Below are 55383 nucleotides of genomic sequence, written 5' to 3' on the forward strand. Positions count from 1 at the left end.
GGTGCGCACGCAAGCAGTTGCCCCAGCCGATGGTTGCCTACGTCGAGGCCGCGCTGTGGCAGGCACAGGCGCCGTGGATGCTGGAACTCGGCTGGTCCTGCACGACAGGCCGCATTCAGCGCTGCGGTGGATTCTGATATTTTCCCTCGTGCCGGGTTTGATTCTCTTGCCGCGGAGCGCCATGGGGGAATGATGAAAATGTGGAAGAAGACCGTGTCGGCGGCAGGCTTTGCCTGCTGTCTATCTTTTGCTGCAACTGCCGCGGATTTGCCCGAAGTCGATCTGGAGCGGGCTGCGCAGATCAGCGCCGGACGCTGTTCGCTGTGCCATGGGGCGGACGGGGAGAGTGCATCGGCCCTGTATCCGCGGCTGGCGGGCCAGCATCACCAGTACATCGCCAGGCAACTGGCGGACTTCCAGTCCGGCCGGCGCAAGAGCGACACCATGGCCAGCATGGCGGAGGGCCTGACGCCCGAGGAAATGCTGGCGCTGGGCGTGTTCTTCGAAAGCAAGCCGACCAAGCCACGCCAGGCACGCGATGCCGAACTCGCCGGCGTGGGGCGCTTCGTGTTTCATCGGGGCAACGAGGAATCGGGCGTGCCCGCCTGCGCTTCCTGTCATGGCGAGCGGGGGCTCGGCACCGACCAGTTGCCCAGGCTCGCCGGACAGGTGCCCAAGTACATCGAGAGCCAGTTGAAATCCTTCGGCCAGCGCGAGCGTACCAACGACAACGCAGTCATGCATTCGATCGCGTCGAAGCTGACCGAACTGGAGATCAAGGCCGTATCGCTCTACGTCAGCACGCTGGACTGATCCCCGGGTTGCTCGGCCTTGTTCTCGCTTCGAATGCAGGCCGGCATGAGCGGGCAGGGATGAAAAAACGGGAGCGGGCCGATGGCCGCGCTCCCGTTCTCGAAGCGGAGATGATGTCTCAGGCCAGCATGTCGGCCCAGATGTTCCTCGCCCAGGCCAGTGCCGCCTTGCCTTCGATCTCGTTGGCGGCTGCCGATACGCCGCCTGCGCCCTGTACCGGCATCGGCTGCTTCTTCTCGGCGTCGTACTGGTGCACCGAGGCGACGTGGATGACGTTGCGGTCGTCGACGAAGCTGTAGCAGGTGTTCATCACCACCGGCGCCGGGTTGGGGGCGATGCCGTCGAACAGGTTCAGGATCGCCGCCGCCGCCACCTTGGCGTGCTGGTTGGCCATGTGGCCGGACTTCGGCATCGTCGGCGCCGGGAACAGCGCGTCGCCCAGCACATGCACGCCCGGCACGCCCTTGGCTTCCATCGTCAGCCAGTCGATGTCGACCCAGCGCTCGTTGATCAGCGGCAGGCCGGCCTTCAGCGCGATGTCGCCGGCCCGCATCGGCGGGATCACGTTCAGCACATCGGCCTTGACGCTGTCGAATTCGAGTTCGGCGGTGAGGCTGGCCGCATCGACGCTCTGCAGCGAGCTGTTGGGCACGTACTCGATCAGGCCCTTGTAGCTTTCGAAAGCCTTGGTGAACAGCCCCTTCTTCGACTGGATTTCTTCGTTGGAATCGAGCACCAGCACTTTGGATTTCGGCTTGGCGGCGCGCAGGTAATTGGCGACGACGCAGGCGCGCTCGTAGGGGCCGGGCGGGCAGCGGTAGGGCACCTTGGGAATGTGCAGCGCGAACACGCCGCCATCGGCCATGTCCTGCAACTGCTTGCGCAGCAGCACGGTCTGGGGGCCGGCCTTCCAGGCGTGCGGGATGCGCTCTTGATTGCCGTCCAGTCCGCCGACTGCACCGGGGATGAAATCGATGCCGGGCGACAGCACCAGGCGGTCGTAGCCCAGCGAACCGTTCCGCGCCGTGGCGACCGTGCGCTTGTCGGTGTCGATGGCGGTGACTTCGTCGGTGACGATACGAACGCCCCATTTCGACTTCAGGTTGTCGTAGCCGACCGTGATGTCTTCCATCTGCTTGACGCCGCCGATCACGAGGTTCGAGATCGGGCATGAGATGAAAACGGGGTTGCGCTCGATCAGCGTCACGTCGACCGTGCCATTGCTCCACATGCGCAGGTACTTGGCCGCGGTCGCGCCGCCGTAGCCGCCGCCGACGATGACGACGTGGCCCCGGCTCTTGCCGCCCGCCGTGGCACAGGCGGACAGTCCGGCGAGCGTGGTGCTGCCTGCTGCGGCGATGCCGGCGGTCTTGAGAAAATCGCGTCTGGTGAACATCGTCCTGTCTCTCCCTTATTTCTGCGCCGCGAACCAGGCGGTGATGAGCGTGAGCTGTTCATCGGTGTAGCCCTTGACGATCTGGTGCATGATCGTCGCCGGCTTGTCGCCCGACTTGAAGTCCATCAGCTTCTGCATCAGCTTGTCCTGGGCTTCACCGGCGAGAGAGTCCATGCCGCCGACGCTGTGTCCGTTGGTGCCGTGACAGTTCGCGCAGGTGGCGGCGAGGTTGCGGGCCAGATTGGGGTCCTGGGCCTGCGCCGCAGCGCTGAGCCCGACGAGGCCGAGCATGGCCAGGGCGTGCTTGAGATTCACAAGGATGTCCCTCCGATTCTTGTACCGATATGGAGTGCGCCAGGCCCCGAAAGGGCCGCCCGGCGCGCATTCTGTGTGCAGGCGAGGGCCGGCGACGCAGAGTATAGCCACATCGATGCTGCGGCATGCGCAAGCTTTCCGCATTGCTTTGCAGGAATCGCGGCCAATGCTGCGCTGCATAAATATTAGTTCTTGACTATATTTTGATGTGCTTTTAGATTGAGTCTAAATAGGCAAATGCATTCATAAGCATTACTGATAGCGTATCCGGAGGGGGGATTGCACGCATGGCAGACATCGATGCCCGGTTTGGCCGGGTGAGGCCGGCACCGGAGAATTTCCTCACCGCCGAGCAGATCGTGGCGGTGAAGGACGGGCGGCGGGATTTCCTGCGCAAGGCCTTTCTGGCCGCTTCGGCGGCGATGGCGGTACCCGCAGCGGTGCGCGCTGCGGGCGAGGGTGATCCTGCGATCCTGAACCTGCCGCCGTGGAGCACTTCGCTCGGCCTGCCGGTGGCGGCGAACCCCTACGGCATGCCGTCGAGGTACGAGCGCGGCCTGCGGCGGCGCGAGAGCCCGGGCCTGACACGGGTCGGCGGCTCGTCGGTGGCGTTCACGCCCTTGCAGGGGCTGTTCGGCATCATCACGCCTTCCGGCCTGCATTTCGAGCGTCATCACCAGGGTTGGCACGACGTCGATCCGTCGAAGCACCGCCTGATGATCAACGGCCTGGTCAGGACCAATGCGGTGTTCACGATGGACGATCTGATGCGCCTGCCGTCGGTGTCGCGCATCCACTTCATCGAGTGCGGCGCCAATACCGGCATGGAGTGGGGCAACGTCGCGGTGCCCACCGTCCAGTACTCGCACGGCATGCTCTCCTGTTCGGAGTTCACCGGTGTGCCGCTGAAGGAAATCCTCGACATGTGCGGTGCCGACTACAAGCAAGGCCGCTACGTGCTGGCCGAAGGCGCCGATGGCTCGTCGATGACCCGTACCATCCCGATGGAACTGATCGAGTCCGGCGAAGTCTTCGTCGCCTATGGCATGAACGGCGAGATGCTGCGTCCCGAGAACGGCTATCCGCTGCGCCTCGTGGTGCCGGGCGTGCAGGGCGTGAGCTGGGTGAAGTGGCTGCGCCGCATCGAGGTCGGCGACAAGCCCTGGGCGACCAAGGACGAGGCGGTGCATTACATCGACCTGATGCCGGATGGCCTGCACCGCCAGTACACCTCGGTGCAGGAATGCAAATCGGTCATCACCACGCCGTCGGGCGGCCAACTGCTGCTCGACAAGGGCTTCTACAACATCTCCGGCATGGCCTGGTCGGGGCGCGGCAGGATCACCCGCGTCGATGTCTCCACCGATGGCGGCATCAACTGGCGCGAGGCGCGGCTGGAGACGCCGGTGCTGTCGAAGGCGGTCACGCGCTTCAACATCGGCTGGGTGTGGGACGGCAAGCCCGCCATCCTGCAGTCGCGCGCGGTGGATGAAACCGGCCATGTCCAGCCGAGCTACGGCCAGTTGCGCAAGGTGCGCGGCACCCGGTCCATCTACCACAACAATGCCATCCAGTCCTGGAAGGTGGTCGAGTCCGGGGAGGTCAGCAATGTCCAGGTTCTGTAAGACGCTGATCGCTCTCGGGATCCTTGCCGCCGCGGCTTCGGCGGCAGCTTTCGATCGCTATCCGGGCATCGGCCGCGCGGCGACCGAGGCCGAAGTGCGCGCCTGGGACATCGACGTGCGGCCGGATTTCACCGGCCTGCCGAAAGGTTCCGGCGACGTCGATCGCGGCATGGAATTGTGGGAAGCTCATTGCGCGAGCTGCCACGGCATCTTCGGCGAGTCCAACGAGGTGTTCACACCTATCGCCGGCGGCACCACGCTGCAAGACATCGAGACCGGCCGCGTCGCGGCGCTGATCGATGGCTCCTTCCCGCAGCGCACAACCTTGATGAAGGTACCGACGGTGTCGACGCTGTTCGACTACATCCAGCGCGCGATGCCCTGGACTGCGCCGAAGTCGCTCGCGCCCGACGACGTCTATGCGGTTCTTGCCTACCTGCTGAACCTGGGCGAAATCGTGCCGGTCGACTACGTGCTGAGCGACGAGAACATCCACGAAGTGCAGGCGCGCATGCCCAACCGCAACGGCATGACGACCGAGCACGGCATGTGGCCGGGCGCGCCCTCGTCCGGTGGCGGCCTCGGCAACGGTGGCAAGCCCGACGTCGTCAATGTGGTCTGCATGAAGGACTGCAAGGAGAAGGTGGAGATCGCCTCGGCGCTGCCCGACTATGCGCAGGATGCCCACGGCAACCTGGCGGAGCAGAACCGCCCGGTGGGCCAGACGCGCGGCAAACCCACCGGCGCGCCGGAGCCTGCGGAAGGCAGCGATGCCGTCGCCGCAGCCTCCGCCGTGCTGGCGCTTGCCAACGAAAAGGGCTGCATGGCCTGCCATGGCGTCGAGAAAGGGATCGTCGGTCCCGGTTACAATGAAATTGCCCAAAAATACCGGGGGCAGGCCGATGCCGCGGCGAAGCTGGCCGCCAAGGTGAAGGCCGGCGGCCAGGGCGTCTGGGGGGCGGTGCCGATGCCGCCCCAAGGGCATGTCGCCGACGGCGACATCGAACGGCTGGTCGAATGGATTTTGCAGGGCGCGAAAGCGCAGTAACAGCTCTATAAGGAGAGACGGGATGAATCATCAACGCAGGGATGCCCTGAAGGCAGGCGGTGGCCTGGGGGTGCTCGGGCTGCTGGCCACGGTGGGCCTGATCAGGCCGGAAACGGCTCACGCGGCCTGGAACGAGCAGGCCTTCGGCGCCAAGAGCCTGGATGCGGCGTTCGAAGTGCTCGGTGCCGGCAAGCCGGCCGTGAGCGACGACGTGGTCCTCAACACGCCGGACATCGCCGAGAACGGTGCCGTGGTACCGGTCGGCGTGGTCAGCAAGCTTCCGGGAACCGAATACGTCGCGATCATGATCGAGAAGAATCCGTACATGCTCGCCGCCAGCTTCACGATTCCCGAAGGTACCCAGGCCGAGGTGCAGACGCGCGTCAAGATGGGGCAGACCTCGGACGTCTATGCCCTGGTCAAGGCCGACGGCAAGTTCTACATGGCCAAGAAAGAAGTCAAGGTCACGCTCGGCGGCTGCGGCGGCTGATCGACGAAGAGATTCAGGAGAAATATCGAAATGGCAAGCCCGATGCGTATTCGCGCCGCCGCCAAGGATGGCGTCACCGAAGTCCGTGTGCTGATGTCGCACGTCATGGAAACCGGCCAGCGCAAGGATTCGTCCGGCGAAGTGATTCCGGCCCACTTCATCACCGAACTGACCGCCAGGCACAACGACAAGCTCGTGCTGAGCGCCGAATTCGGCCCGTCCGTTTCCACCAATCCCTATCTCGCCTTCAAGTTCAAGGGGGGCGAGAAAGGCGACAAGGTCACCGTCAGCTGGGTGGACAACAAGGGCGACTCCCGCACCGACGAAGCCCAGATCGCCTGATGCCCGTCGTGTCCGCAGCCAGGCGGGGGCGGCAAGGACGAGCGCAGGCGAGTAACGGAGAGCATGGCGGCATGGAAGCCATGGAGGAGAAAAAATGAGAAAACGAATCAAGGCCGTCGCCGTGTGCGTCGGCATTGCCCTGACGGCGCCCGCGTCGGCGCAGGAAGAACTCAATTTCGACGCTTATCGCGAGATGCTGGCGGATGGAAATCCGGCCGAACTCTACGAAATGGAAGGCGAGGAACTGTGGCGCACCGCGCGCGGACCGAAGAACGCCACGCTCGAACAGTGCGACCTGGGCCTTGGAGCGGGCGTGGTCGCGGGTGCCGCAGCGCAGTTGCCGCGCTACTTCGAGGACGCGGGCAGGGTGCAGGACATCGAAACGCGCCTGATGTACTGCATGGAAACGCTGCAGGGCATTCCGTCCAAGGAGATCATCGACGGGAAGTTCCTGCAGGGCGAGCGCGCCAGGCTGGCGGCGCTGGTGGCCTATGTCGTCACCCACTCCAAGGGCGAGAAGATCGCCATCGATCTGTCGCACCCGAAAGTGAAGGAGATGTACGAGCTCGGCGAGCGGACTTTCTACTACCGGCTCGGGGTCATGGACTTCTCCTGTGCGTCCTGCCACAGCCAGGACGGCAAGCGCATCCGCGCCACCCAATTGCCCAACATCACCACCCGTGAAGGCGCGGCCGAAGGCTGGGGTTCGTGGCCGGCCTACCGGGTGTCCAGCTCGCAGTTCTGGACCATGCAGCACCGCCTGTGGGACTGCTTCCGCCAGCAGCGTGCGGCCGAGCCGATCTTCGGTTCGGACGTGATCATCGCGCTGTCCACCTTCATGGCGGGCAAGGGCAACGGCATCGAGGCCAAGTGGCCCGGCGTCAAGCGCTGAGGGAGCGAACGACATGAAAAAACTGTTCATTGCCGTGCCGCTGGCGCTGTGCACTTCCGTCGCCGTGGCCGACGAACTGCAGACCAAGGTCGAGGAGATGATGCTGAGCTCCTTCAAGGCGAACGGCATCGCCAGCCTCGACCGCCAGAAGCAGGACGAGATCCAGCAAGCGTGCTCCAGCCCGACGCCTCCGGGCGCGGAAACCATGCAGCGGCTGCAGGCCGCAGAGATGGCCAAGATCCGGTGGCCGGCCGACGGCAACTACACCGGCGGCGACTGGAAGGAAGGGCAGAAGATCGCCGCCAGCGGCCGCGGCCTGACCTGGACCGACAAGACGCCGAACAACAACGGCGGCGGCTGCTACAACTGCCACGCGATGGATCCGAACGAAGTGTCCGAAGGCACCATCGGCCCCAGCCTCGAAGGCTATGCCAAGCTTCGCGGCAACGGCGAGGAGATCGTCAAATACACCTGGGGCAAGCTGTGGAACGCCAAGGCCTACCACGCCTGCAGCGACATGCCGCGCAATGGCTACGGCGGCATCCTCACCGAAGCCCAGATTCGCCACGTGATGGCCTTCCTGTTCGACCCCGCTTCGCCGGTCAACCAGTAAGCCCCGTCCGCTGATGCCATCGCGCAGGGCCCGAGGCTCCGGCCCCGGGCCGTTTTTTTTGCCGCCGGGCCGCCCCAAGGGAAAACAGCCCCCTCGGGGGGAGCAGGGGTTTCGCGGAGCACTGCTCCGTGCCTGCGGAACGGGCCGGCTGTGCAAAGCTGGCCCTCTTGCGGCCCGCGCAGCGGCGGAGCGTGGGGGCATTTTTTCGTCAAAGGAATGATCCATGTCGATGAATCGTCGTGAATTCATGCAGATGCTGGCGGTGGCAGCGGCTGGCGGCATGAGCCTGCATTCGGGTTTCGCGCGCGCGCAGCAAGCGGCCGCCGCCCTGTACGACATGCCTGCGTTCGGCAATGTCAGCCTGCTGCACATGACCGACTGCCACGCGCAACTGCTGCCGATCCATTTCCGCGAGCCCAGCGTCAACCTCGGCATCGGCAACATGTCGGGCAAGGTGCCGCACCTCGTCGGCGAGCACCTGCTGAAGCACTTCGGCATCCGGCCCGGCAGCATCGAGGCGCATGCCTTCACCTGCCTGGATTTCGTCGAGGCGGCGAAGACCTACGGCAGGGTCGGCGGCTTCGCCCACCTGGCGACGCTGGTCAAACAGTTGAAGGCCAGCCGCTCCGGCGCGCTGCTGCTCGACGGCGGCGACACCTGGCAGGGCTCGGCCACCGCGCTGTGGACGAAGGCGCAGGACATGGTCGACGCCTGCAAGCTGCTCGGCGTGGATGTGATGACGCTGCACTGGGAATCGACCTATGGCGCCGAGCGCGTCAAGGAGATCGAGGAGAAGGATTTCGCCGGCCGCATCGACATCGTCGCCCAGAACGTGAAGACCACCGATTTCGAGGATCCGGTCTTCAAGCCCTACGTCATCCGCAACATCAACGGCGTGCCGGTGGCCATCGTCGGCCAGGCCTTCCCCTACACGCCGATCGCCAATCCGCGCTGGATGACGCCGGACTGGAGCTTTGGCATCCAGGAGCAGGGCATGCAGGAGGCGGTTGATGCCGCACGGGCGGAAGGCGCCCAGGTGGTCGTCGTGCTGTCGCACAACGGCATGGACGTCGACCTCAAGCTGGCCAGCCGCGTCACCGGCATCGACGCCATCTTCGGCGGCCACACCCACGATGGCATGCCGGCGCCGACCGTGGTGGACAACGCGGGCGGCAAGACCCTGGTCACCAATGCCGGCTCCAACGGCAAGTTCCTCGGCGTGATGGACTTCGACGTCAGGGACGGCAAGGTGGCGGATTTCCGCTACCGGCTGCTGCCGGTATTCGCCAACCTGCTGCCGGCCGACCCGGACATGGCCGCCTTCATCGACAAGGTCCGCGCGCCCTTCCTCGAAAAACTCGGCGAGCCGCTCGCCGTCACCGAAGGCCTGCTGTACCGCCGCGGCAACTTCAACGGTTCGTGGGACCAGCTCATCGTCGATGCGCTGATCGCCGAAAAAGATGCCGAACTGGCGTTCTCGCCCGGCTTTCGCTGGGGCACTTCGCTGCTGCCGGGCGACACCATCACGATGGAACACCTGCTCGATCAGACCGCGATCACCTATCCGTGGACCACGCTCACCGAGATGAGCGGCGAGATGATCAAGACCATCCTGGAGGACGTCGCCGACAACCTGTTCAACCCCGACCCCTACTACCAGCAGGGCGGCGACATGGTGCGGGTGGGCGGCCTGCAATATACCTGCGACCCCACTGCGCCGATGGGGCGGCGCATCGACGACATGATGCTGAAGGGCAGGCGCATCGAACCGGGCAAGACCTACAAGGTCGCCGGCTGGGCGCCGGTGGCGGAAGAGGCGAGGGATTCGGGCCCCGCCGTGTGGGACGTGGTGGCCAGCCATCTGCGTGCGCAGAAGCTGGTCACCCAGCAGGCGCTGAACCTGCCGGAGCTGAAGAACATGAGCGGCAATCCGGGCATGGGGTTCTGACCAGCCCATCGCGCGGCGGCGGTCGTCGCCGCGCATTAGGAAATTGCATATCGACTAAGCTGCCCAAAAGGCATGCGCTGGCAGCTCCGTGTCTGTCTCATGGGCAATCCATGAGCACCCAGGCGGCGAGTTCATGCGGTTCTGACGACTTCCGCAGATTTCCATCGCCCTGCCGGCTCGTCAGACCATGTTCATGAATGAAGACCTCTTGCACAAGGTAGGTTTCGCCGATGTTACCGGCTGTAAGAAATAAGTAAGTTTGATTTGATCATAATGAAGTCGCTGTATTGAGAGCCGACCGCTTCCGGTCGGCTTTCGTTGCCGCGGAGAAACGGAAATTTCCGAAGAGGAGACATCATGGAAAACAACGGCAAGACGTACTGGGGAACGGTACTGGGCCTGCTGACCAAGATCCTGATCATCTGGTTCCTGGTCTCGTTCGGCGCAGGCATCCTGTTTGCGTCAGCGCTGAACAGCATCTCGCTGGGCGGCTATCCACTGGGGTTCTGGTTCGCTCACCAGGGGTCGATCTACATCTTCATCGCGTTGATCTTCTACTACGCGAAGAAGATGGGCGACATCGACCGCCAGTTCGACGTCCACGAAGAATAAGGGGAGAGATAGATGGATCTTCAGACAATCACCTATCTGGTGGTCGGCGCGTCCTTTGCGCTGTACATCGGCATCGCCATCTGGGCGCGTGCCGGCAGCACCAGTGAGTTCTACGTTGCCGGCGGCGGTGTCCATCCGGTCACCAACGGCATGGCAACCGCTGCCGACTGGATGTCGGCAGCGTCCTTCATCTCGATGGCCGGCCTGATTGCCAACATGGGGTACGGCGGCGGCCTGTTCCTGATGGGTTGGACCGGCGGTTACGTTCTGCTGGCGATGCTGTTGGCGCCCTACCTGCGCAAGTTCGGCAAGTTCACCGTGCCGCAGTTCATCGGCGACCGCTTCTACTCGAAGACGGCTTCCACGGTGGCAGTGGCCTGCCTGCTCGTTGCTTCGCTGACCTACATCATCGGCCAGATGACGGGCGTGGGCGTGGCCTTCTCCCGCTTCCTGGGCGTCTCGAGCGAGGCGGGCATCTACATCGGCATGGCGATCGTGTTCATGTACGCGGTGTTCGGCGGCATGAAGGGCATCACCTACACTCAGGTCGCGCAGTACTGCGTGCTGATCGCGGCCTACCTGGTGCCGGCCTTCTTCATTTCGCTGCAACTGACCGGCAATCCGATCCCGCAGCTCGGCCTCGGCTCCGACATCGTCGGCACCGAGACCTCGCTGCTTGCCAAGCTGGATCTGGTGGTCAAGGACCTGGGCTTCGACCAGTACACCACCTCGATGCCGGGCAGCATGCTGAACATGTTCATGTACACGCTGTCGCTGATGATCGGCACCGCGGGTCTGCCGCACGTCATCATGCGCTTCTTCACCGTGCCGACGGTGAAGGACGCACGCAGCTCGGCAGGCTGGGCGCTGGTCTTCATCGCCCTGCTGTACACCACCGCCCCGGCAGTCGGCGCGATGGCCAAGCTGAACCTGCACGGCACGGTCAACTCCGCGGTGGGCCTCGAGACCCAGGCCGACGGCCAGTTGGGCGTCAATCCGGACGTCGTGGCGGCAAATGCCGATCTGTACGCGACCGAAGCCAGCCTGCGGTACGAGGATCGTCCTGACTGGATGAAGCGCTGGGAGAAAACCGGCCTGCTGAAGTTCGAGGACAAGAACGGCGACGGCCGCATCCAGTACTACAACGACGCCACCAAGAATCCCGAAGCCCAGGCCAAGGCCGAAGCGGCGGGCTGGAAGGGCAACGAGCTGACGGTGAACCCCGACATCATGGTGATGGCGAACCCGGAAATCGCCTTGCTGCCGAACTGGGTGATCGCGCTGGTTGCTGCCGGTGGTCTGGCTGCCGCGCTGTCGACCGCCGCGGGCCTGCTGATGGCGATCTCGTCGGCGGTGTCGCATGACCTGGTGAAGGGCGTGTTCAACCCGAACATCAGCGAGAAGAACGAGCTGATGGCCGGCAAGATCTCGATGGCGGTTGCGATCGTCGTCGCCGGCTACCTCGGTCTGAATCCCCCGGGCTTCGCGGCCGGCACGGTGGCGCTGGCCTTCGGTATTGCGGCCTCCTCGCTGTTCCCGGCGATCATGATGGGCATCTTCTCCAAGAAGATGAACAAGGAAGGTGCGATCGCGGGCATGCTGGCCGGCCTGTTCGTCACGCTGTTCTACGTGTTTGCCCACAAGGGTCTGTTCTTCATCAAGGGTACCGAATACGTTGGTCTGATCGGTGGCCCGAACAGCTTCTTCGGCATCACGCCCGAGGCCTTTGGCGCGGTCGGTGCAGGGGTGAACTTCCTGGTTGCCTTCCTGGTCGACAAGGTCACCAAGGAGCCGCCGGAGCATATCCAGCACATGGTCGAAGCCGTGCGCGTCCCGCGCGGTTCGTCGGCCGTGGATGGCGCCCACTGATCCGGGCATGCAGTGAATGAGGCGCGGTGCCCGTCAGGGGCCGCGCAGAAAGGAAGCCCCGCTCGCTCAGGCGGCGGGGCTTTCATCCTGAAGTAATGTGCACCCGGCCATTCGGCCGCTGTGCCACGCCTCGATGGAGTCGTTCATGGTTTTCGATATCAGCGTGGCCCTCAACTGGATTCTGTTTCTGGCGCTGTTTCCGATCGCCTTCTTCTGGCTGAGACGAGCCTGGCGCATCCTGGCGAAACGCGACTTTTCCGAGGTCGCGCTGAAGCGTGGCGAAGCGCCGGCGAATCCGGCTCGCTATGCGCCTTACGCCGCAGCGATCAATCTGATCGGCGGTGGTGTCATCCTCTTCACGATCTTCGGCATCCTGACCGCGCGTCTCGACTTCGAGACTTGGAGCGCACTTGCGGGATCGACGATCTGGATGAAGTTCATCCTCGATTTCATCCTGGGCCGCCAGGCGCACCCCCTGGTGCTGAAAAAACGCGGCGGCCACGGGAAGCCGGCTGGCGGCACGGGCAACTGAACCGGAACCCTTCCGGGCGCCGTCAATGCGGACGGCTGATCCTCAGGGCGCCGCTCACTGCTGCTCGCCCATGCCGTAGCGCCGGTCGAGGCGGCCCATCACGATCACATACACCATGATGATCAGCAGATAGACCACCAGCGAGCCCTGAGCGAGGATGTAGAAGCCCAGCGGAAAGCCGAGGAAGTGGATGGCGTTGAGCTCGTCGGCGAAATAGCCGGCGACGAAGGTCACGCCGAACCACACCGCCAGCAGTCCGCAGGTCAGCAGCAGGTTGCGGCGCCAATAGGCGCGTTGCGCCGTGCTCAGTTCCGTCCTCATGTCCGCTCACGGCCTCGCCGCCGGCCCGGCCGGCGGCGAGGGGTCGCGCTTCGTCCCGTTTCAGTGCGCGCCGTTGCCGCCATTGCCGTTCCCGTTGCCGGCGTGGGCCTGCGCCAGCTGGCTCTGGATCTCGACCGGCGCCGCCTCGTAGCCGCCGGCGCTGAGCATGAACTCGCTTTCGCCGGCACAGATGGATTTCAGCCGGCTTTCGAAGCCGTCCAGGCTCGCCATCGGCACGCGGGCGGAGATCAGCGTCCATCCCGCCGTCGGGCTGTCGGTGCTGGTCAGGCGGCCGCGGCGCCCGGCCAGCTCGGCGCTGACGTCGCCGAAGCGGGCATCGGCCACTTTCACCTGCACGTCGAGCAGCGGCTCCAGCACTTGCGGCCTGGCTGCCAGCACCGCTTCGATCAGCGCATGGCGGGCCGCGGTGACGAAGGAGACTTCGTTCGAGTCCACCGCGTGATGCTTGCCGTCGGTGACCACCACGCGCAGATCCTGGAGCGGGAAGCCGGCATAAGCGCCTTCGGCCAGCGCCTGGCGCACGCCTTTCTCCACTGCCGGCATGAAGTGGGTCGGAATTGCGCCGCCCTTGACCTCGTCCGCCAGTTCGATGCCGGTGCCGCGCTCCAGCGGCTCGACGCGCAGCGCGACTTCGCCGAACTGGCCGGCGCCGCCGCTCTGCTTCTTGTGGCGGTAGCGCGCCTCGGCGACCACGCTGATGGTCTCGCGGTAGGGAATGCTGGGCGGCGCGGTATCGAGCTGCAGGTTCCAGCGCGCCGCCAGTTCGTCGAGCACGATCTTCAGGTGCTGTTCGCCCAGGCCGCGCACCACGGTGCGGCGGTTGCGGTGGTCGAAGCTCACTTCGAGGCAGGGGTCTTCCTCGGTGAGCCGGGCCAGCGCCTCGGACAGCTTCTGCTCGTCGGCCGGCTTGCGCGTCATCAGCGCGAGGCCGAACACCGGCTGCGGATAGGCGGTGGGGGCGAGATGGAAGAAGTCCTCGTCGTGCGAGTCGTGCAGCACCGCGTCGCGCGCCAACTCGTCGACGCGCGCCACTGCGCACAGGTCGCCGGGCACCGCGAGTGCGGTCTCCACCGCGGTCCTGCCCTGCATGCGCAGCAGGTGGGCGACCTTGAAGGGCTTGCGGCCGTCGCCGACGAAAAGCTGCGAACTGGGCGTGACGCTGCCCTGATGGACGCGGAACAACCCCAGCTTGCCGCGATAGGGGTCGTTGGCGATCTGGAACACGTGCGCGACCACATGGCGGTCGGCCTCGGGCAGCACCGCGACCGGCTCGGCATTGGCGCCTTCGCCTTTCAGGAAGGCCGGTGGATTGCCCTCGGTGGGGTCGGGCGCGAGCTTGCCGAGGATGTCGAGCAATTCGCGCACGCCGGCGCGGCTGCGGGCGGAGACGAAGCACACCGGCACCAGATGGCCTTCGCGCAAGGCCTGTTCGAAAGGCGCGTGCAACTGTTCGGGGTCGAGCGATTCGCCCTGTTCCAGGTACTTCGCCATCAACTCTTCGTCGAGCTCGACGATCTGGTCGACGATCGCGTCATGGGCCGCGCCGACGCTGGAGAAGGCGGTGGCGGCGTCGTTCTGCGGGGCGAAGAAGCAGTCGATGACGCGGCCGCCGTCGCTCGATGGCAGGTTGATCGGCAGGCATTCGCGGCCGAATTCGGCGACGATCGCTTCCATCAGCGCGCCGAAGTCGACGCCGCCGGCGTCGATCTTGTTCACCACGATCATGCGGCATTTGCCCTGCGCCGCTGCCATCATGCGACGGGCGACGCTTTCGACGCCGGCGGCGGCATCGATGACCACCGCGGCGGTGTCGACCGCCGGCAGCGCGACCAGCGCGCGGCCGGCGAGATCGGGCAGACCCGGAGTGTCGAGCAGGTTGATCCAGTGTCCGGCCCATTCCAGATGCACCAGCGCCGCATGCAGCGAGTGGCCCATGGCCTTTTCCTGCGGGTCGAAGTCCGACACGGTGTCGCCGCGCTCGACGCTGCCGGCCGTGCCGATCTCGCCCGCGGCGGCGAGGAGGGTCTCGATCAGCGTGGTCTTGCCGCAGCCGGCATGGCCGAACAGGGCGAGGTTGCGGATGTCGTGTACCGAGCTGGGTGTCATCGTGGGCCTCCAGGGTTGTGGAATGGCCTCAAGTGTCCGCCAGCCCGGCGCGGAAGACAATGCGAAAGGTCAACGCGTGACCTGGCAGCCGGCGGGCGGAACGGGGCGCCCGCCGGGCCTGTCTGGCGACGTGACCCGGCTTGCCATGCAGTTGTGCGCGCTCGACGAGGACGAGCGCGAATTCGCCCTCGATACCTTGAGGCGCTTCTGCGCCTTGTCGGCGCGCCGGCGGCCGTAGCAGGCTTGCTGCCGGCTCAGGCGCTGCGCAGCCCCAGCAGCCGCGTCAGCAGGATGGCGCCGAGTGGCAGCAGCAGGCCGACCAGGGTCACGGTGACGAGCAGGGCGCCCAGGTGGCCGTAGTCGGCGGGCGTGGCGACGATACCGGTGGCGGCGTCCTTCACCTCGCGGGTGATGGTGAAGATCTGGTTCAGGTACTTGGTGCCGAGTTGCGAGGCCGACAGCGCCAGGTTGGTGAAGGAGGCCATCACGGCGAAGAAGGTCGCCTTCAGGTGGGACGGCGCGGAATTGGCGATCCACGCCAGCATCGGCACCATCGAGACTTGGCCGAGCGGCGATTCGAGCGCGGTGTTGGCGAGCGCGATGAAGCGCGCGTCCACCACGCCGCCGGTATGGGCGGCAGTCCATTCGTGCAGGCCGTGGAACATGCCGATGGCGGGCAGCGACAGCAGGGTCGAGGCGAGCGTCAGGAAGATGACGATGTCGACGATGGTCTTTTCCGCCATGAAGCGGCGGAACAGGAACAGGCCGGCCAGCGTCAGGGTGCTGACGAGCAGGTCGAGGCGGGACAGGAAGCTCTGGTCGAAACCGAGTTCGTCGATCATCCACCAGGTCATGCCGGCACCGGGCAGCGGCAGCGCGCGGAAGGCGAAGATGACGATGATGGTGCCGAGCAGCGTGCGCGCGGCCTCGGGCGAGAGTTCGCGCAGCAGCCGGTGGATCATGAAACCGATGATGGCGAAGGAGGTGGCGAAGATGATTTCCTGCGCATAGGCGAAGCCGGACAGGCCGACGCCGATGCTCAGGGCGACGAAGGCCGCGCTGCCGCCCAGGATCCACCAGTTGGCCTGGGTTTTTTCTTCCGGCGCATGAAGCATGCGCTCGATGTCGGCGGAGCTGTGCCCGCGTGCGGCCAGCCGGCGTGCTTCGCGGCGCTTGAGAACGCCCGCCAGCACCACGCCGCTGACCGACAGCAGCGGGATGACGAGCGCCAGTTCGTAGATGCGCAGGTAGATGGCGGCCTTGTCGGTTTCGGACAGATTCTCCGAACCCTGGAACATCGCCACATTGACCAGCGACACCAGCACCGAGCCACCGATGATGGCGACGCGGCCCAGCATCTGCATGGTGGTGTGCATCAGGCGCACGGTGCCGGCATCGATCGGCCGGCCGTGCTCATCGACGCGCGGCACGGCTTCGACCGTCATCGCGTCGGCGACCGCATCCTGCAGCACGTAGCCGACCGGCGACAGCAGCGTGGACAGCACGAACCAGGCTTTGGCAGGCATCACCGCGCGCATCGCGTCCGGCTTGCCGACGAGGCCGATCATGATCAGCAGGCTGACGGCGATCAGCGCGGCGCCCAGATAGACCAGCCCGGCCTTGTAGCGCCACAGCAGGTCGACCAGGTGGCCGATCGGCATTTTCAGCGACCACGGAATGTAGGCCCAGAAGGCAAGCGCGGCGAGGAAGGCCGCCGACAGGCCGAGATGGTCCTTGACGAAGAAGGTGCCGACGATGGCGGTCAAGGTCGATACGCCTGCCGCGCAATACACCATCAGCGGCGGCAGGTAGGAGAGCCGCATTTCACGGCCGAGTTCGAGAATGTTGCGGTCTATCCAGCGCTGGAAGGCGGTCAGCAAGCGTGCGTCCTCGGCATCGATTCGTTACGGCGCCAGGCGTGGAGGGGAAGCTCAGCGACCGAGCAACCGCTCCAGCCAGGGCATGATCCAGGGCAGGGACAGCGCGGTGAGGAGACCGTTCAGTCCCATCGCCAGCGCGGCGAAGGCGCCCGCCTGCTCGCTGACCTGGAAGGCCCGTGCAGTGCCGATGCCGTGCGATGCCAGGCCGATGGCAAAGCCGCGGACGGCGTAGTCGTCGATGCGCAGCCAGCGGTAGAGATAGGGGGCACAGACGGCACCGAGCACGCCGGTCAGCATCACCAGCGCCGCGGCCAGCGCCGGCAGGCCGCCGAGCGGCTCCGCCACCGCCATCGCGATCGGCATGGTCACGCTCTTGGGCGCGAGCGACATCAGCGAAGGCTGGCTGGCACCGAGCAGGGCGCCGATGCCATAGGCCGACAGTGCGGCCGTCAGCGAACCGACCGCCAGCGCGATCATCAGCGGCCCGGCCATCGCCTTCAGGCGCGGCCACTGGGCGTAGAGCGGGATGGCGAGCGCCACCGTTGCCGGGCCGAGCAGGAAATGCACGAACTGGGCACCGTCGAAATAGGCGCCATAGTCCATGCCGCTCAGGGCCAGCACCGTGGCCACCATCATGATCGCGAGCATCACCGGGTTGGCGAGGGGGTGGTAGCCGGCACGCTTGTACAGCCAGAAGGCGGCCTGGTAGGCGACCAGCGTCAGCGTCAGGCCCAGCAGCGGCGAGGCCGACAGGTAGACCCAGAGTTCGGTCAGGCGGGGGGTCATGGTTGTGCGCTCCCGCCGGCCTTGCGCCGCTTGATCAGCGCGTCGAGCACCAGCGCGGTGACGACGATGGCAAGGAAGGTGCTGCCGACCAGCGCGGCGGCCAGCGGCAGCCATTCGGCCGCGATCAGGTCGCCATAGAGCACGATGCCGGTGCCGCCGGGGATGAACAGCAAGGACAGGTGCTGCAACAGCTTGCCGGCGGACTGGCGCAGGTTTTCGCCCGGCCCGCCGCGCAGCAGCAGGGCGAGGAAGAGCAGTGCCATGCCGATCACCGGGCCGGGCACCGGCAGGCCGAGCCCGCGTGCGATGACTTCGCCGGCGAGCTGGAACACGAGTAGCAGGGTAAGGGCTGCGATCATGGGATTCGTGAATGTGGCGGAGGGTGGGGGTGGAAAAGGGGATGGCTCCGGCCGGGCCTATGCCGGCAGCAGCGCATGGCCCGCAGTGCGCAGCGCGATGCCGCAGACAGCGCCCAGCGCGGCGGGTTTCCATACCCGGGCCACGCGTGGCCCGGCCGAGATCAGGACGGCGACGCCGGCCACGTCCAGCGGGTGGATCAGGAAGCCGGCACTGGCATTGAGGGTGGCCACGCTGGCCGCGCCGGATTTCAGCATCTCGTCCATCACGCCCATCATCGCCGTGCCGCCGGCGATGCACTTGGTCAGGGTCAGCAGGATCAGCGCGGGATCGATGCCGAGGAAATTCAGCACTGGCGTCAGCGCGCCGGTCAGCGCGTCGATCGTGCCGCTGGCGCGCAGCGCCATCACGGCCACCAGTGCCAGCACCAGCATCGGGATCGAGCCGACGGAAATCTTGAAGGCTTCGGCGCCGGCACGGTTGATGACGTCGAGCACGCCCTTGGCATCGTCGGCGACGCGGTGGTGCAGGGTTTCGTCGAGCTTCGCTTCGCTTGCCGACAGGCGGCGGCCGAAGCCATGGTAGGTCACTGCCGCGGCGACGATGCCGCCCGCCAGCGACAGCAGCAGCGCCGGCCCGAAGGACAGGCCCATCGCGGCCATCGGGAAGGTGACGTTGGCCTGCGCCATCGCCATCACCAGCGCCAGCGTGGCAGCGAGGTGGCGGTCCGAGGCGCCGCGACTTTCCATCATCGTCAGCGTCGCGATCGGCGCGGCGAAGCTGACGAAGTTGATCTGCACGGCGGCGAACACCCCCAGCCCGGTCAGGCCGGCCGGCCGCAGCAGCGGGGCGAGCCGGGCGACGAGCCAGTCGAGCATGCCGCGTGCTTCGAGCAGGCGCATCAGCGACAGCATCACGACCATGATGGGCAGCAGCACGAACAGCGCCAGCTCCACCGCGGAGCGGCCAGCCTCGAGGATGATCTGGGTGAGGAGGTCCATGGTCTTGGGGTGGCGGGCTGGCGAAGAGCCTCGAGCTGAAGGGATGCGTGGCGGCGCGGGGGTCGATGATAAAGGCTGGCAGGGCGGCGGTCGAATGCTGGCAAGCGGCGAGGGCCGCGCACTCAGCCTTCAGCCCGCCCGTCCTGGCCACGGCGGAACACCCGCACGCCGAAACTGACGCCCGCCACCAGCAGCGCGATGCCGGCTGCCTCCGCCAGCGTGGGCCAGCGCTGGTACCAGATGAAGGCATAGAGCAGGGCTGCGAGCGTTTCGAACACGATCATCTGGCCCACCAGGGCGGCGGGCAGCAGGTGGCTGGCCTTGTTCCACAGCAAGGTGCCGAGCCAGGAGGCGGCGAGACCGAGCAGCAGGCACATGCCGGCGAAGAGTGCCGGCCGCGGGCCCAGCGGCCAGTCGAAGCTGCTGCCGGGCACCAGCTCGTTCCATGCCGCGTAGCCGATGCCGGCCAGCAGCGCGATCGGCAAGGTCGCGAGCCCCTGGGCGGTGGCCCAGGGGCGCGACAGGCCCGGACCGCGTGCGCGCAGCCAGCGACTGTTGCGGATCGGATACCAGGTCCAGCAGGCAAGGGCCAGGACGGCAAAGGCGAGTCCCGGCAGGGTATCCGTGTGCAGGCTGGCGTCGGCTCCGCCACCGCTGTCGCCATGCACGACCAGCAGCCCGGCCAGGATCAGTACCAGCGGCAGCAGCAGCCGCGACCAGCGTACGGCGTCCCCGCCGCCGCGGTCGGCGAGGTTGGCGCACACGGCGATCACCACCGGCAGCGTGCCGATGATCAGCGTGGGCAGCGGCGCGCCGGCAAGCTGGATGGCGGTGGCCAGGGTGGCGTAGTAGAGCAGGTTGCCGACCAGTGCCAGTCTGGCGGCCTCGATCCAGTCGGCGCGGCTCAGGCGGCCGAGGGCGTGACGGTCGAACCAGGCCAGGCCGAGCGCGAGGACGCCGAAGGCGAGGTAGCGGCCCACGGCGAGCATGAAACCCGGGTATTCGCCCAGCACCAGCGGGGCGAGGAACACCAGCCCCCATAGCAGGCCGGCGCCGAGCGCGGCGAGCAGGCCGGCAAGCATGCTTTCAGAGCGCCTTGCCGAAGTAATAGACCGTCAGTACGCTGCCGACGCCGATGATGAAGCGCCGCAGCCAGATCGCCGGGACCTTGCGGGCAACGGCCGCGCCCCAGTAGCCGCCGACGGTGCCGGTCAGGATCATGATGATGGTGTGCGGCCACGACACCGCGCCGGCGATGACGAAGGTGAGCACCGCCACGCTGTAGATGATGGCCGACAGCCAGTTCTTCAGCGCGTTGATCTCGAGCACGTCCTTGAAGCCCTGGATGGCGAGCGCGGCGATCATCAGGATGCCCATGCCGGCGCCGAAGAAGCCGCCGTAGATCGACACCACCAGCTGGAAAGCGAAGCCGCCCGGGCCGATGTGGTGTTCATCCGTTCCGGCGGGCGTGGGTTTCCAGCGCTTGACCAGTGCAGAGATCTGGTTGCTGAAGGCGAACAGCACCGTGGCGGCCAGAAGCAGCCACGGAATCAGCCGGGAGAAGGATTCGTTAGACGTCGCCAGCAGCAGCAGGCCGCCGGCGATGCCGCCGATGAAGGCGACGACCGACAGCATCGGCAGGCTCTTCGAGAAGCGCTTGAGTTCGCGGCGGAAGGCCCAGGCGCCGGCAAGGCTGCCTGGCCACAGCGCGACCGCGTTGCTGGCATTGGCGATGACCGGCGGTACGCCGACCGCGAGCAGCGCCGGGAACGAGAAGAAGGTGCCGCCGCCGGCGACCGAGTTCACCGCACCGGCAGCAAATGCGGCAATGCCGATGAGGGCGATTTCGAAGAGGTCGAGGCCGGCCATGGCGGGATGAGCGGAAAGACGGGAGGTTCAGGTGCGGGCGCCGGCATGCGGCAGCGTTGGCGCGGCTGCCGGGGGCATGCCCCCGGCGTCGCGTTCTGATTGGAGCGTGTCTCCTCCTGCCCCGAATGGGGGCGAAGTGTAGTGCAGGCGACCAAAAAAATGAACATGGGCGAAAAAGTTTTTTTCATCGATTTTGCGAACTCGGAATCAAAAATCGGGCTTTGCTTGAAACTGCCGTGGCAATGGGCTATAGTCCGCGCCCTCAGCCGGCATAGCTCAGTTGGTAGAGCAGCGCATTCGTAATGCGAAGGTCGGGGGTTCGACTCCTCTTGCCGGCACCAGAATCAAGCAAAAAGGCCATTCCTTCGGGGCTGGCCTTTTTGCTTTTCCGGTTCCGGCCGCGGGGGCCTGTTGCTGCGGCGCGCGGCCTGCGTGCAGAAAAGGAAGGGCATGGTGATGGTCGTCGTCGGGGCTCACATGGGTGGAGCCGGGCATGCAGGCTGATTCCTCTGGGGTACGCAGCGCCTTGCCCGGCCCGATCCGCGCGCTGGGGCACCGCAACTTCCGCTATTACTTCCTGGGGCAGGTGGTATCGATCCTCGGCACCTGGATACAGCAGGTGGCGATGTCGTGGCTGGTCTATCGGCTGACCGGGTCGGTGGCGCTGCTCGGCATCACCACGTTTGCCGCGCTGGTGCCGATGCTGGTGGTGGCCCCCCTGGCGGGGGCCTGGATCGACCGCCACGACAAGCGCCGGCTGCTGATCCTGGTGCAGGGCTTGCTGGCGCTGCAGGCCCTGTCGCTGGCAGTGCTGACCCGGTTCGAACTGGTCGGACCGGACCTGCTGGTCGCGATGTCGGTGCTGCTGGGGGGGTTGAATGCCTTCGATACGCCGCTGCGGCAGTCGCAGATCAACAGCTTCGTCGGCAACCGGGCCGATCTGCCGAATGCCCTGGCGCTGAATGCGATGGCCTTCAATTCGGGGCGTTTTCTCGGGCCGCCGCTGGCCGGACTGCTGCTCGGGCTGACTTCGGAGGCATTCTGCTTTGCGCTCAATGCCCTGTCGTTTGCCGCGCTGGCCTTCGGCGTGTGGCGGATTCGCGTGGCGCCATCGCCGCGCGCGAGCGGCAGCACGGCCTCGGTGTTCCGCGAAGGCCTGGCATATGTTTGGAGTACGTATGCGATCCGGACGCTGATCCTCACGCTGGCGATGACGAACCTGACGGCATCGAGCTATGCGGTATTGTTGCCGGTGTTCGCGAAGGATGTCTTCGCTGGCGATGCGCGCATGCTCGGCATGCTGTGGGGGGCGGCCGGCGCGGGCGCCTTCCTCGGCACGGTGTTCCTTGCCACGCGCAAGCACCTGCCCGGCCTGGTGGAGGTGATCCTCAGCGGCGCGGCGATCGGTGCGCTGGGCCTGCTGGTGTTCTCGTACAACCGTTTCCTGCCCGTCTCGCTGCTGGCCATGGGCATGCTGGGCCTGGGCATCTCGATCGGCAACGTCGCCACCAACATGCTGTTGCAGACCCTGGCGCCCGACCATCTGCGGGGGCGGGTCGTGTCCTTCTTCAGTTCGACGCGCTTCGGTTTCGACGCCATCGGCGGTCTGCTTGCCGGCTTGCTGGCGGCACAGGTCGGCGCACAGCGGGCGATGCTGATCGAGGGGTTGGTACTGGCGATGTTCGTCGTCTGGGTGCTCGGCAGCCGAAGCCGCCTGCGCGATGAGGTCGTGAGCCGGGTCTGAGCGCAGATGGCGCCTTGGGGCCGTCCGGCGGGGAGGGGCGGGCCAGGGCGGAGGGTCGGTTGTTATTGACGTTAACGTCAACGTGAACTATGTTTGCAGGCTGAGGTTCAGATATATCAGTCTACAGACGGGGAGGTTGGCGATGCAGATCGAAAACGGTGTATTCGTTGTGACCGGCGGCGGCTCGGGCCTGGGTGCCGCGACGGCGCGCATGCTGGTGGGTGCGGGGGGCAGGGTCGTGCTGGCCGATGTCAATCGCGAGGCGGGAGAGGCGCTGGCCACCGAACTGGGTGCTGCCGCGGCCTTCGTCGCCACCGACGTCACCGACGAGGCGAGCGGCAAGGCGGCGATCGATCGTGCGGTGTCGGGCTTCGGCGGCCTGAACGGCCTCATCAACTGCGCCGGCGTGGCGCCGGCCGAAAAAGTCGTCGGCCGCGAGGCGCCGCATCGGCTGGATTCGTTCGCCCGTACCGTGTCGATCAACCTGATCGGCACCTTCAACATGATCCGGCTGGCGGCCGACGTCATGAGCAAGGCCGAGGCGGACGCCGGTGGCGAGCGGGGCGTGATCGTCAACACGGCGTCGGTTGCCGCGTTCGACGGGCAGATCGGGCAGGCAGGCTATGCCTCGTCCAAGGCCGGCGTGGTCGGGTTGACGCTGCCGGTGGCGCGCGAGCTGTCGCGCTTCGGTATCCGGGTCATGGCGATCGCGCCGGGCATCATGGAAACGCCGATGCTGATGGGGATGCCCCAGGAAGTGCAGGATTCGCTGGGCAAGATGGTTCCTTTCCCGTCGCGTCTCGGCAAGCCGGCCGAGTTCGCCGGGCTGGTGCGCCACATCATCGAGAACGCCTACCTGAACGGCGAGGTGATCCGCCTCGACGGTGCCATTCGCATGGCGGCAAAGTGAGCATCGGGTGAGCTCCCCCGCCTGCGCTGCGGCGCACCGCCGCAGCGCGCGGCCGTGCAATGGCCGGGCAGGGGGAAATGTGCTAAAAACGGGTCATCCCGACGGGCCGCCCCGTTTCGACCGCCTCTGAAGGATGTGTCCTTCAGAGGCGGCTTCACATTGCTGTTGCCGATGACCGCTGCCGACCCTTCTGCCGTTTCTCCCCCTGTCGACTCGTCGTCCGTCGCCGCAGCCCAGGCCCAGGAGGCCGACTGCTATCACTGCGGCCTGCCCATCCCGCCCGAAACGCAGCACTATGTTCGCATCGATGGCCGCGACAGGCGGATGTGCTGTGTCGGCTGCGAGGCCGTTGCCCGCTCCATCGTCGACAATGGCCTGGTGGACTACTATCGCCACCGCGATGCAATGCCCGAGACGCGGCGCGAGGCGATGCCGGTCGAGTTGCAGGAACTCGGGCTGTTCGACCATCCGGATTTCCAGAAGAGTTTCGTCCGCCCGGTGGGCGAGCACGAGCGCGAAGCGTCGCTGATCCTGGAAGGCATCACCTGTGCCGCCTGCGTGTGGCTGAACGAGAAGCACGTCGCCCGCCAGGAAGGCGTGTCCGCGGTCGAGATCAACTATGCGACGCGGCGTGTGCGGGTGCGCTGGGACGAGCGCAGGATCAAGCTTTCCGACATTCTCGGCGCCATCCAGGCGATCGGCTACCGCGCCTATCCCTATGATGCCGAGCGTTCCGAGCAGATCGCCGACCGCGAGCGCCGCTCGATGCTGTGGCGGGTGTTCGTCGCCGGTTTCGGCATGATGCAGGTCATGATGTACGCCTTCCCCGTCTATGTGGCGGGCGAGGGCGACATGAGCTGGAACATGGAGCTGCTGATGCGCTGGGCCAGCCTGCTGCTGACCCTGCCGGTGGTGCTGTATTCGGCGGCGCCCTTCTTCCAGCGTGCGGTGCGCGACATCCGCCTGCGCCGGCTGGGCATGGACGTGCCGGTCGCGGTGGGCGTGGGCAGCGCCTTCCTTGCCAGCCTGTGGGCGACACTGACCGATGGGCCGGAAGTGTATTTCGACTCGGTGACGATGTTCGTGTTCTTCCTGCTGGGCGGGCGCTACCTGGAGATGGTGGCGCGCCAGAAGGCGGTGCGCGGCGTCGAGGAACTGGGCAAGGTGCTGCCGTCCTTCGCCGAGCGGCTGGCGGGCTGGCCCGAACAGCTCGTCGCCGAGCGCGTGCCGGCGTCGCAACTGGCGGCGGGCGACGTGCTGCGGGTCCGCCCGGGTGAAGTGATCCCGGCCGATGGCGTCGTCGTCGAGGGCGTGGGCGACGTCAACGAGGCCTTGCTGACCGGAGAGAGCCTGCCCGTCGCCAAGCGGGCCGGCGATCTGCTGACCGGCGGCAGCATCAACGTGTCGTCGCCGCTGCTGTTCCGCGTCGAGCATGTCGGCGACGAGACGCGGCTGGCGGCCATCCGCCGGCTGATGGAGCGTGCGGCGACGGAGAAGCCGCGCGTCGCGACGCAGTCCGACAAGGTGGCGGAGTGGTTCATCGTGACGCTGCTGGCGCTGGCCAGCCTGACCGGGATCGCGTGGTATTTCATCGACAGCGAACGGGCCTTGTGGGTGTTCGTGTCGGTGCTGGTGGTTGCCTGCCCGTGCGCCCTGTCGCTGGCCACGCCGACCGCGCTCACCGTGGGCACCGACGCCATGGCGCGCATGGGCGTGCTGGTCACGCGCGGCCACGCCATCGAAACGCTGGCCAATGCCACGCACTTCGTGTTCGACAAGACCGGCACGCTGACCCACGGGCGTATGCGGCTGGACGAGGTCCTGCCGCTCGGCGGGCGGAATGCAGCCGAACTGACCGCGCTGGCCGCGGCGATCGAACAGGGCTCCGAACATCCGGTGGCCGCCGGCCTGCGCGAGGCGGCGCAGGACATGGCGCTGCCGGCGGTGCACGCGCTGCGTGCCGAGACGGGGCAGGGCATGCAGGGGGTCATGAATGGCGAGGCATTCTGGATCGGCCGCCCCCAGTACGTCGCCGAGGCTGCCGGGCTGACGCCGCCCACCGTGCTCGAAACCTTCGCCGAGCGCGGCGGAACGGTGGTGGCGCTGGCTTCCGCCGCGGGCTGGCAGGGATTGTTCAGGCTGGCCGATACGCTGCGTGCCGGGGCCGGCCCCCTGGTGCGGCAGCTTGCCGAGGACGACATCGAGCTCGGCGTGCTGTCCGGCGACGCACCGCGTGCGGTTGCCGCGGTCGCGGATGAACTGGGCATTGCCGAAGCGCATGGCGGCATGAGTCCGCAAGGCAAGCAGGCCTGGATCGCCGGCCTGCAGAAGACGCCGACGGCGGTGGTGGCGATGGTCGGCGACGGCGTCAACGATGCGCCGGTGCTGGCCCAGGCCCACGTCTCGGTGGCGATGGGCGGCGGCACGGAACTGGCCCGCAACCAGGCCGACATCGTGCTGCTCAACGAAAACCTCGGCAGCCTCGGGCAGGCGGTGCTGCTTGCGCGCAAGACGCTGCGGATCATCCGCCAGAATCTGTGGTGGTCCTTCGCCTACAACTTCACTTCGGTGCCGCTGGCGATGCTGGGCCTGGTCACGCCCTGGATGGCCGGTGTCGGCATGGCCGGCAGCTCGCTGCTGGTGGTGTTGAACGCGATGCGCCTGCAGCGCGTGCCGCGCACCGGCAAATAAGGGAATGGACGAACCCCGACATGGAAGCAAGCCTGTATCTCCTCATCCCGCTCTCCGTGGTGCTGGTGTTCGTCATCGGAGGATTGTTCTGGTGGTCCCTGCGCAACGGCCAGTACGATGACCTGGAGGGCCCGGCCTATCGCCTGCTGCTCGACGATCGCGATGAACTTCCCCAGGGCGACGAGGCTCCGGAGCGCAAGGATGGGGAAGCGGCGAAGGAGCTGGAGCCCTGAAGGAAATGCCTGCGGGTTGACCTATGTCAACTTGGCTTTTGCCCGTTGCGGCACACTTCGTCTCAAGGGTTTCAAGCGACTGCGCGGCAGCGGTCCGAAACAGGATTTTTTGTCTCTCTGTTGGGGTTGGGGGTGCGTTGATTCGCACCCTTTTTTTTCGCCTGCGAATCTTGCCTCCACCTGCAGAACGGTGTCTGCAGCCAGCGTGAATACGCCGCTCGGCTTCCTCCTGCTGACACACTGCAATACAATGTTGATCTGTATCAAATTGAGGTCTCGATCCCTGCGTATCCTTCGTCCCGGCATTTGGGGCGTGCGCATCCGGTCGGGTGGCGTGGCTCAAGAAAGGGTTTTCAACTAAGAGGTGACTCACATGCAATCGCAAGCGACTTATAACTATAAAGTCGTGCGTCAGTTCGCCATCATGACGGTGGTGTGGGGCATCGTGGGCATGCTGGTCGGCGTCATCGCCGCGGCACAGCTCGTGTGGCCTGAACTGAACGTTCACGAATTCCTGCATTTCGGCAGGCTCCGTCCGCTTCATACCAATGGCGTGATCTTCGCATTCGGCGGTTGCGCGCTGTTCGCCACGTCCTATTACGTGGTGCAGCGAACCTGTCATACCCGGCTGTTCGCGCCGGGCCTGGCCGCCTTCACCTTCTGGGGCTGGCAACTGGTCATCCTGCTGGCCGTGATCACCCTGCCGCTCGGCTACACCAGCTCGAAGGAATATGCCGAACTCGAGTGGCCGATCGACATCCTGATCGCGATCGTCTGGGTGTCCTACGCAATCGTGTTCTTCGGCACCATCGCCAAGCGCAAGGTCTCGCACATCTACGTCGCGAACTGGTTCTTCGGCGGCTTCATCCTCACCGTCGCGCTGTTGCACATCGTCAATAGCGCCGCGATTCCCATCTCGATGACCAGCATGAAGTCCTACTCCGCCTATGCCGGCGTGCAGGACGCGATGGTCCAGTGGTGGTACGGCCACAATGCGGTGGGCTTCTTCCTGACCGCGGGCTTCCTGGGCATGATGTACTACTTCGTGCCGAAGCAGGCCGACCGTCCGGTGTATTCCTACCGCCTGTCCGTGGTGCACTTCTGGGCGCTGATCTTCACCTACATGTGGGCCGGCCCGCACCATCTGCACTACACCGCGCTGCCCGACTGGACCCAGTCCGTCGGCATGGTGTTCTCGCTGATCCTGCTGGCACCGTCCTGGGGCGGCATGATCAACGGCGTCATGACTCTGTCGGGCGCCTGGCACAAGCTGCGTACCGATCCGATCCTGAAGTTCCTGATCACCGCGCTGTCGTTCTACGGCATGTCGACCTTCGAAGGCCCGATGATGTCGATCAAGACCGTGAATGCGCTGTCGCACTACACCGACTGGACCGTCGGCCACGTGCACTCGGGCGCGCTGGGCTGGGTGGCGATGATCTCGATCGGCTCGATCTACTTCCTGCTGCCGCGCATGTACGGCAAGACCGAGATGTACAGCGTCAAGCTGATCAACGCGCACTTCTGGATCGCCACCATCGGCATCGTGCTCTACATCGCTTCGATGTGGATCTCGGGCGTGATGCAGGGGCTGATGTGGCGTGCCACCAACGCCGACGGCACGCTGACTTATTCCTTCGTCGAGAGCGTCAAGGCCAGCTATCCGTTCTGGACCATCCGCTTCATCGGCGGTGTGCTGTTCCTCGCCGGTATGCTGATCATGTTCTACAACATGGTGAAGACCATCGCCGGCCAGAAGGCCTATGAAGCGCCGGTGCTCGCACCCGCGGCTGCTCACGCCTGATCGGAGAACGACAAACATGGCTCAATCGAAACACGAAAAAATCGAGCGCAACGTATTCCTGATGATCGTCCTGTCGCTGATGACCGTCAGCGTGGGCGGTCTGGTGGAAATCGTGCCGCTGTTCTTCCAGCACTCGACGACGACGGCAATCGACCAGAAGGGCAATGCGCTCGACGTCAAGCCCTACGACCCGGTGCGCCTGGTCGGCCGCGACATCTACATCCGCGAAGGCTGCTACAACTGCCACTCGCAGATGATTCGTCCGTTCCGCGCCGAAACCGAGCGCTATGGCCATTATTCGGTGGCGGGCGAGTTCATCTACGACCATCCGTTCCAGTGGGGCTCCAAGCGTACCGGTCCCGATCTGGCGCGTGTCGGCGGCCGCTATTCCGACGAATGGCAGCGGGCGCACCTGCTCAACCCGCGCGACGTGGTGCCCGAATCGAACATGCCTGCGTTCCCCTGGCTCGATCGTCCGGTCAAGGCCGACGACATCCAGCTGAAGATGCGTGCGCTCAACAAGGTGGGCCTGCACAAGTACAGCGAGGAAGAGATCGCCGCCGCGCCCGCCGCCCTCGAGGGCAAGACCGAACTGGACGCCATCATTGCGTACCTGCAGGGTCTGGGCACTGCGATTTCGGACTTTAAGTAAGGGTCGAGGCGCGCCGTGGATATCAATGACCTCAGAAGCCTGTTCACTGTTCTGGGCTTGCTATGCTTCCTGGGCATCGTCGTCTGGGCATACAGCAAGCACGCCAAGAAGGGATTCGACGAGGCGGCGCGCCTGCCCCTGAGCGATGATGACCTGCCGGCCTCCGATCGCCGGCAAGACCAAGAGGGAAAAGCAAATGGCTGACTTTATCAGCGGTTTCTGGAACATGTATGTGATGGTCCTGGTGGCCCTCTCCATCCTGTTCTGCGTGTTCGTGCTGGCGTCGAACATGACCAAGCGCGAAAAGGGGCCGGTCGAACTGCACGGCCACGTGTGGGACGAGACGATCGCCGAATACAACAATCCGCTGCCGCGCTGGTGGATGTATCTGTTCTGGCTCACGATCATCTTTGCCGTCACGTATCTGGCGATCTATCCGGGCTTCGGCGACGTGAACCAGCACCGCGGCCAGTGGGCGCAGTACGACGCCGAAATGGCCAAGGCCGAGGAGCGCTACGGCCCGATCTTCGCCAAGTACCGCGAGATGGACGTGATGGCCGTGGCTGCCGATCCGGAAGCGAACGCGATGGGCAAGCGCCTGTTCCTGACTTACTGTGCGCAGTGCCATGGTTCAGCTGCACAGGGCAACAAGGGCTTCCCCAACCTGACCGACGACGAATGGCAGTGGGGCGGTGATCCCGAGGCGATCAAGGCCACCATCACCGGTGGGCGCATGGGGATCATGACGCCCTTCGGCCCGATCCTGGGCGGGGAAGGTGTCAAGGACGTTGCCAACTACGTCCGTTCGCTGTCGGGCCTGGCGCACGACTCGCTGCGCGCCCAGCGCGGCAAGGAGGCCTTCGACACCAATTGCGTGGCCTGCCACGGCGCCGATGGCACCGGCAACCCGATGCTCGGCGCGCCCAACCTGGCCAACAAGGCCTGGCTGTACGGTTCGTCCGAAGCGACCATCGTCGAGACCATCACCCATGGCCGCACCAACCAGATGCCGGCCTTCGGCGAGTTCCTCGGCGAGGACAAGGTCCACCTGCTGACGGCCTACGTGCTGAGCCTGAGCAAGCAGTAACAGTCGGTACGGTAAAAGCAGTTCCATCCCCGGGAGGAGGGGGTCCTCCCGGGGTTACCCATAAAACAAGAACAAGAATTCATCGGTCAGAGGCACCATGAGCAGCCCATCCCCACAGCCGAACAAATCGGCCAAGCAGAATTCTTCCCAATCGAGCGACTCGCTCTACGAATCACGCCGCAAGCTTTACGTGCGCGCCGTCACCGGCCTGTTCGCCAACTGGCGCTGGGCCTTGGTGTGGATCACGCAGATCGTTTTCTACGGATTGCCGTGGCTGACCTGGAACGATCGTCAGGCAGTCCTGTTCCATCTCACCGAGCGCAAGTTCTACATCTTCAACTGGGTGTTCTGGCCGCAGGACGTGCTCTTCCTCGCCCTGCTGCTGATCATCTCCGCCTACGCGCTGTTCTTCTTCACTGCAATCGCTGGCCGCCTGTGGTGCGGCTACGCTTGTCCGCAGACGGTGTATACCGAGATCTTCATGTGGTTCGAGCAGAAGATCGAAGGCGACCACAGCAAGCAGCAGAAGCTCGACAAGATGCCGATGAACGGCGAGAAGGCGCTCAAGCGGACGGCCAAGTATTTCGTCTGGGGGCTGTTCTCGCTATGGACCGGGTTCACTTTCGTGGCCTATTTCTCGCCGCTGAAGGAATTGCTGGCCGCCGTGCCGGGCTTCACCTTCGGGCCATGGGAAGCATTCTGGATCCTGTTCTATGCGGGCTTCACCTATCTGTTCGCAGGTGTGATGCGCGAGCAGGTGTGCAAGTACATGTGCCCCTACGCCCGCTTCCAGGCGGTGATGTTCGACCCCGACACCCTGGTCGTCACCTATGACGAAGGGCGTGGCGAACCGCGCGGCTCGCGCCGGAAGGGGGTCGATCCCAAGACGGTGGGCAGGGGAGACTGTATCGATTGCAGCATCTGCGTCCAGGTCTGTCCGACCGGAATCGACATCCGGCAGGGCCTGCAGTACGAGTGCATCGGCTGTGGGGCCTGTATCGACGCCTGTGACCAGGTGATGGACAAGATGCAGTACCCGCGCGGCCTCATCCGCTATTCGACCGATAACGCGGTGAAGAAAGGCTGGGGGCGCAAGGAGATACTCGGGCACGTCCTCCGTCCCCGTACATTGATCTATGGCTTCGTGCTTGCGGTAATGTGCGTCGGATTCGTGCTGCTGCTCGCGAACCGCGAGCCGCTGCGGGTCGACGTGATTCGCGACCGCTCCTCGCTCGGGCGCGAGATCGAAGGCGGCATGATCGAAAACGTGTATAACCTGCATGTGATCAACATGTCCGAAGCGTCGCGCAGCTTCCGCATCGATGTCGTGGGCATTCCCGGGGCCAGGATCGGCAGCGCGCAAAGCGTCGAGGTCGGCCCGGCAGCAACGCATTCGCTGACGACCCAGGTCCTCGTGCCTTACGATCAGGGCCAGCCCGGAGCGAACACGATTGCCTTCCAGATCACCGCGGAAGATGATTCCGGCCTGAGCATCACAGAAGAAACGACTTTCCTCATTCCAAGATGAATACGACCTTGACAGAGAAGACGCCGCCGCCGTGGTACAAGCAGGGTTGGCCCTGGTTCTTGATCAGCTTCCCGGCGATTGCAGTCGTCGCCGGGATCGCGACCCTGGTGATCGCCATCAATACCTTCGATGGCATGGTGGTCGATGATTACTACAAGGAAGGGCGTGCCATCGTGCAAACGATGGAGCGTGCCGAGCATGCGAAGGAGCTCGGCCTGAGGGCGCACCTCGTCGTGCGCAGCGACTCGATCCGGATCGAACTCGATGCGCTCGATACGTCGAACTTGCCCGAGCGCCTTCTCCTCACCGTTTCGCATCCCACGCGTGGCGGCATGGACCAGGAAATTCTGCTCGAAGGTGCCGGCGGCGTTTACCAGGCTGCACTGGCGCCCCTGAGCACCGGGCGCTGGCTGTTCCTGCTGGAGGACGAGGCTCGCAGCTGGCGTATGAGCGGGGATACTTACATTCCGACGGAGACGGAAATCTGGATCGATCCAGCAGCTGCTTGAGCCGTTTACCGGCTATATTGAAAGGACACCCCGACTGCGGCCTGGCAGTGTGCCGGCCTGCCCAGCCTGTCCATGCTCGCCTTCCCCATCGGCAGGGCGAACGGTCTGCTTCCGGCGCGGAAGCCGAATGGCCGGAACGGACTGCTGAGAGCAATGTCATGATTCTCCCGTGCGAAGGAGAGATGCGATGCTGAAATGGATACAGGTGCTGTGGCCGTCATTCCTGGTGGCGGCGATGGCAGAGGCGGTCTTCTTTACCGTGATCGATCCGCAACAGCTCTACCTGTTCGGGCAGCCGGTCGACTATGGCGAACTGGCGACCTATTCGATCGGCTTTCTCGGCTTCTGGCTGGTATGCGCGGCCTCCAGCCTGTGCACGATCTTTTTGCAACGCAGTGCCAGTGAGCTGAATCGGCGGAATTGACGTCCCGCTGCCAGGCCCGGAAATGCAGAACGGCCCTCACGGGCCGTTCTGCATTTCCGGGGGAGTTGTCGAAGCTCGCCGTTCAGCGATAGACGAGGACCGGGATCTTGCTGTGCGTCAGCACTTTCTGGGTTTCGCTACCGAGCAGCAGGCCGGCGATGCCGCGGCGGCCGTGCGAAGCCATGAAGATGAGATCGCAGCCATGGCGGTCGGCGGCATCGATCACTGCCTCGTAAGGTATTTCGTTGACGACCGTATCGGTCGCCGCCACGACGCCTGCGCTGTCGGCAACGGCTTTTGCCTTGTCGAGGATGGATTGTGCTTCCGCTGCCGCGGATTTTGCGAACTGTTCCGGCGTGGTGGGGTCGATCAAGGCGCCTTCGCCGTAGATCGGCATCGGAAAATCGGGCTGGGCGTAGAAGAATGTGACGCGCGCCCCGGCTTCACTGGCGAAGGTCACTGCACGGGAAACCGTGCTTTCCGACAGTGCGGAACCATCGGTGGGAACGAGGATGTGCTTGAACATGGCGTATCTCTCCTGTCGGTTGGGTGCAATTCGATTATAGCTGGCTGTGCCGCGGCATCGGGTTTGACGAGCGTCAAACGGTCTGCCGTTCGAGGGGTGCATCGTGCATGGCAAGGGGATAGACGATGAAACTGAGCTTCATGGGTGCAGCCGGCGAGGTGACGGGATCGTGTCTGCGGGTTGACCACGAGCGCGGGAGCTTTCTCGTGGACTGCGGCCTGTTCCAGGGGGGACGGACGGCGGAGGGGCGAAATCGCCGTGCGCTCGATTTCGACCTCCGGCAGATCGACTTCGTGCTGTTGACGCATGCCCATCTCGATCACAGCGGCCTCGTACCACGCCTCGTCGCACTCGGCTACAAGGGGCCGGTTCTGGCCACGCCCGCGACGGTGGACCTGCTCGGCATCATGCTGATGGATTCCGCGCACATCCAGGAAAAGGAAGCCGAGTGGGCCCTGCGCAATGCGCACAATCGCCGTGCCCGCCGCCGTGCGGAGATGACGCCGCTCTACACCGTCGAGCAGGCCCGCAGCAGCCTCGCCCGCTTGCGGCCCGTCGCCTACGAGACGGATTTCCGTCCGGGGCCGGGAGTGCGTTGCCGCTTTCGCGAGGCGGGGCACATCCTGGGTTCGGCGATCATCGAGATCGATGTCGGTGAAGGCACGGCAGTGAAGCGCCTGGTGGCGTCGGGCGATCTCGGCCAGCCGATGCGCCCGGTGGTGCGCGATCCGGTGCCTGTCGAGCGTGCGGATGTGCTGTGCGTGGAATCGACCTACGGCAACCGCGCCCACCGGCCGCTCGCGGCCACTTGCGACGAACTGGTCGATGCGATACAGCAGACGGTACACGGGCGTGGCGGCAATGTCGTCATTCCGGCATTCGCCGTCGGACGGACGCAGGAGATCTTGTTCGTGCTGGCCGATCTGGTGCGCGCAGGCCGCCTCGGGCCGCTGAAGGTCGTCGTCGACTCGCCGATGGCCTCGGCGGTCACGGCGCTGACCCTGGACCACCACGAACTCTGGGACGAGGAGACGCAGGCGCTCTATGCCTGGTGGCAGTCCAGCCAGGGACGTTTCGACGTCCGTTTCGTGCAGGACGTCGAAGAGTCGATGGCGCTGAACGAAGTCCGCGGTGGCCTGGTGATCATCTCCGCCAGCGGCATGTGTGACGCGGGGCGGATCCGGCATCATCTGCGCCACAACCTCGGCCGCAGCGAATGTGCGGTCGTCATCGCCGGCTTCCAGGCCGCGGGCACGCTGGGCCGCCGGCTGGTGGATGGGGCGCAGCAGGTCACGCTGTTCGGTGAGCGGGTTCCGGTGCGCGCACGCATCCACACCATTGGCGGTTTGTCGGCGCATGCCGATCAGCCGGCACTGCTCGATTGGCTGGGGCGCTTCAGGCAGGCGCCGCAGCATACCTTCGTCGTGCATGGGGAGCCGCTCGGCGCGCTGGCGCTGGCCGATGCCATCCGCGACCGGCTGGGATGGCGGCATGTGCTGATGCCCGAACCCGGGCGGCCTTACTTCATCCAGTGAACAGAATGGGAGATCGAACATGAACCAGAAGATCGGGGGGGCGGCGAAGAGGCAGGCGCGGGGAGGAAACGGAGCGGGTCGGGCCCGCTCTGCCGCGCCCCGGCCGCCGGAGTTCTACAAGACCCTGCACCGCATGAACGAAGGCCTCGCCGAGGCGGCCGATCCGCTGGGCCTGGCGGCGCCCATCGTCCATGCACAGCTCGCCTGGCTGGCCCACCCCCAGGAGCTTGCCGAGCGTGCCATGCGGCTGTCGTCCGACCTGTGGCGCCTGCAGTGGCATACCTGGAATCGCGCAGCCGGCTTGCCCAGTACCGATCCGATCGAACCGCATCAGGGCGACACGCGGTTTGCCGATCCGGTGTGGACTGAGTCCCCGACCTGGGATCTGATCAAGGAGTGGTATCTCGCCTTCACCCATCACACCCAGGACATGCTCTACGAGACGCCGGCCCTGTCGAGCAAGGAGCGGCGGCGGGCGGCGTTCTGGTGGCGCAACTGGCTCAATGCCGTGGCGCCGACGAACTTCCTGCTGACCAATCCGGTGGCTTTGCGCAAGGCGGTGGAAAGCGGCGGCGCCAGCCTCATGCGCGGCTTCGAGAATTTCTTCGCCGACCTGAAGGCGGGCGACATCAGGATGACCGATCCCGATGATTTCAAGGTCGGTGAGAACCTCGCCGTCACGCCGGGTGCGGTGATCTTTCGCAACCGCCTGCTCGAAATCATCCACTACGCCCCCAGCCAGCCGCGTATCCATGCCGAGCCGGTGGTCATCGTCACGCCCTGGATCAACAAGTTCTACGTGCTCGACCTGACGCCGAAGCGGAGCATGATCCGCTTCCTGCTCGACCAGGGGCTGGACGTCTTCATCACGAGCTGGAAGAACCCGGACGCTTCGATGCACGAGCTCACGTTCGACGACTACCTGCTCGAAGGTGTCGATACCATCGTGCGTGTCGCACGCGAGTTCACCGCTGCCCGGCAGGTCCACGCGGTGGGCTACTGCATCGGCGGCACGGCGCTGGCGATGTACATGGCCTGGGCCAACCGCCGCCATGGCGAGGATGCGGTGCCGGTCGCCGACTGGACGCTGTTCACCACCCTGGTGGACTTCCACAAGCCGGGCGACATCGAAGTCTTCATCGACAAGAGCAGCATCGACTACCTGGACAACAAGATGGCGCAGAAGGGCTATCTGGATGGGGCCGAGATGGCGGCTTCCTTCCGCCTGCTGCGCTCGAACAGCCTGATCTGGCAGTACGTGGTCAATGGCTGGCTGTATGGCGAGACGCCACCGCCTTTCGACGTGCTGTACTGGAACATGGATTCCACGCGCATGCCGTATGCGATGCATGCCTGGTATCTGCGCGAGCTCTACCTGCACAACCGGCTGATCCAGCCCAACGCCCTCGAAGTCGCCGGCGAAAAGCTCGACCTGTCGCTGATCCGCCAGCCCATGTACGCAGTCGCGGCCGAGGATGACCACATCGCGCCCTGGCGCCAGACCTTCGCCATCAACAACCACGTGGTCGGCAGCCGGCGCTACGTGCTGTCGAGCTCGGGGCACATCCTCGGCATCCTGAATCCGATCGTTCATCCGCCGAAGCGGCGCTATTGGGTCGCGGATGCACGCCGTTCCGATACCGCCGATAGCTGGCACCAACGTGCCGAGCAGCACCAGGGCAGCTGGTGGGAGGACTGGATGCGCTGGCTCAAGCCGCGCGTCGGCCCGGAGGTCGAGGCGCGGCCGGTCGCGAACGACAGCTTCCCGGCGTTGTGCCCGGCACCGGGAAGCTACGTGCTGGAGCCCTGAGCCGCGTGCTCAGACCTGGTGGCGTGCCAGGCGGGCAGGATCGTGCAGCGTGATGTGCTTGCCGTGCACGCTGATCAGGCCGGACTCGCTGAGATCGTGGAAGATTCGCGACAGGGTTTCGGGCGTCAGGTTCAGGCGCGAGGCGATCACCTGCTTGCTGGTGGGCAGGTCGATCTCGCAGGGCGAGTCGCTGTCGGCGACCTGCAGCAGATAGCCGATCACGCGCTGGATGCTCGAGCGCAGCGAGTAGGTCTCGACGTCCTGGATCAGGCCGTGCAGGCGGATCGACATGCCGGCGAGCAGCTTGTGGGCGAAGGAGGGGTCCTGGTCGATCAGTTCGCTGACCACGGCCTGGCCGACGTGGATCAGCGCCGTTTCCGTCAGCGCCTCGGCGAACACCGGGTAGGGCTTGTTCATGAACATCACCGCTTCGCCGAAACTCTGCATCGGGCCGATGATCTCGACGACCTTTTCCGTGCCCTGCGGCGAGGAGAAGGCGAGCTTGACCTGGCCCGAGACGACGAAGTAAAAGCCATGCGGCTGGTCGCCGCGCTGGAACAGGACTTCGCCGCGGGCGATGTGGCGGTCGCGGGTGTAGCGGGCGATGCGCTCGATGTCGGCTGCGGACAGTTCGCTGAAAAGCGGAATGCGCTTGAGCAGCGCGGGGATGTCTATTGGTGGGGTGCTGGCCATGTGCGGGCGCTCCTGATGGGAAGCCGTCTCGTTTGTCGGCCTCCATTCTAATTGAGGGCAGGGGCTGCGGCGGCCGTGCTGCCCCTGGAAAAAAGGAAGAACATGTATTTCGCCATCAAGCATCTTCACGTCACCTGCGTGGCGCTCAGCATCCTGGGCTTCCTGCTGCGAGGCTACTGGATGATCAGCGGTAGCCCCTTGCTGAAGAGCCTGCCGGCGCGGGTGCTGCCCCACGTCGTCGATAGCGTCCTGCTGATCACGGCGATCGTGCTGGCGGTGATGATCCAGCAGTATCCGTTCCAGGCTGATTGGGTGACGGCCAAGGTCATCGGGCTGGTCGCCTACGTCGCGCTCGGCACCGTCGCCCTCAAGCGCGGCAAGACGCGCTCGCAGCGGCTGTTCGCGTTTGCCGCCGCGCTCGCGGTGTATGCGTGGATCGTGTCGGTGGCGCTGAGCAAGAACGCTGCGGGCTATCTGGCTGCCGTCGTCTGACGGGACGGTCGAGGCAGCGAGACGGGAAGGGGGCAAAGGCAGGCCGGAAGCAGGCGCTCTCAGCGCCCGCAGCCGGCCGTCTGATGCTGGACCAGCTTGCGCAGCCTGGTCGTGTCGAGCAGGCGGATGTGCTTCTGCTGCACGGCGATCAGGCCTTCTTCCTGGAAGCGGGAAAAGGCGCGCGACACGGTCTCGAGCTTGAGGCCGAGGTAGGAGCCGATTTCCTCGCGCGTCATGCGCAGGTGGAATTCGGCCGCCGAGAAACCGCGTGCGGTGAAGCGCTGCGACATGTTGAGCAGGAAGGCCGCCAGCCGCTCCTCGGCGCGCATCGAGCCGAGCAGCATCATCACGCCGTGGTCGCGCACGATCTCGCGGCTCATGACCTTGTGGAACTGATGCTGCAGGCCTTCGACCTCGTGCGACAGCTGCTCGAGCTTGGCGTAGGGGATCACGCACACTTCGCTGTCTTCCAGCGCCACCGCGTTGCAGCTGTGGCTTTCGGTGCTGATGCCGTCCAAGCCGAGGATTTCGCCCGTCATCTGGAAGCCGGTCACCTGGTCGCGGCCGTCCTCGAGCAGCACGTCGGTCTTGAACGAGCCGGCGCGAATGGCGTAGATTGCCTCGAAAGGATCGCCCGCACGGTACAGGCTCTGCTGGCGCTTGACCTTGCGGCGCCCGCCGACCAGTTCGTCGAGCTGGTGCAATTCGCTGTCGGACATGCCGAAGGGCAGACACAGCTCCACGAGATTGCATTGCGAACAGGCGGTCTTCAACCCGTTCATGGTCACTGGCACGCTTGCCCTCATCTGCACGATAATTCCGTTCCCTTCAGACACTGTCCCGGGCGCCCTCACCAGTCCATCGACCCCGGGCTGTTCCTGCCCGTTGATCCACGTCAACCAAAATATTGTGGTGTTCTGCCATTGTTCGGCACACACTCAAGCTTCAGATCATGACCGACCAGAACGAACTCATCTTCGATCCGCAGCTCATCCGCCGATTCGACATCAACGGTCCGCGGTACACGTCCTATCCCACTGCGGATCGCTTCGTCGAGGCATTCAACGCTGATGCCCTCAAGGATTGGCTTGCCAAGCGAGCCATCGGCGGCGTCAGCAAACCTCTCTCATTATACTTCCACATCCCGTTCTGTAACACGATCTGCTACTACTGCGCCTGCAACAAGATCATCACCAAGGATCACGGGCGCTCGGCCAAGTACCTGAAATACCTGGCCAAGGAGATCGAGATGCAGGCCGCCTGTCTGGAGGGCGGCCACCAGGTGACGCAACTGCACCTGGGCGGCGGCACGCCCACCTTCCTGTCGCACGACGAAATGCGGCAGCTGATGGCTTCGGTGCGCGAGCATTTCACGCTGGTGCCGAATGGCGAATATTCCATCGAGGTCGACCCGCGCAAGGTGGATTTCGACACCGTCGCGCTGCTGGCCGAACTCGGCTTCAACCGCATGAGCGTCGGCGTGCAGGACTTCGCCGAAGACGTCCAGCGGGCAGTCAACCGCATCCAGAGCTTCGAGGAAACCAAGCTCGTCATCGATGCCGCGCGCGCCAACGGCTTCAAGTCGGTGAGCATGGACCTGATCTACGGCCTGCCCAGGCAGAACGTCATCAGCTTCAACCGCACGCTCGAACAGGTGCTGGAGATCTCGCCCGACCGCGTCTCGCTCTACAGCTATGCGCACCTGCCGGGCCTGTTCAAGCCGCAGCGCCGCATCTCGCAGGACGACATGCCCACCGCCGACACCAAGCTGCAGTTGCTGCAGCTCGGCATCCGCCGCCTGACCGAAGCGGGCTACGTCTATATCGGCATGGACCACTTCGCCAAGCCCGACGACGAACTGACCGTCGCCCAGCGCCAGGGCCGGCTGCACCGCAACTTCCAGGGCTACTCGACCCAGGCCGAATGCGACCTGCTGGCCTTCGGCGTGTCGGCGATCGGCAAGATCGGCCCGGTGTATGCGCAGAACGTCAAGACGCTCGACGACTACTACGATGCCCTCGACCGCGACGAACTGCCGGTGCTGCGCGGCATCGAGCTGAACGCGGACGACCTGCTGCGGCGCTCGATCATCCAGGCGCTGATGTGCCACTTCGAGCTGTCGATGCAGTCGATCGAGATCGCCCACCTGATCGATTTCCGCGAGTATTTCGCCAGCGAGCTCGCCGATCTGCAGGAGATGCAGAAGGCCGGCCTGGTCAGGATCGACGGCGACTGGATCAGCGTCGAGCCAGCCGGCCGCCTGCTGGTGCGCGGCATCGCCATGGTGTTCGACCGCTACCTGCGTGCAGACCGCGAACGCGCGCGCTACTCGCGCGTGATCTGAGCGACGGGCAGGGGGGCTCTGCCTGACGGGCGAGCCCGCCTGCGGCACCGCGCCGCAGCAGCGTGCGTGCCGGGGGCGTAGAATAGGCAGCTTTTCTCCCTGGCCCTCTTACCGGTCCTGTTTCGACCATGCCCGAAACCGGCTACTTCGCCGTCTTCCTGATCGGCCTGCTCGGCGGCACGCACTGCGTGTCGATGTGCGGCGGCATCGTCGGCGCGCTCACCGCCCAGGTGCAGCTGCCCGGCCGCAGGCCGCAATGGCCGCTGCACCTGGCCTACAGCGTAGGCCGCATCACCACCTACACCGCGCTGGGCGGCGTGGTGGGCGCGCTGGGTTCGGTCGGCATGCTGTACGACGGCATGCTGCCGGTGCAGATGGGCCTGTACGTGCTCGCCAACCTGATGCTGATCGCGCTCGGCCTCTATCTCACCGGCTTCACCCGCCTGCTGGTGCCGGTCGAGCGTGCCGGCCACGTGCTGTGGCGCCGCATCCAGCCCGCGACACGGCATTTCCTGCCGGCGCGCTCGGTCAAGCAGGCGCTGCCGCTGGGCCTGCTGTGGGGTTTCATCCCCTGTGGCCTGACCTATTCCATCCTGGCGACTGCGCTCGTCACCGGCTCCGGCGTGCGCGGTGCGGGGCTGATGCTCGCCTTCGGCCTCGGAACGCTGCCCAACCTGCTGCTGGCCGGCATGCTGTTCAAGCGTTTCCGTGATTTCACCCGCAATTCCAAGGTGCGTTTCGCCTCCGGCCTACTGGTGCTGGGCTTCGGCGTGTTCGGCCTGATCCACGCGCCCACGCTGGGCGGCGCGCTGTGGGAGGGCGTGGTCTGCCTGACCTGATGCCCCGGCTTTCGTGTTGCCGGAGCGGCTTCGAAGGCGATGATGCAGTGCAAGACAAGCGGATTTCCCCCTATAATCCGCGCACAATTTTCCACGGGAGGGAATCATGGGTTTCGATCTGGTCAGCGCCGGCAAGGACGTGCCGAACGACATCAACGTCATCATCGAGATCTCCGCGCAGGGCGATCCGATCAAGTTCGAAGTAGACAAGGACAGCGGCGCCGTCTTCGTCGACCGCTTCATGGGCACGTCGATGCGTTATCCGCTGAACTACGGCTACGTGCCGCACACCATTGCCGGCGACGGCGATCCGGTGGACGTGCTGGTCGTGACCCCCTTCCCGCTGGCTCCCGGTGTCGTCATCCGCTGCCGTCCGGTCGGCGTGCTGAAGATGGAAGACGAAAGCGGCGTCGATGCCAAGGTCGTGGCCGTGCCGGTGTCCAAGCTGACCCCGCTGTACGACAAGGTCCAGACCACCGACGACCTGCCCGAGCTGCTGATGAAGCAGACCGTGCATTTCTTCGAGCACTACAAGGATCTGGAACCCGGCAAGTGGGTCAAGGTCGTGGGCTGGGGTTCCGTCGAAGAGGCGAAGAAGGAAATCGTCGACGGCCTGGCTGCCGCCAAGAAGTAAGCCGCCCTGTAGTTTCCGGAATACCGGAAACGCCCCTGCGCTCGCCATTGCATGGCAGCAAGCGCAGGGGCGTTTTTCCGTTCAGGCCGGCTCGGTGGCATGGCACGCGAGCAGCCGGCCGACCCGTGATCGATGTCCGGCCTGCCGGGCAAGGGCCCGGGATTCCAGCGCCGTGCCTTAGCCGGCCTGCTTCTTGATCCGATAGTTGAGCTGTGGCCGCGTCATGCCAAGCAGACGGGCGGCGGCGGCCAGATTGCCATTGGCCTGGTCCACTGCGCGATTCAGCAGGTTTTGCTCGAATGCTTCCAGCGAAACGCCGGATGCCAGTACGGCTGCGACCAGATCCTGGGGCGGCCGGTGCGCCGCCTCGAGTTCGCCCCGGGCGCTGAGTGCATGCTCCTGGCTGTCATCGGGCAGGGCGCCGATGAACAGGTGTTCGATTTCGATCAGGCCATTCTGCGGGGCCAGAATGGCTCCGCGTTCGAGGACATTCTCCAGTTCGCGGACGTTGCCGGGCCAGGAGTGCAGCTTCAGCGCGTGCATGGCCTTGTCGCTGATCCCGGCGATGCGCTTGCCGTGCAGCGTCTCGAAGCGGCGGACCAGGGCATCGACGAGGGCCGGAATGTCGCCGGGGCGCTCGCGCAGCGGCGGAATCGTCACCGGATAGACGTTGAGGCGATAGTACAGGTCGCGCCGGAACGTGCCGGCACTGACGGCCTTCTGCAGATCGACATTGGTGGCGGCGACCAGCCGGACGTTGATCTTGCGCGTGCGCTCGTCGCCGAGCCGCTCGATTTCGCCTTCCTGAAGCACGCGCAGCAGCTTTGCCTGCGCGGGGAGGGGCAATTCACCCACTTCGTCGAGAAAGAGCGTGCCGCCATGAGCCCGTTCGAACTTGCCCGCGCGCGAGGCGTGAGCGCCCGTGAAGGCGCCGCGCTCCACGCCGAACAGCTCCGATTCGATCAGTTCGTCGGGCAGGGCTGCGCAATTGACCGCGACGAAGGGGGCATCCTTGCGTGCGCTCATCTCGTGCAGCGTTCTCGCGAAGCGTTCCTTGCCGACGCCGGTTTCACCGAGCAGCAGGACCGAGACGCTGGTCGAGGCAGCGCGGCTGATCAGGTCGTAGGCATGGAGAAAGGATGAACTGCTGCCGATGAGATCGGGTGTCTTGCGCGGGCAGGCGATCGTGTGGCGCATCGCCTCGATTTCCTCGCGCAGTTCGAGCAGGCGTCCGACGATCGAATCGGCTTCGAAATAAGGCCTGAGCTCGTCGGCATCGGGCCATTCCTCGGCGGGTTTGCCGACGATCCTGCAGTTTTCGCAGCCCGTCGCTGCACATTGGGTTTCCTTGAACAGGATGAAGCGCCCCATGAAGGCGCTGGTATAGCCCGAGGCGTAGCCGATCATCATCCAGCACACGGGTTGATCCACTTCCCCGAAGGCCTGGACGTGGGCCTCGGCTTCCCAGGCATCGTGCCACAGAAATTCAGCGTAGAAAGTGTTGCCCTGCATGTCGAATTCCAGGCGCACCGGTTCGACGCGCGCACATCCTTCGAGCATGTGCAGTTGCGGCCCGACGACGAATGCATCGGCGGGATCGCGTGCCTGGCGCGTCTTGCGCGCAAGCTCCGCGTCGCGCATGCCGGAGGCGAAACCCATCCGTGTAAGGATGCGGCGTGCCTGCTGCTGGCCGACGGAGCCGATCAGTTCCTTGCGCAGTTCGGACATCGCGCCCACATGCAGCAGCAGCATGCGGTGCTCGCTCAGCCAGATATGCCCGTCTTCGGGCGCGAACCGGAGCAGGCTGCGCAGGTCTGCGCTCTCCGGGTATTGGATGGTGGTCACGGATCTCCTCCAGATTGGCGTCACCTCCGCTCTGCCGGCGGCTGGCTCTCCCGGACCCTCGGTACCGTCCGGACACCGGACGAAGCTTAAACGAGTGCTTGTGCCGGGGGGCAGGGAAAACACGATCATAGATAGAATCTCGAGAAAAATAAATGGATGGCATGATTCTTGTATCTGCCGCCATGAGCCGCCGGTCGTGCGGACGAATTGCCGATCGACGGCAAGCACATCGAAAGAGGAGACAGCCCGGATGAGACAGAGATTTGTGGTGGCGATCGAAGGTTGCGGCGAAAGACTCAGCTGCGCGGACAGCGACAACGTGTTGTGTGCCATGGAAGCCCTTGGCCGCAAGGGCATCCCGGTGGGCTGCCGGGGCGGCGGCTGCGGCGTGTGCAAGGTCAGGGTGATGCAGGGGCGCTACCACACGCGCCGCATGAGCCGTAGCTGCGTATCCGAAGCGGAAGAGGCCGCGGGTGTGGTACTGGCCTGCAAGCTTTTTCCCGACAGCGACCTGAGGATCGAGGTGGTCGGCAAGATGGCCAGGGCAGTGTGCGCCGGGGTGGCGAAATGACTGGATGAGTGCCTGAGCGGGCAGGCGGTGCGGCGGGCCGGAAGACGGATGTCTCCGGCCCGTCTTGCTTTCCGGCCGGGATGCTGCATGGCAATAAATCGAATGAATCAAATGATCTATCAAATCAATGAATTGATCATTTGGTGAAGCGCCAGGCAATGGGCGAAGCACGAAGAAATATCGAGATAAACCGTAATCAACATGAAATCTCACGATTTTGCGAGATTGGCACGGAAGTTGTTAATGATGGCTCTGTCGCGATCCCGCATTGATCAAACCGGAGGAGGGGAAGGATATGAAGGATGCCGAGCCTGCGATCGACATCGGCCGGAAGTTCGTGCGCCTCATCGAGCGCAGGCCGGATGGATTCGTCGAGTTCGAGTTCGCCGTCGGCGATCCCGGGCTCTACGCCGAGCTGCTGCTTCCGGCTGAAGCCTACGAATCGTTTTGCCGGGCCAACGACGTCGCTTTTCTGGCGCCCCGGGAAGGGGAATGCGCGGAAGAGGCCGAAGACTGGAACTGGAACCTGCACCAAGCCACGCATCAGCGCTTTCGCTGACTGCGGCCATACAAGCAAAAGGAGGAGCGTCCATGCAGATCGATCTGCGCACCGTGACCATCAAGCCCTTGCGGCACACGTTCGACAACATCGCCCGGCGCATCGGTGCGGACAAGCCGGCATCCCGCTACCAGGAAGGCACGCTGGACATGCAGCAGGAGGCGAACTACCACTATCGCCCGACCTGGGATCCCGATCACCTGATCTACGACCGTGACCGGAGCGCGATCAGGATGGCCGACTGGTACAGCTTCAAGGACCCGCGCCAGTTCTACTACGGTGCCTACACCATTGCCCGGGCCAAGCAGCAGGACACCGCCGAGGCCAATTTCGATTTCGTCGAGAACCGGGGCCTGGCCGCGACGCTGCCGGACGAAATCCGCGACACCGTGCTGGCGCTGCTGATTCCGCTGCGGCATGTGGCCTGGGGCGCCAACATGAACAATGCCGCCGTCTGTGCCTATGGCTACGGCACGGCTTTCACCCAGCCCTGCATCTACCACGCGATGGACCAGCTCGGCATCGCCCAGTACCTGACCCGCGTCGGCCTGCTGCTGGGCGACGTGGATTCGCTCGATGCCGCCAAGCAGGCGTGGATGGAGGACGACACCTGGCAAGGGCTGCGCCGCTACGTCGAGGACACCCTGGTGCTGCGCGACCCGTTCGAGCTGTTCGTGGCGCAGAACGTGGCGCTCGACGGCCTGCTGTATCCGCTGGTGTACGAAACGATCATCGACGACGTGCTCTCGGCCAAGGGCGGCACGCCGGTGGCGATGCTGACCCAGTTCATGACCGACTGGCATGCCGAGACCCGCAAATGGATCGACGCCACGGTCAAGACCGCCGCCGCCGAATCGGCCGGGAACAAGACCGTCCTCGCCGACTGGATCGTGCAGTGGCGCGACCGTGCGGCGGCGGCGCTGCTGCCCGTGTCGCGCATCGCCCTCGGCGAGCGTGCCGACGAACTGACCACCGAAATCGTCCAGCAATTCAACGCACGCATGGCCAAGGCCGGCGTGCCCCTCTGAGGAATTTCCCGATGTCCACCGTATTCATCGCGCTGCAGACCAACGAAGAGACCCGCCAGGTCATCGAGGCCATCGTGCAGGACAATCCCGATGCCGTCGTCAATGAGCAGCCCGCGATGGTGAAGATCGATGCCCAGGACAGGCTGGTCATCCGCCGCGAGACGATCGAGGAGCTGATCGGCCGCCCGTTCGACCTGCAGGAGCTGCAGGTCAATCTGATCACCATGACCGGCAACCTCGACCAGACCGACGACGAGATGGTCCTTTACTGGAACGCCTGAACCGGCACGCCAAGGAGACACGAACCATGGATATGCAAGTCGCCAAGAAGAAACTCGGCCTCAAGGAGCGCTACGCGGTGATGACCCGCGGCCTCGACTGGACGCCCTCCTACCAGAAGATGGAGGACATCTACCCCTACGTCGCCTACGAGGGGATCAAGATCCACGACTGGGACAAATGGGAGGATCCGTTCCGCCTGACGATGGACGCCTACTGGAAGTACCAGGCCGAGAAGGAGCGCAAGCTCTACGCGATCATCGACGCCTTCAACCAGAACAACGGCCACCTCAACGTCACCGACGCGCGCTACATCAACGCCGTCAAGCTGTTCATCAGCGGCATCAGCCCGCTCGAATACGTCGCCCATCGCGGCTTCGCCCATGCCGGCCGCGCCTTCCCCGGGCCGGGGCCGCGCGTCGCCTGCCTGATGCAGTCGATCGACGAGATCCGCCATGCCCAGACCCAGGTGCATTCGATCTCGAACTACAACAAGTACTACAACGGCATGCACGATTTCCATCATGCCCATGACCGCGTGTGGTTCCTGTCGGTGCCCAAGAGCTTCTTCGACGATGCGCTGACCGCGGGCCCGTTCGAGTTCATGGTGGCGATCGGCTTCTCGTTCGAGTACGTGCTGACCAACCTGCTGTTCGTCCCCTTCGTCTCGGGCGCGGCCTACAACGGCGACATGGGCACGATGACCTTCGGCTTCTCGGCGCAGTCCGACGAGGCGCGCCACATGACGCTGGGCCTGGAGGTGATCAAGTTCATCCTCGAGCAGGACCCCGCCAACGTGCCCATCGTGCAGCGCTGGATCGACAAGTGGACCTGGCGCGGCTACCGCGTGCTGACGCTGGTGGCGATGATGATGGACTACATGCTGCCCAAGCGCACGATGAGCTGGAAGGAGGCGTGGGAAATCTATTTCGAGGAGAACGGCGGCGCGCTGTTCAAGGACCTCGCCCGCTACGGCATCACGATGCCCAAGTGCGCCGGGCAGATCGCCCTCGAAAAGGACCATCTGTCGCACCAGGCCTGGAGCACTTTCTACAACTACGCCGCTGCCGCCAACTTCCACACCTGGATGCCGGACGACGACGAGATGAAGTGGCTGGCGAGCAAGTATCCCGACAGCTTCGACAAGCTTTACCGCCCGCGCTACCGGTTCTGGCGCGAGCAGGCGGCCAAGGGCAATCGCTTCTACAGCAAGACGCTGCCGATGCTGTGTCAGGTCTGCCAGATCCCGATGGTCTTCACCGAACCGGGCGAGCCCACCAAGACCTGCTACCGCGAGGTTGACTACAGGGACGACAAGTATCACTTCTGCTCGGATCACTGCAAAAAGATCTTCGAGGACGAACCAGAGAAGTACACCCAGGCCTGGTTGCCGGTGCACCAGATCTACCAGGGCAACTGCTTCCCCGAAGGCACCGATCCGACGGTGGAAGGCTTCGATCCGCTGGCCGAGGTGCTGAAGTTCTACAACCTGGAGCACGGCCGCGACAACCTGGATTTCGAGATCTCGGAAGACAGGAAGAACTTCGCCGAATGGCGCGGCCAGGCGACCAGGAACATCTGAGCATCTCGATGCCGCGGGCGGTTTCCCACCTGCGGCCGACAAAAACACCCAGGAGACACGACATGGCTGTTGCTGCCATCAAAGCCTACGACTTCCCGCCTGCCGACTCGATGGACAAGTTCCACGGCGCCCAGCTGCTCTACATCGGCTGGGAGGATCACCTGATGTTCTGCGCGCCTTTCGCCTTTGCCTTTCCGCCGACGATGCGTTTCGGCGACGTCGTCGACGGCGTGCTGCCGGGTTCGTTCGGCTACCACCCCGACTTCGCCCGCATCGACTGGACGAAGGCCGAGTGGTTCAAGTCCGGCAAGCCCTTCGCCCCCGACTTCGACAAGTCGCTGGCGGACAACGGACTCGGACACAAGGACGTGATCCGCTTCCGCACGCCGGGCCTCACCGGCATCGAGGGGTCCTGCAGTTGAACGCAAGGCGCGGGGCGGCGCTACCCGCCGTCTCCGCCCGCCGAAGAACGGATACGACGGAAACGAATCATGAGTCATGAACTGACGATCGAACCGATCGGCCAGACGATCGAGGTCGAAGAAGGCCAGACCATTCTCGACGCCGCCCTGCGGGCCGGGATCTGGCTGCCCCACGCCTGCTGCCATGGCCTGTGCGCAACCTGCAAGGTGCAGGTGATCGACGGCGAAATCGACCATGGCGAGGCCTCGAGCTTCGCGTTGATGGACTTCGAACGCGACGAAGGCAAGACGCTGGCCTGCTGTGCGCGGCTGGAGTCGGACGTGACGATCGAGGCCGAGATCGAGGAGGAAGCGGATGCCGAATCCATTCCGGTGCGGGATTTTCCCGGCACCGTGACGCGGATCGAGCCACTGACGCCGACGATCAAGGCGGTCTTCATCGAGACCGACGAGCCGATGCACTTCCAGGCCGGGCAGTACGTCAATTTCTTCCTCGAAGGCGGCGAATACAGCCGGGCCTTCTCGCTGGCGAACCCGCCTTCGAGCGGGCGCGAAGTCGAACTGAACATCCGCATCGTGCCGGGCGGCCGCGGCACGACCTGGGTTCACGAGCGGCTTGAAGCCGGCGAGCGCGTACGCCTGTCCGGCCCCTATGGCCGTTTCTTCGTGCGCAGGTCGGCGCCCGAGGCGCTGCTGTTCATGGCCGGCGGTTCGGGCTTGTCGAGCCCGCGCTCGATGATCCTCGACCTGCTCGATGCCGGCGACACGCGGCCGATGACGCTGGTGTATGGCCAGCGCCATCGCGGCGAACTCTATTACCACGACGAATTCCTCGCGCTAGCCGAGCGCCATCCCAGCTTCAGCTACGTGCCGGCGCTGTCGGACGAGCCGGCCGATTCCGGCTGGACGGGTTTTCGCGGCTTCGTCCATGAAGCGGCCACTGCCCATTTCAACGGCGATTTCCGCGGCCACAAGGCCTACCTGTGCGGCCCGCCGCTGATGATCGACGCCTGCATCACGGCGCTGATGCAGGGCCGTCTGTTCGAGCGCGACATCTACATGGAGAAGTTCTTCTCCGCGGCGGACGTCCAGCAGGTCCGCAGCCCGCTGTTCAAGAAGATCTGACCGGGTTTTATAAAATAAATTTTAGTGAAATATCGAGAATTATGTGAAATCATGGGAATAAGCAGGCTGATCTGAGCTGTGCTTTCCCGCTTCACCGAAAGAACAAGACCAGCCGGCGCCGATTGCCGGCGCCGGGGCCGCAACGAGGCTCCGGAGAGGAGGAGACAATGAATCACCTTGCCGACGGGCTTTTGCGCCCGGGGCTGCTGGCGGCTGCCTGCGCGTTGTCGCTGGCGGCCTGCCAGGCCCAGCCGGATTTGTCGGCGGTCCGCGCCCAGGCGGAACGCCCGCTGCAGCGCTACCACGTCATCCAGACCCTGAATGCCAACCAGCAGGTCGTCATTGCCGGCACGCAGGCAGGGGCGATGCTGGTGTCCACCGATGCCGGCCATAGCTGGCAGCGCACGGCCGTCGATGGCGCATCGCTGATCGACTCGACGCAATGTCCGGACGGAAGCTTCATCGCGCTGGACTTCTACCGCCGCGTCGTGTCGATCGCTGCGGATGGCGCCGTAGCCGCGTCCTCGGCGTTCGAAGAGCCGAGCGTGCCGCTGGCGATCGCCTGCGATCCTCGGGGCGGCTGGTGGGTGGCCGGCACACATGCCGGTATTGCGCACTCGCCTGATCAGGGCCGTTCCTGGTCTCACCTCGATCTCGACGAGGACGCGCAGATCACTGCCTTGCAGTTCGTCGATGAGGACCATGCAATTGCGGTCGGCGAGTTCGGCCTGATTGCCGTCAGCGCCGACGGCGGCAAGCGCTGGGATCGCCTTGAGCCGATTCCGAACGAGTTCTACCCGTATGCCGCGCTGTTCGCCTCACGCGACGAAGGCTGGGTGAGCGGCATCGCCGGCCAGATCCTGCATACCGCAGATGGCGGACGGAACTGGGAGCGGCAGGCCAACAACACCCATGCGCCGCTCTATCGCCTGTTCATGCACGAAGGCGTACCGCACGGCATCGGTGCAGGCGGCACGGTGGCGCGGCTGGAACAAGGTGTCTGGCAAGCCGTGCCTTACCCCGATCCCTTGCCCGTTTTCTTCGGTGCCGGCGCTTCGCTGCCCGGGCAGTCGGCGCTCGTCGCCGGCAGTCCAGGCGGGCTGGTGCGCGTGATCGGCATCCGGGCCAACTGAGGAGGGCAGGAACTTGGTCAGCAAGCTGCGTCACTCCGTCACCCACAGGCTGCACCTCGCCGAGGCGTGGATCTTCGCCAATCCGAAGATCGTCCTTGCGCTGATCCTGCTGGGTACCGTCCTGTTCAGCCTGGCATTGCCCCGGCTGCGGGTGTTCACCGATTTTTCCGATCTGCTGCCGCAGAACCATTCCTACATCCAGACCTACAACCGCCTGAAGGAGAACTTCGGCGGTGCCAACATGGTGGTGATGGCGGTGGAAGTGGAGCAGGGCACGATCTTCAACGATCGCACCCTGCGCCTGATCCACGCGGCGACCCAGGGCGTCGACAGCCTGCCGGGCGTCAACCACAACCTGGTGTCGAGCCTGACGCACCGGACTGCACGCAAGATCTTCCTCGACGAGCAGGGCGGCTTCGCCTCCGAGTCCTACTACGACCCGCAGAAGTCGAGCCGCAGCGTGGCCGAACTCGAGCAACTGAAGAAGGACGTCATCGCCAACCCGACGATGTACGGCCTGCTCGTGTCGCCCGACCTGAAGGCCGCGCTGATCAAGGCCCAGCTCAACGAAGGCGACATCGACTATCCGGCGACCTTCGCGGCGCTGCAGAAAGTGCGTGAAGAGCTCGCCACGCCGGGGCACAGCATCCACGTCACCGGCAATCCGGTGCTGACCGGCTGGGTGTACACCTACCTGGACCAGATCATCCGGATCATGGTGTTCACGCTGATGCTGCTGGCGCTGCTGCTGATCGTGTATTTCCGCCGGCTCTACGGCATCGCGCTGCCGATGCTGGGCATTGCGCTATCGACGATCTGGGGCCTCGGCTTCATGGCGCTGATGGGCATCAACCTCGAACCGCTGTCCCTGCCGATCCCCTTCCTGATCGCGGCGCGCGCGACCTCGCACGGCGTGCAACTGGTGGCGCGCTACTACGAAGAGCTGGCGATCGTGAAGGACGGGCAGAAGGCGGCGCGCAATGCGCTCGACGCCCTGTTCCGGCCCGGTTCGCTGGCGATCATCGTCGACGCGGTCGGGCTGGCGGTGCTGGTGCTCGGCGCCGCGCCGTTCAACCACAAGCTCGGGATCGCCGCCGGTTTCTGGGGCATCTCGGTGATCTTCACCGTGCACTTCATGGTGCCGCTGGCGCTGTCGGTGCTGCCCGCACCGCGCAAGACCGACAACAGCAACGACTTCATGCCCGCGATCCTCGGCGGCGCGATGGCGAAGACCGGCGGCACCGACGGTGGCGCACGTTCCATCCTGGTGTTGACGCTGATCGGTGCGCTCGGCGGGCTGTACCTGCTCGGCCAGGTCAAGATGGGCGACACCGAGCCGGGTTCGCCGCTGCTGCACCGCCATCACGACTACAACGTGTCGACCACGGCGATCAACGAGCGCTTCCCGGGTTCGGAAGAACTGCACGTGCTCGCCCGCACCGACGAGCCGGGCGGCATCAAGCGGCCGGAAGTCATGGCGGCCATCGAGCGCTTCCAGGCGCACATGATGTCCGACCCCGCGCTGGGTGGCACCAAGGCCTTGCCGGGCGTCGTGCGCGTGGTCAACAAGCTGACCCACAACGACGACCCGCGCTGGATGCAGCTGCCCGACAGCGCCGAGGAAGTCGGCGGCCTGATGTTCGCCTACATGGCCTCCAGTCCGATCCCCGGCGCGCTGAAGGAGTTCGTCAATGCCCAGGAGGACGAAGCCAACATCGTCTTCTACTACAAGGACCACCAGGCCGACACCATCGACCGTGTCGTCGCCCTGGCCGAGGAGGGCGCCCGCCTGATCGAGGCCGAGGTGCCCGGGCTGCGCATCGAGCTCGGCGGCGGGATCATCGGCGTCACCGCGGCGGCCAACCAGGCCCTGCACACCGACCACCTGATCATCATTCCGGCGGTGATGGTCTTCGCCTTCCTGATCGTGTCGCTCTATTACAGCTCGCTCCATGCCGGCTGGCTGATGGTGCTGCCGATGCTGTTCGCCACGCTGATGACCTACGCCTACATGGGCGCGATCGGCATCGGCATCAGCGTCAATACCGTGCCGGTGATCGCCGTCGGTGTCGGCGTCGGCATCGACTACGCGGTGTATTTCATGGACCGCATCCGCGAGGAGTACGCGGAGCTGGGCGACATGAAGCAGGCGGTGATCAAGGCGGTCGCCACCACCGGCTCGGCCGTGTCCTTCACCGCCGCGACCCTGATCGCCGGGGTGGTGCTGTGGATCTTCATGTCCGACCTGAAGTTCCAGTCCGATGCGGCGCTGCTGCTGGTGTACATGCTCGTCGTCAATGCCATCGCCGCGGTGCTGATCGTGCCGAGCTGGTGCGTGGTGTTCAAGCCGAAGTTCGTCACCGCCGCGCATTACGACGAGGACGGCGTACTCGAGGTGTAGGGGCCGCAGGGGGTTCAGGACGCGGCTGGCCCACCGGCCACGTCTGGCAAGGAGCCGGGGGATCGCCCGGAAAACGACAAGAAGGTAGGAGACACGAGATGAGGAAAAAACGGATCCTGCGGCCGCCGGTGTTCAGGCTCGCCGCTTGTACGGCGGGTTGCGCGCTGGCCTTTGCCGCCGCGGCGCAGCAGTTGCCGGACCTCGGCAGCTCGACTGCGCCCTGGAAGGTGGATGTCTATTACGACAACCACACGGCCTTCCGCGGCAAGGACCACACCGGCGAGCGGGTCGGGCTGTCCAAGTTCCGCAACACGCTGCAGCTCGAAGCGGACAAGGATCTCGGCGACGACTGGGCTTTCCGCGGCATCCTGCGCGGCACCTGGGACGGCGTCCATCGCATGAACAAGGGCCAGTACGGCAATTCGGCGGGCGGCGCGGTGATGCTGCAATCGACCACGCCGGGCGGCTACATCGAGACGCCGCACGGTGCCGGCCCGGTCAACAAGGAACTGGTCGACGGCCTCGGCCTGACCAACAACGCCTTCGTCTCGGGCGCAGGCTACCGCAACAGCCCGAACGAAGGCCTGAGGGTGCTCGGCGACCGTCTCCACGACACCGACGGCGGCGTCGCCTTCGGCGTGCCGGTGCGGCCCTGCGACAAGGACAAGCGCGGCTGCCGCGACTTCGGCGGCTACGGCGACCGGACACTGTCCGAACTCGAGGCGCCGGAGTTCAACGACCGCCTGGACTTCATCCGCGAAGCCTACGTGCGCAAGAACTTCGCCCTGGACGATGGCACCGACCTGTTCCTCAAGATCGGCAAGCAGCAGGTCGTGTGGGGCCGTACCGACCTGTTCCGCGTGCTCGACGTCATCAACCCGGTCGATTACTCGCGCAACAACATCTACGACGAACTTCAGGACATCCGCATCCCGATGTGGATGGTGCAGGCCGAATGGCGCATGGGGCCGTCGGAGTCGATGCAGGACCGCAACTTCCAGATCGTGTGGAACTTCGACAAGTTCCGCCCCAACAACCTCGGCCAGTGCGGCTCGCCCAACGCGATCCTGGATGCGGGCTGCTTCTTCCGTGGCATGGCGAACCTGTGGGACAACGGCGGCACGGTCGCCAACTTCGCCAACGTCGCGCCGGGCACGCTGCTTGCAACCAACTTCGGACCCGGCCAGATCGGCCTGCGGGACGTCGACCTGCCATCCTGGAGTCTGGCCAACACGCAGATCGGTGCCAAGTTCGAGGGCATCACCCAGAGCGGCCTGGCGTTTTCGCTGAACGCGCTGTACTACCGCTCGCAACTGCCTTCGCTGCGCGGCGGCAAGCGCACCACCAACGGCTTCACCGGCGAATACAGCGAGCACAATCCCTACCTGATCTCCTTCGACATGCACTTCCCGCGCGTCAAGCTGCTGGGCGGCTCGCTCGACTTCCAGTCCGAGACGCTGGGCGCGGCCTTCCGCTTCGAAGGCGCGATGAGCTGGGGCGAGGAGTTCTCGAACACCGCCCGGCCCGGGCTGTACTCGAAGAACCGCGTGTGGCGCAGCGTGATCGGCATCGACCGGCCGACCTTCATTCCCTTCCTGAATCCGCACCGCACGACGCTGATCTCGGCGCAGCTGTTCTGGCAGCACATCTTCGACCACGAGTACTACTCGACCGGCACGAAGAACGGCCAGAACTACCTCGGCGCGGTGGGGATGCCGGACTGGAAGGACAGCTACATCGGCACGCTGCTGATCAAGTCCTTCATGATGAACGACCGCCTCAGCCCCGAGCTGATCATCGCGCGCGACTTCAAGGCCAGGGCGACCGCCATCGCGCCGGCGGTGGAATGGAGCCTCACCGACAACCTGAAGCTCAGCTTCGGCGGCAACTTCAAGGTCGGCACCGGCGCGCGCCGCTTCGACGACTGCCGCGCCTGCAACCCTTGGATGCCCTTCACCGCGCCGGATGGCGATCCCGATCCAATGACGCCGTATTCACGCGGCCTCGCCGGCTTCGAGCCGCTCGGCCGCTTCCGCGCCGGGCCGATCGGTTCGGCGATGTACGAAGACGAAGTGTATTTCAAGCTGCGCTATCAGTTCTGACCCGAGGAGACATTCCCCATGAACAAAACCATCATCGCCGCGGCACTGCTCGGCCTGAGCCTGGCCGCCCAGGCGGCGACGGAAGCCGAGCTTCAGGCCAGCTTCAATCCCTATCAGAACGGTTTCCCGAGCCATCCCGGGCTGAGCGTGGGCACCGTGATCAACCAGGGCAACGTCGACCAGTTCAAGGACGTCGTGCCGGACGGCGTCTACAAGCTGCTCAAGGATGGCCTGTTCGAAATAAAAGTCGGCCCGACCACCCAGTTCGAACTTTCCAGCGCCTACGTCGAGGCCACCCGGCGCAATCTGGGCAAGGCCCGGCTCGGCCCCAACAGCGGCGACCTGGAGGGCTTCGAAGGTGGCCGTCCCTTCGTCGAGGAGCCGGACATCGAGGACCCGCGCGCCGGCGAGAAGCTGGCGTGGAACTACAAGTACGGCGTCAACTGGGGCGATGGCGCCAACATCACGCCCTTCTACTGGAAGTACCGCAACATGGCGACCGGGCAGCTCGAGCGCACGATCCAGTTCAGCTTCCACTTCCTCAACCTCAAACACCGCGTCAAGGACGATCCTGTGCCCGAGGTCACGCCTAACCCCTCGAACCTGTTCAGGGGCATCTACGTCAAGGTCGACGCGCCGCAGGACCTGAAGAACACCCAGCTGCTGATCCAGCGCTACGACGACGACCAGAAGCTCGACGACGCCTACCTGTACCTGGGCTTCCAGCGCCGCGTGCGCCGCCTGGCGACCGGGCAGACCACCGACGCCTTCCTCGGCTCGGACCTGATGATCGAGGACTTCGAGGGCTACAACGGCCGCATCTCCGACATGAAGTGGACCTACAAGGGCACGAAGAACGTGATCCTGCCGATGTGGAACCACAACGAGCTCGCGCTCAGCGACGAGTTCAAGGATCCGGACGGCTTCAAGTACGTCGGCTTCGGCGGCCAGGGCGAATGCTTCCACCAGGGCACCTGGCAGTTGCGCAAGGTCTACGTGCTCGAAGCCGCGCCGGTCAACAGCGCCCATCCGGTCAGCAAGCGCG

General features: G+C 65.0%; 55 protein-coding genes and 1 tRNA gene (2 of these 56 only partly in view). 42 read left to right on the forward strand and 14 right to left on the reverse strand.

Annotated elements, in window-relative coordinates:
• Positions 1 to 137, forward strand: partial view of an NUDIX hydrolase gene (locus TBU01S_RS08180; protein ID WP_068636149.1) — the end only. 328 nt of this gene lie to the left of the window's left edge; the window shows 137 of its 465 coding nt (coding positions 329-465); its start codon lies beyond the left edge, outside the window; the stop codon is at positions 135 to 137.
• A 61-nt stretch (positions 138 to 198) separates the two neighbouring features.
• Positions 199 to 813 (forward strand): c-type cytochrome, encoded by a 615-nt coding sequence (locus tag TBU01S_RS08185; protein WP_083953519.1) that lies wholly within the window; start codon positions 199 to 201, stop codon positions 811 to 813.
• Between the two features lie 118 nt (positions 814 to 931).
• Here the strand turns inward: TBU01S_RS08185 and TBU01S_RS08190 are convergent, their stop codons facing one another.
• Both TBU01S_RS08190 and TBU01S_RS08195 read right to left on the reverse strand, forming a co-directional pair.
• Positions 932 to 2209, reverse strand: coding sequence for an FCSD flavin-binding domain-containing protein (locus tag TBU01S_RS08190; protein WP_068636150.1), 1278 nt, complete (start codon positions 2207 to 2209; stop codon positions 932 to 934).
• Positions 2210 to 2224: 15 nt separating this feature from the next.
• Complete coding sequence (locus TBU01S_RS08195; RefSeq protein ID WP_068636151.1) at positions 2225 to 2524, reverse strand: c-type cytochrome; 300 nt, start codon at positions 2522 to 2524, stop codon at positions 2225 to 2227.
• 287 nt (positions 2525 to 2811) lie between these two features.
• On the opposite strand from TBU01S_RS08195, the gene soxC reads away from it, so the two are divergent.
• The 10 genes from soxC to TBU01S_RS08245 all read left to right on the forward strand — a co-directional run bounded on the left by soxC (position 2812) and on the right by TBU01S_RS08245 (position 12495).
• Positions 2812 to 4149 carry a sulfite dehydrogenase gene (gene soxC / locus TBU01S_RS08200; protein WP_068636152.1) on the forward strand — a complete coding sequence of 446 codons (1338 nt, stop codon included), beginning with the start codon at positions 2812 to 2814 and terminating at the stop codon, positions 4147 to 4149.
• Positions 4133 to 5197, forward strand: coding sequence for a c-type cytochrome (locus TBU01S_RS08205; protein WP_068636153.1), 1065 nt, complete (start codon positions 4133 to 4135; stop codon positions 5195 to 5197). The genes soxC and TBU01S_RS08205 overlap by 17 nt, the downstream gene beginning before the upstream one ends.
• Positions 5198 to 5219: 22 nt before the next feature.
• Entirely contained in the window at positions 5220 to 5687 is a 468-nt protein-coding gene (gene soxY / locus TBU01S_RS08210) for a thiosulfate oxidation carrier protein SoxY (protein WP_068636154.1), read from the forward strand.
• A 30-nt stretch (positions 5688 to 5717) separates the two neighbouring features.
• Positions 5718 to 6029, forward strand: coding sequence for a thiosulfate oxidation carrier complex protein SoxZ (gene soxZ / locus TBU01S_RS08215; protein WP_068636155.1), 312 nt, complete (start codon positions 5718 to 5720; stop codon positions 6027 to 6029).
• A 94-nt stretch (positions 6030 to 6123) separates the two neighbouring features.
• Complete coding sequence (gene soxA, locus TBU01S_RS08220; protein ID WP_068636156.1) at positions 6124 to 6921, forward strand: sulfur oxidation c-type cytochrome SoxA; 798 nt, start codon at positions 6124 to 6126, stop codon at positions 6919 to 6921.
• Between the two features lie 13 nt (positions 6922 to 6934).
• Positions 6935 to 7534: a sulfur oxidation c-type cytochrome SoxX gene (gene soxX / locus TBU01S_RS08225; RefSeq protein ID WP_068636157.1), complete on the forward strand. Its 600-nt coding sequence runs from the start codon at positions 6935 to 6937 to the stop codon at positions 7532 to 7534.
• A 223-nt stretch (positions 7535 to 7757) separates the two neighbouring features.
• The gene (gene soxB, locus TBU01S_RS08230; protein ID WP_068636158.1) at positions 7758 to 9482 is read left to right on the forward strand and encodes a thiosulfohydrolase SoxB; all 1725 of its coding nucleotides are present in this window, start codon (positions 7758 to 7760) and stop codon (positions 9480 to 9482) included.
• A gap of 357 nt (positions 9483 to 9839) precedes the next feature.
• A complete protein-coding gene (locus TBU01S_RS08235; RefSeq protein WP_068636159.1) occupies positions 9840 to 10094 on the forward strand; it encodes a DUF4212 domain-containing protein in 255 nt (84 codons plus the stop codon).
• A 12-nt stretch (positions 10095 to 10106) separates the two neighbouring features.
• Complete coding sequence (locus tag TBU01S_RS08240) at positions 10107 to 11963, forward strand: sodium:solute symporter family protein (protein ID WP_068636160.1); 1857 nt, start codon at positions 10107 to 10109, stop codon at positions 11961 to 11963.
• Between the two features lie 145 nt (positions 11964 to 12108).
• Complete coding sequence (locus TBU01S_RS08245) at positions 12109 to 12495, forward strand: hypothetical protein (RefSeq protein ID WP_068636161.1); 387 nt, start codon at positions 12109 to 12111, stop codon at positions 12493 to 12495.
• 54 nt (positions 12496 to 12549) lie between these two features.
• On the opposite strand, the gene TBU01S_RS08250 is transcribed toward TBU01S_RS08245, so the two are convergent.
• Positions 12550 to 12816 carry a DUF4212 domain-containing protein gene (locus TBU01S_RS08250; protein ID WP_068636162.1) on the reverse strand — a complete coding sequence of 89 codons (267 nt, stop codon included), beginning with the start codon at positions 12814 to 12816 and terminating at the stop codon, positions 12550 to 12552.
• A gap of 60 nt (positions 12817 to 12876) precedes the next feature.
• Positions 12877 to 14943: an elongation factor G gene (fusA, locus tag TBU01S_RS08255; protein ID WP_068636163.1), complete on the reverse strand. Its 2067-nt coding sequence runs from the start codon at positions 14941 to 14943 to the stop codon at positions 12877 to 12879.
• 22 nt (positions 14944 to 14965) lie between these two features.
• Between fusA and TBU01S_RS08260 the strand changes: the two genes are divergently transcribed.
• Positions 14966 to 15181, forward strand: coding sequence for a hypothetical protein (locus tag TBU01S_RS08260; protein WP_068636164.1), 216 nt, complete (start codon positions 14966 to 14968; stop codon positions 15179 to 15181).
• 16 nt (positions 15182 to 15197) lie between these two features.
• Here TBU01S_RS08260 and TBU01S_RS08265 read toward each other — a convergent pair whose 3' ends face one another.
• From TBU01S_RS08265 to TBU01S_RS08290, 6 genes are all read right to left on the reverse strand, one after another.
• Positions 15198 to 16823, reverse strand: a complete 1626-nt coding sequence (locus TBU01S_RS08265) for an MFS transporter (RefSeq protein WP_068636165.1) — start codon at positions 16821 to 16823, stop codon at positions 15198 to 15200.
• 51 nt (positions 16824 to 16874) lie between these two features.
• Positions 16875 to 17609, reverse strand: a complete 735-nt coding sequence (locus TBU01S_RS08270; protein ID WP_068636166.1) for an LrgB family protein — start codon at positions 17607 to 17609, stop codon at positions 16875 to 16877.
• Entirely contained in the window at positions 17606 to 17968 is a 363-nt protein-coding gene (locus tag TBU01S_RS08275; protein WP_068636167.1) for a CidA/LrgA family protein, read from the reverse strand. The genes TBU01S_RS08270 and TBU01S_RS08275 overlap by 4 nt, the downstream gene beginning before the upstream one ends.
• Before the next feature lie 57 nt (positions 17969 to 18025).
• Positions 18026 to 18967, reverse strand: a complete 942-nt coding sequence (locus tag TBU01S_RS08280) for a nucleoside recognition family protein (RefSeq protein WP_068636168.1) — start codon at positions 18965 to 18967, stop codon at positions 18026 to 18028.
• A gap of 122 nt (positions 18968 to 19089) precedes the next feature.
• Positions 19090 to 20049 (reverse strand): DMT family transporter, encoded by a 960-nt coding sequence (locus TBU01S_RS08285; RefSeq protein ID WP_068636169.1) that lies wholly within the window; start codon positions 20047 to 20049, stop codon positions 19090 to 19092.
• Positions 20050 to 20053: 4 nt separating this feature from the next.
• On the reverse strand, positions 20054 to 20836 hold the full coding sequence (locus tag TBU01S_RS08290; RefSeq protein ID WP_068636170.1) for a sulfite exporter TauE/SafE family protein: 783 nt from the start codon (positions 20834 to 20836) through the stop codon (positions 20054 to 20056).
• Positions 20837 to 21101: 265 nt separating this feature from the next.
• Here TBU01S_RS08290 and TBU01S_RS08295 point away from each other — a divergent pair.
• From TBU01S_RS08295 to TBU01S_RS08350, 12 genes are all read left to right on the forward strand, one after another.
• Positions 21102 to 21177: transfer RNA gene (locus tag TBU01S_RS08295), tRNA-Thr, on the forward strand.
• 152 nt (positions 21178 to 21329) lie between these two features.
• Positions 21330 to 22580 carry an MFS transporter gene (locus TBU01S_RS08300; protein WP_068636171.1) on the forward strand — a complete coding sequence of 417 codons (1251 nt, stop codon included), beginning with the start codon at positions 21330 to 21332 and terminating at the stop codon, positions 22578 to 22580.
• A 142-nt stretch (positions 22581 to 22722) separates the two neighbouring features.
• On the forward strand, positions 22723 to 23490 hold the full coding sequence (locus TBU01S_RS08305) for a 3-hydroxyacyl-CoA dehydrogenase (RefSeq protein WP_068636172.1): 768 nt from the start codon (positions 22723 to 22725) through the stop codon (positions 23488 to 23490).
• A gap of 171 nt (positions 23491 to 23661) precedes the next feature.
• Positions 23662 to 26181 carry a heavy metal translocating P-type ATPase gene (locus TBU01S_RS08310; RefSeq protein WP_068636214.1) on the forward strand — a complete coding sequence of 840 codons (2520 nt, stop codon included), beginning with the start codon at positions 23662 to 23664 and terminating at the stop codon, positions 26179 to 26181.
• Between the two features lie 20 nt (positions 26182 to 26201).
• Positions 26202 to 26414 carry a cbb3-type cytochrome oxidase assembly protein CcoS gene (gene ccoS / locus TBU01S_RS08315; protein WP_068636173.1) on the forward strand — a complete coding sequence of 71 codons (213 nt, stop codon included), beginning with the start codon at positions 26202 to 26204 and terminating at the stop codon, positions 26412 to 26414.
• 373 nt (positions 26415 to 26787) lie between these two features.
• Positions 26788 to 28218, forward strand: coding sequence for a cytochrome-c oxidase, cbb3-type subunit I (ccoN, locus tag TBU01S_RS08320; protein ID WP_068636174.1), 1431 nt, complete (start codon positions 26788 to 26790; stop codon positions 28216 to 28218).
• 16 nt (positions 28219 to 28234) lie between these two features.
• Positions 28235 to 28870: a cytochrome-c oxidase, cbb3-type subunit II gene (gene ccoO / locus TBU01S_RS08325; RefSeq protein WP_068636175.1), complete on the forward strand. Its 636-nt coding sequence runs from the start codon at positions 28235 to 28237 to the stop codon at positions 28868 to 28870.
• Positions 28871 to 28885: 15 nt separating this feature from the next.
• Positions 28886 to 29074, forward strand: coding sequence for a CcoQ/FixQ family Cbb3-type cytochrome c oxidase assembly chaperone (locus TBU01S_RS08330; RefSeq protein WP_068636176.1), 189 nt, complete (start codon positions 28886 to 28888; stop codon positions 29072 to 29074).
• Positions 29067 to 29957 (forward strand): cytochrome-c oxidase, cbb3-type subunit III, encoded by an 891-nt coding sequence (gene ccoP, locus TBU01S_RS08335; RefSeq protein WP_068636177.1) that lies wholly within the window; start codon positions 29067 to 29069, stop codon positions 29955 to 29957. The genes TBU01S_RS08330 and ccoP overlap by 8 nt, the downstream gene beginning before the upstream one ends.
• A 97-nt stretch (positions 29958 to 30054) precedes the next feature.
• A complete protein-coding gene (gene ccoG, locus TBU01S_RS08340; protein WP_068636178.1) occupies positions 30055 to 31485 on the forward strand; it encodes a cytochrome c oxidase accessory protein CcoG in 1431 nt (476 codons plus the stop codon).
• On the forward strand, positions 31482 to 31994 hold the full coding sequence (locus TBU01S_RS08345; RefSeq protein WP_068636179.1) for a FixH family protein: 513 nt from the start codon (positions 31482 to 31484) through the stop codon (positions 31992 to 31994). Before ccoG ends, TBU01S_RS08345 begins: the two co-directional genes overlap by 4 nt.
• A 187-nt stretch (positions 31995 to 32181) precedes the next feature.
• Positions 32182 to 32418 (forward strand): hypothetical protein, encoded by a 237-nt coding sequence (locus tag TBU01S_RS08350; protein ID WP_068636180.1) that lies wholly within the window; start codon positions 32182 to 32184, stop codon positions 32416 to 32418.
• An 82-nt stretch (positions 32419 to 32500) separates the two neighbouring features.
• Here the strand turns inward: TBU01S_RS08350 and TBU01S_RS08355 are convergent, their stop codons facing one another.
• On the reverse strand, positions 32501 to 32944 hold the full coding sequence (locus tag TBU01S_RS08355) for a universal stress protein (protein ID WP_068636181.1): 444 nt from the start codon (positions 32942 to 32944) through the stop codon (positions 32501 to 32503).
• 125 nt (positions 32945 to 33069) lie between these two features.
• Here TBU01S_RS08355 and TBU01S_RS08360 point away from each other — a divergent pair, with 125 nt between their 5' ends.
• Complete coding sequence (locus TBU01S_RS08360) at positions 33070 to 34479, forward strand: MBL fold metallo-hydrolase RNA specificity domain-containing protein (protein ID WP_068636182.1); 1410 nt, start codon at positions 33070 to 33072, stop codon at positions 34477 to 34479.
• A gap of 133 nt (positions 34480 to 34612) precedes the next feature.
• On the forward strand, positions 34613 to 36289 hold the full coding sequence (locus TBU01S_RS08365; protein WP_068636183.1) for a PHA/PHB synthase family protein: 1677 nt from the start codon (positions 34613 to 34615) through the stop codon (positions 36287 to 36289).
• A 9-nt stretch (positions 36290 to 36298) separates the two neighbouring features.
• Here the strand turns inward: TBU01S_RS08365 and TBU01S_RS08370 are convergent, their stop codons facing one another.
• The gene (locus TBU01S_RS08370) at positions 36299 to 36982 is read right to left on the reverse strand and encodes a Crp/Fnr family transcriptional regulator (RefSeq protein WP_068636184.1); all 684 of its coding nucleotides are present in this window, start codon (positions 36980 to 36982) and stop codon (positions 36299 to 36301) included.
• A gap of 102 nt (positions 36983 to 37084) precedes the next feature.
• On the opposite strand from TBU01S_RS08370, the gene TBU01S_RS08375 reads away from it, so the two are divergent.
• A complete protein-coding gene (locus TBU01S_RS08375; protein WP_068636185.1) occupies positions 37085 to 37474 on the forward strand; it encodes a SirB2 family protein in 390 nt (129 codons plus the stop codon).
• A gap of 59 nt (positions 37475 to 37533) precedes the next feature.
• Here TBU01S_RS08375 and fnr read toward each other — a convergent pair whose 3' ends face one another.
• The gene (gene fnr, locus TBU01S_RS08380) at positions 37534 to 38280 is read right to left on the reverse strand and encodes a fumarate/nitrate reduction transcriptional regulator Fnr (protein WP_068636186.1); all 747 of its coding nucleotides are present in this window, start codon (positions 38278 to 38280) and stop codon (positions 37534 to 37536) included.
• 146 nt (positions 38281 to 38426) lie between these two features.
• Here fnr and hemN point away from each other — a divergent pair, with 146 nt between their 5' ends.
• The 3 genes from hemN to ppa all read left to right on the forward strand — a co-directional run bounded on the left by hemN (position 38427) and on the right by ppa (position 41291).
• A complete protein-coding gene (gene hemN / locus TBU01S_RS08385) occupies positions 38427 to 39818 on the forward strand; it encodes an oxygen-independent coproporphyrinogen III oxidase (RefSeq protein ID WP_068636187.1) in 1392 nt (463 codons plus the stop codon).
• Between the two features lie 128 nt (positions 39819 to 39946).
• Positions 39947 to 40657, forward strand: a complete 711-nt coding sequence (locus TBU01S_RS08390) for a sulfite exporter TauE/SafE family protein (protein ID WP_068636188.1) — start codon at positions 39947 to 39949, stop codon at positions 40655 to 40657.
• 106 nt (positions 40658 to 40763) lie between these two features.
• Positions 40764 to 41291 carry an inorganic diphosphatase gene (gene ppa, locus TBU01S_RS08395; protein WP_068636189.1) on the forward strand — a complete coding sequence of 176 codons (528 nt, stop codon included), beginning with the start codon at positions 40764 to 40766 and terminating at the stop codon, positions 41289 to 41291.
• A gap of 177 nt (positions 41292 to 41468) precedes the next feature.
• Here the strand turns inward: ppa and TBU01S_RS08400 are convergent, their stop codons facing one another.
• Positions 41469 to 43136, reverse strand: a complete 1668-nt coding sequence (locus tag TBU01S_RS08400) for a sigma-54-dependent Fis family transcriptional regulator (protein WP_068636190.1) — start codon at positions 43134 to 43136, stop codon at positions 41469 to 41471.
• 250 nt (positions 43137 to 43386) lie between these two features.
• Between TBU01S_RS08400 and TBU01S_RS08405 the strand changes: the two genes are divergently transcribed.
• The 11 genes from TBU01S_RS08405 to TBU01S_RS08455 form a co-directional block, all read left to right on the forward strand.
• Complete coding sequence (locus tag TBU01S_RS08405; protein WP_068636191.1) at positions 43387 to 43707, forward strand: 2Fe-2S iron-sulfur cluster-binding protein; 321 nt, start codon at positions 43387 to 43389, stop codon at positions 43705 to 43707.
• A gap of 295 nt (positions 43708 to 44002) precedes the next feature.
• Positions 44003 to 44266 carry a phenol hydroxylase subunit gene (locus TBU01S_RS08410; RefSeq protein ID WP_068636192.1) on the forward strand — a complete coding sequence of 88 codons (264 nt, stop codon included), beginning with the start codon at positions 44003 to 44005 and terminating at the stop codon, positions 44264 to 44266.
• A 32-nt stretch (positions 44267 to 44298) separates the two neighbouring features.
• On the forward strand, positions 44299 to 45294 hold the full coding sequence (locus tag TBU01S_RS08415; RefSeq protein ID WP_068636193.1) for an aromatic/alkene monooxygenase hydroxylase subunit beta: 996 nt from the start codon (positions 44299 to 44301) through the stop codon (positions 45292 to 45294).
• 11 nt (positions 45295 to 45305) lie between these two features.
• Positions 45306 to 45575, forward strand: a complete 270-nt coding sequence (locus TBU01S_RS08420) for an MmoB/DmpM family protein (protein ID WP_068636194.1) — start codon at positions 45306 to 45308, stop codon at positions 45573 to 45575.
• 26 nt (positions 45576 to 45601) lie between these two features.
• Positions 45602 to 47155 carry an aromatic/alkene/methane monooxygenase hydroxylase/oxygenase subunit alpha gene (locus TBU01S_RS08425; protein ID WP_068636195.1) on the forward strand — a complete coding sequence of 518 codons (1554 nt, stop codon included), beginning with the start codon at positions 45602 to 45604 and terminating at the stop codon, positions 47153 to 47155.
• A 62-nt stretch (positions 47156 to 47217) separates the two neighbouring features.
• Complete coding sequence (locus TBU01S_RS08430) at positions 47218 to 47577, forward strand: phenol hydroxylase subunit P4 (protein ID WP_068636196.1); 360 nt, start codon at positions 47218 to 47220, stop codon at positions 47575 to 47577.
• Between the two features lie 69 nt (positions 47578 to 47646).
• Positions 47647 to 48702, forward strand: a complete 1056-nt coding sequence (locus TBU01S_RS08435) for an NADH:ubiquinone reductase (Na(+)-transporting) subunit F (RefSeq protein ID WP_068636197.1) — start codon at positions 47647 to 47649, stop codon at positions 48700 to 48702.
• A 167-nt stretch (positions 48703 to 48869) separates the two neighbouring features.
• Complete coding sequence (locus TBU01S_RS08440; protein ID WP_068636198.1) at positions 48870 to 49835, forward strand: YCF48-related protein; 966 nt, start codon at positions 48870 to 48872, stop codon at positions 49833 to 49835.
• Between the two features lie 13 nt (positions 49836 to 49848).
• On the forward strand, positions 49849 to 52236 hold the full coding sequence (locus TBU01S_RS08445; protein ID WP_068636199.1) for an efflux RND transporter permease subunit: 2388 nt from the start codon (positions 49849 to 49851) through the stop codon (positions 52234 to 52236).
• Positions 52237 to 52334: 98 nt separating this feature from the next.
• Positions 52335 to 54338 (forward strand): DUF1302 family protein, encoded by a 2004-nt coding sequence (locus tag TBU01S_RS08450; RefSeq protein ID WP_068636200.1) that lies wholly within the window; start codon positions 52335 to 52337, stop codon positions 54336 to 54338.
• A gap of 18 nt (positions 54339 to 54356) precedes the next feature.
• Positions 54357 to 55383: the 5' portion of a DUF1329 domain-containing protein gene (locus TBU01S_RS08455; RefSeq protein WP_068636201.1), read on the forward strand. The gene runs 275 nt beyond the window's last position; 1027 of the gene's 1302 nt are visible here — the first part of the coding sequence; it begins with the start codon at positions 54357 to 54359; its stop codon lies beyond the right edge, outside the window.

It is taken from the genome of Thauera butanivorans NBRC 103042, from assembly GCF_001591165.1.
In the GTDB taxonomy this organism is placed as follows: Bacteria; Pseudomonadota; Gammaproteobacteria; order Burkholderiales; family Rhodocyclaceae; genus Thauera; species Thauera butanivorans.

Bases quoted from the DNA above. Each gene is read 5' to 3' on its own strand.
- TBU01S_RS08370 (WP_068636184.1), bottom strand. From the start codon at position 36,982: ATGGCCAGCACCCCACCAATAGACATCCCCGCGCTGCTCAAGCGCATT.
- TBU01S_RS08425 (WP_068636195.1), top strand. From the start codon at position 45,602: ATGGATATGCAAGTCGCCAAGAAGAAACTCGGCCTCAAGGAGCGCTAC.
- TBU01S_RS08420 (WP_068636194.1), top strand. From the start codon at position 45,306: ATGTCCACCGTATTCATCGCGCTGCAGACCAACGAAGAGACCCGCCAG.
- TBU01S_RS08390 (WP_068636188.1), top strand. From the start codon at position 39,947: ATGCCCGAAACCGGCTACTTCGCCGTCTTCCTGATCGGCCTGCTCGGC.
- TBU01S_RS08410 (WP_068636192.1), top strand. From the start codon at position 44,003: ATGAAGGATGCCGAGCCTGCGATCGACATCGGCCGGAAGTTCGTGCGC.
- ppa (WP_068636189.1), top strand. From the start codon at position 40,764: ATGGGTTTCGATCTGGTCAGCGCCGGCAAGGACGTGCCGAACGACATC.
- ccoG (WP_068636178.1), top strand. From the start codon at position 30,055: ATGAGCAGCCCATCCCCACAGCCGAACAAATCGGCCAAGCAGAATTCT.
- TBU01S_RS08240 (WP_068636160.1), top strand. From the start codon at position 10,107: ATGGATCTTCAGACAATCACCTATCTGGTGGTCGGCGCGTCCTTTGCG.
- TBU01S_RS08440 (WP_068636198.1), top strand. From the start codon at position 48,870: ATGAATCACCTTGCCGACGGGCTTTTGCGCCCGGGGCTGCTGGCGGCT.
- soxA (WP_068636156.1), top strand. From the start codon at position 6,124: ATGAGAAAACGAATCAAGGCCGTCGCCGTGTGCGTCGGCATTGCCCTG.
- ccoS (WP_068636173.1), top strand. From the start codon at position 26,202: ATGGAAGCAAGCCTGTATCTCCTCATCCCGCTCTCCGTGGTGCTGGTG.
- TBU01S_RS08360 (WP_068636182.1), top strand. From the start codon at position 33,070: ATGAAACTGAGCTTCATGGGTGCAGCCGGCGAGGTGACGGGATCGTGT.
- TBU01S_RS08190 (WP_068636150.1), bottom strand. From the start codon at position 2,209: ATGTTCACCAGACGCGATTTTCTCAAGACCGCCGGCATCGCCGCAGCA.
- TBU01S_RS08350 (WP_068636180.1), top strand. From the start codon at position 32,182: ATGCTGAAATGGATACAGGTGCTGTGGCCGTCATTCCTGGTGGCGGCG.
- soxC (WP_068636152.1), top strand. From the start codon at position 2,812: ATGGCAGACATCGATGCCCGGTTTGGCCGGGTGAGGCCGGCACCGGAG.
- soxB (WP_068636158.1), top strand. From the start codon at position 7,758: ATGTCGATGAATCGTCGTGAATTCATGCAGATGCTGGCGGTGGCAGCG.
- TBU01S_RS08285 (WP_068636169.1), bottom strand. From the start codon at position 20,049: ATGCTTGCCGGCCTGCTCGCCGCGCTCGGCGCCGGCCTGCTATGGGGG.
- TBU01S_RS08310 (WP_068636214.1), top strand. From the start codon at position 23,662: ATGACCGCTGCCGACCCTTCTGCCGTTTCTCCCCCTGTCGACTCGTCG.
- soxY (WP_068636154.1), top strand. From the start codon at position 5,220: ATGAATCATCAACGCAGGGATGCCCTGAAGGCAGGCGGTGGCCTGGGG.
- TBU01S_RS08300 (WP_068636171.1), top strand. From the start codon at position 21,330: ATGCAGGCTGATTCCTCTGGGGTACGCAGCGCCTTGCCCGGCCCGATC.
- TBU01S_RS08260 (WP_068636164.1), top strand. From the start codon at position 14,966: ATGGCCTCAAGTGTCCGCCAGCCCGGCGCGGAAGACAATGCGAAAGGT.
- TBU01S_RS08275 (WP_068636167.1), bottom strand. From the start codon at position 17,968: ATGATCGCAGCCCTTACCCTGCTACTCGTGTTCCAGCTCGCCGGCGAA.
- TBU01S_RS08405 (WP_068636191.1), top strand. From the start codon at position 43,387: ATGAGACAGAGATTTGTGGTGGCGATCGAAGGTTGCGGCGAAAGACTC.
- TBU01S_RS08250 (WP_068636162.1), bottom strand. From the start codon at position 12,816: ATGAGGACGGAACTGAGCACGGCGCAACGCGCCTATTGGCGCCGCAAC.
- TBU01S_RS08270 (WP_068636166.1), bottom strand. From the start codon at position 17,609: ATGACCCCCCGCCTGACCGAACTCTGGGTCTACCTGTCGGCCTCGCCG.
- TBU01S_RS08280 (WP_068636168.1), bottom strand. From the start codon at position 18,967: ATGGACCTCCTCACCCAGATCATCCTCGAGGCTGGCCGCTCCGCGGTG.
- TBU01S_RS08205 (WP_068636153.1), top strand. From the start codon at position 4,133: ATGTCCAGGTTCTGTAAGACGCTGATCGCTCTCGGGATCCTTGCCGCC.
- TBU01S_RS08415 (WP_068636193.1), top strand. From the start codon at position 44,299: ATGCAGATCGATCTGCGCACCGTGACCATCAAGCCCTTGCGGCACACG.
- TBU01S_RS08305 (WP_068636172.1), top strand. From the start codon at position 22,723: ATGCAGATCGAAAACGGTGTATTCGTTGTGACCGGCGGCGGCTCGGGC.
- TBU01S_RS08430 (WP_068636196.1), top strand. From the start codon at position 47,218: ATGGCTGTTGCTGCCATCAAAGCCTACGACTTCCCGCCTGCCGACTCG.
- TBU01S_RS08290 (WP_068636170.1), bottom strand. From the start codon at position 20,836: ATGGCCGGCCTCGACCTCTTCGAAATCGCCCTCATCGGCATTGCCGCA.
- TBU01S_RS08345 (WP_068636179.1), top strand. From the start codon at position 31,482: ATGAATACGACCTTGACAGAGAAGACGCCGCCGCCGTGGTACAAGCAG.
- fnr (WP_068636186.1), bottom strand. From the start codon at position 38,280: ATGAGGGCAAGCGTGCCAGTGACCATGAACGGGTTGAAGACCGCCTGT.
- soxX (WP_068636157.1), top strand. From the start codon at position 6,935: ATGAAAAAACTGTTCATTGCCGTGCCGCTGGCGCTGTGCACTTCCGTC.
- ccoP (WP_068636177.1), top strand. From the start codon at position 29,067: ATGGCTGACTTTATCAGCGGTTTCTGGAACATGTATGTGATGGTCCTG.
- hemN (WP_068636187.1), top strand. From the start codon at position 38,427: ATGACCGACCAGAACGAACTCATCTTCGATCCGCAGCTCATCCGCCGA.
- ccoN (WP_068636174.1), top strand. From the start codon at position 26,788: ATGCAATCGCAAGCGACTTATAACTATAAAGTCGTGCGTCAGTTCGCC.
- TBU01S_RS08375 (WP_068636185.1), top strand. From the start codon at position 37,085: ATGTATTTCGCCATCAAGCATCTTCACGTCACCTGCGTGGCGCTCAGC.
- fusA (WP_068636163.1), bottom strand. From the start codon at position 14,943: ATGACACCCAGCTCGGTACACGACATCCGCAACCTCGCCCTGTTCGGC.
- soxZ (WP_068636155.1), top strand. From the start codon at position 5,718: ATGGCAAGCCCGATGCGTATTCGCGCCGCCGCCAAGGATGGCGTCACC.
- TBU01S_RS08450 (WP_068636200.1), top strand. From the start codon at position 52,335: ATGAGGAAAAAACGGATCCTGCGGCCGCCGGTGTTCAGGCTCGCCGCT.
- TBU01S_RS08235 (WP_068636159.1), top strand. From the start codon at position 9,840: ATGGAAAACAACGGCAAGACGTACTGGGGAACGGTACTGGGCCTGCTG.
- TBU01S_RS08365 (WP_068636183.1), top strand. From the start codon at position 34,613: ATGAACGAAGGCCTCGCCGAGGCGGCCGATCCGCTGGGCCTGGCGGCG.
- TBU01S_RS08435 (WP_068636197.1), top strand. From the start codon at position 47,647: ATGAGTCATGAACTGACGATCGAACCGATCGGCCAGACGATCGAGGTC.
- TBU01S_RS08245 (WP_068636161.1), top strand. From the start codon at position 12,109: ATGGTTTTCGATATCAGCGTGGCCCTCAACTGGATTCTGTTTCTGGCG.
- TBU01S_RS08355 (WP_068636181.1), bottom strand. From the start codon at position 32,944: ATGTTCAAGCACATCCTCGTTCCCACCGATGGTTCCGCACTGTCGGAA.
- ccoO (WP_068636175.1), top strand. From the start codon at position 28,235: ATGGCTCAATCGAAACACGAAAAAATCGAGCGCAACGTATTCCTGATG.
- TBU01S_RS08185 (WP_083953519.1), top strand. From the start codon at position 199: ATGTGGAAGAAGACCGTGTCGGCGGCAGGCTTTGCCTGCTGTCTATCT.